This window comes from Mucilaginibacter sp., assembly GCF_041660805.1.
Lineage (GTDB): Bacteria > Bacteroidota > Bacteroidia > Sphingobacteriales > Sphingobacteriaceae > Mucilaginibacter.
Window position 1 is genome coordinate 1 of record NZ_JBAZVP010000021.1, and the last position, 57,671, is coordinate 57,671.

Consider the following 57,671-nt stretch of genomic DNA (forward strand, 5'->3'; position numbering starts at 1 on the left):
CTATCTGAAAAGAATATTGGATGTTAACCTATTAAATTGTTTGCTCTATGCCTTTAAGTTTTACCCCGAGCTGTATGATAAATATGTTAAAGGGTTTAGTTGGCGTGGCCGCCCAACCAGGTAGTAGTATAACCGGCAATAACATACTTACGCCTTCGCCTTAAACACTTTATGATCTTACTGATTATATTACTCTGCTATTAATCATATTTGCTAATTTCTGCCCATAGTAAAGTTGGCCGAACCAAAAATGTTTCCCTATTGATTTAAACGCAGATTAAAATTTTGGTAAAATTAAAAAGCGGCCTTAACGTTATGTTAAAGCCGCTTTGCTCCAGGCATTTTACTCCTGAAGTTAAGAATGGATGACAGCACTTAACTACTGCGTAATCGTAATTGTTCCGAGGTCTTTAACGGACCCATTGACTACTGTAACATTATCTATGGTTTTAACAGCATAAGGGCTTACAGGTGTAAAGTTGACCTGGTAAATGCCTGCAGCTAATCCGGGGAAATAAAATTTTCCGGTAGCGTCAGCAACGGTCCCTATGGTATCTGTTCCCATAATAGCATAAACTTTTGGATAAGCGGCAGCAGGTGTAACTATCCCGGTTAACGCGCCGGATACGGCTTGAGGAATAGCCCTTATCACCGGTTTCAGATTGTATTTACCACTCCCTGTTGTAACAATTGATTTCGCTGCATCAAAGTCCAGTAACAGCGTGTAAGCTACACCGGCAGTCAGGTCATCCTGTACCTTAAGCTTTACGCCAGACGACTGCCCGCTTGGGGTATCCATATCATAAGAAATACCGTTAATAACCACCCGGTTACCGGTATTATTCAACACCAAACGTACCTCTTGAAGGCGCCCGGCCGGGACATCAACTCCCGCCAGTACGGTATCCTTACCATTTCTGAAACGCAGAATGTCTATTGGGGTTGTATTAACGTCCACTGTCTTTTCACCACCGGATGAAAGAATAACAACTTGTTTAATGTTCAGGATTACCGCGTCATAAGCACCCGGAGCGTCGGTCAGCTTAACGGTTACATGAGAAGTACCGCTTGAATTTGAATTATCCTTTTTACAGGATGCAAATCCTAAACTTAAAAGGGCAACGGAAAATAAAATTAGCTTTTTCATAATTATCTGTTAGTTGGTATGTGCCATCTTAAACATTAAAAAAGGGAAAAGGTTTAACATAGCACATTTGAGCCTTATGTGCTCATTGATATATGAGAAAGATATTTTTATTGTAAGCCAGCGTAACCATGTTACAAAATCATTCCAAAATCTAAGTGACCGCCTTAACACCTGCGGAACATACGGGCTTTATAGAAAGACATCATAAGTCAATTAAGCGGTTGGCGGTCTTGGCTTCTCCTAATTGATTTTGCTTATCGCACACTGGAGGCAAGATTAAGCCATAAGATGATTATAGCGCTTTAATTAATATGCCGAGAATAGCCGCAACACCTATGATATAAGGTTCCTGTAACTTTTTAATGTAAATGAGCGCCAAAACCGCGGCTATGCCAATCAATGCGGTTGGAACGTCGATGATAGAACGCAAACCGATGATAATTACCGAACCGACCAATGCACCAATCACTGACGCGGTAATGCCATCAACAAATGCTTTGATACTGGCGTTTTTTGCGATCTTTTTAAAGGATGGGGCTAAAGCCACGGTGAATAAATAACACGGGAGGAAAGTAGCCAAAGCAGCTACACAAGCGCCGGGAAAACCAGCGACCAGGTAGCCGATAAACCCAACCGTGATAACCACCGGCCCCGGCGTGATCATGGCCACGGCAACCGCATCCACAAACTGATGCTCATTGAGCCAGCCAAACTCGGTAACCACACCACCATGCAGGAACGGTACGATGGCTAAACCGCTGCCAAACACAAAGGCACCCGCTTTGGCAAAGAACCAGGCAATCTCTTCCAGCGTCTTGCCCTCATACTTCCAGAACCCGGTACTGATCAAAATTCCCGCAGGCAATATTACAGGCTTTTTGATCCAGGCTGGTGGTGCTTTAATGAGCATATATAAAATACCGCAGGCCAGGAACAATAATATTTCTTCCCGTTCGCTGATTACGGTTACCACAATACCGGCAATATAAAAAAGCCATAGCAACCATTTGGCTTTCATCGCCGCAGGTTCCAGTTTGCTGATAGATTTGATGGTGAGCTTATAAGCGCTCATCGCGATAATACCAATCACGGCGGCGCCTACCCCATAAAATACCGCCTGCATCCAGGGCAGCCCGCCATATAGCTGATAGGCCATACCCAGCAATGCCACCATGATAAAAGATGGCAGTACAAAGGCCAATCCGGTAAGGGTCGCACCGATCAGTCCATAATGCACAAAGCCGATATAAATACCCAGTTGCGCGGCCAAAGGCCCCGGTGCTAATTGTGCTAAAGCCAGGCCTTCTTTATATTCTTCTTCGGTGAGCCAACCTTTGTTTTCTACCAGGTCACGCTGCATATAGCCAACTAAGGCCACCGGCCCGCCAAAACCCCAGGTGCCGAGTTTTAAATAGTATAAAGTGATCTCGGCTAATGAATAGGCCGGTTTGCTTTTTGTCAGTTGCTTTTCCATGTGTGTTTTTCCTCTTGTACATATTTAGCCCAGCTATACAGGGCATCATAAATAATTAAACCTGCAGCCAGTTGCTCGTGGTCGTCTTTAAAATTATAGGACAGCCCGGCAGAGATTGCCCAAAGGCCCGCCGCCTGCTGTGCCAGATCAAAACGGGCGGTGTCTGCGCCGCGAACAATTTCAGCGATCTGTAAAACAGCAGGATCGGTCAGGCCGTGTTTTTTGATGATATAGTCAAACGTGCAGCGTTCACCCTCGTGGGTGTATTCCACGCCCGCAATATCGTAAGGTATTGCATCAAATATCTCTGCCTGTTCAATGACCTGTTCCTTTGGCACAAACAGGAACGCTGCCTGCGGGTCAACAAAGTTTTTAATAAGCCAGGGACAGGCAATACGGTCAATTTTTGGCCGTTCGCGAGTGATCCATTTCATGAGAATTGGGTTTAAGAATTATTTCATTACTACATCTTCATACCGCCCATGGGTTTTTCAGGTTTCTTACCTAAAACATCCAGCGCCGCGCGGAAACCTTGTGCCAAATCGGTCGCCTTACCTCTGCCATAATAATGCAGGAAGATCATGTGCGGATCATCGCCTAGCATGTGATTATGGACAGCTACCACTTCGAGGTTGTGTGCCCGCAGGGTTTTGATCACGGTATTTACTTCGCTTTGCAGCATAGCCACATCACCGGCGATATGGGCATCATCCTGTTTTCCTGCAAAAGAGGCCCAGGTATTCAAACCAATGTTTGTGGTCATTTCCACGCCCATCGCGATCACCTTTAGATCGGCCCGCCCGATGGTATATTTATAGGTAGGCCCGTTCACCGTACCGGTATATTTCACGATGGCATCCAATGCCGGAATATCAAAGTTTTCTTTCCCGGTAACAGCTGGTGGTGCAGACGGTGCCGGTTGATTAGCAGGGAACAGTTTACTATCCCTGATGGTATCAGCATATTTTTTTGCCAGCTCCGCTACAGTTCCCATGCCATGAATGTGCATGTAGAAGATGCGCGGTTCCTCGTAAAAGAAATGATTATGAATAGCAGCAATCTCCAGGCCGTTGGCGTGTGCAGCAGATATTAATGGGTTAACCTCTTCCATCTGCAATACGGTATCGCTCATCACCATAGCTGATTTACCGTCAACCGTTTTCTTAAAAGATACCCAGCCGCCAAAACCAAACGGGATCGGTATGGGCACGCCCTTGATCTTCATTTTCAGGTCGTTTCGCGGTAGTGGCGTGGTATAAACAGATTCCGCTTCTTTATAGCTGCCTTTCTTGCCCAGGGCAGCGTCAATAGCTGCTATTTCATCGGCTGTTATCGGCGGGGTTTTGCTTGGAGGCAATGTTATTGCCTTTACTTTATCAATAGGTAACAGTAAGGCTGTACCGATCACGGCTGTGGCCTGTAAAGCTTGTCTGCGGGTGAATTTATTGGTTTCCATGGTGGTGATGTTGTTATTTTCTAATCGGTAAATAAATTTACGATGTTTCAATGCCGGATAATAGAACAGAAATGACCATTCGGTAGAATAGATTTTACCTTTTCTGAGCTACTGTTTTACCTGCACAGTTACGCCTTCTTTCAGTTCTTCGTTAGCCTGTGCCACCAGTTGATCTCCTGCTTTCAGATCGCCTGCTATCTCGGTCTTCTCTTTGCCGGTAAATCCCGTCTTTACGTCCACCCATTGGGTTTTGCCGTTTTCTACCTTAATTACAAATTTACGTTCCTGGGTAGAGACAACCGTTTTAAACGGAACGAGAAATCCCTCTTTCGGACGACTAACCGGTAATACTACCTGGGCAAACATTCCGGGTTTAAGCAAGCCGCCTGCATTCGGAAAGGTCAATTCCCAGGTTTCGCTCCTTGTTTGCGGATCAATAGCATCCGATTTCCTCGCCAGCTTAGCTTTAAACACCTGACCCGGGTTGGCTGATACAGTAAAGGTTGCTTCGTTTCCCTTTAAAGTGGTTGAATTATAAGCTTCAGGCACAGCTATGTCTACCCTTAAAGACGAATTATCCTCCACACGAAATAAGAGCGTTTTACCGGTGTTATCCACAAAATCTCCCTTAAATATGTTCCTTGCCGTAACCACACCATTAAAAGGCGAACGAATTACCAGGTAATCTTCCATAGCTTTATTAGCCTGAGTTGCCGAGCGGGAAGCCTGGTATGCAGCGCTGTCTGTCCGCATTTGGTTGCGGGCAATATCAAGTTCATTATCTGCAACGGCACCCGGCGTTTGAGCGGCTTTTAATAACCGTAAATAAGTTGATCTGCTTGATTCATATTTGGACCTCGCTCCCATGCTGTTGCTTTGGCTTTGGGCTTGTGTGGCTTTTAATTCCGGTGCATCCAGTATACACAATACCTGCCCTTTGGTAACCTTTGAACCAATATCTACTTTAACTTCTTTTACATAGCCGGGTGTACGCGCATAGATATTAGCGCGGTCAAAGGGGGTGATTTCTCCGGTGAGGTTTAGTTTATTAGAAATGGGTTCCAGCTTCAATGTGATCAGTTTTACTACCGGTTTTTCCGGCAGTCCCTGTGGCACGGCTTTTTCCGTTTGATTCCCTCCGCAAGCTATTAGCAGACAAACAGGGATTAGAAACATAAAATATATAGCTTTCATGATTGATTTTCGGTTAAGAGGTGATATTTGCTTTGCGGATCATCGGGATCTAACGAGATCACCGGTACAGGACGGTTTCCAATGGATGACTGATAAATTAGTGGTAATATGATAAGACTGGAAAACATGGAGAAGATAAGGCCGCCAATCACGGCTGTTCCTAAAGGTGAAGTTTGATCGCCGCCTTCACCTAAACCTAATGCCATCGGAATCATCCCTGCAATCATAGCCAAACTGGTCATTAGGATAGGCCTGATCCTATCTTTTATCCCTTGTAAATAAGGTTCACTTAATTTTTCGCGCCGATGCTTTTCTGCCTGCGTAACAAAGAGGATGGCATTAGCAACCGCCACACCAACCGCCATGATACAGCCCATATAAGATTGTATATTCAGCGTTTGGCCGCAGATCCAGAGCAACAGCAAGCTACCCGCTAAAATACCGGGTATAACCGCGATAATGACCAGCGATAACCTAAATGATTGAAAATTTACCGCCAATAACAGGAAGATCACCACAATAGCCAGTAAAATACCGTTTTGCAGTTCCATAAAAGTTTGCAGAAATACCTCTGCTTGCCCGGGCTGCTGAATCTTCATGCCCTCCGGCAGTTTACCTGTTCCTGCAATGATCTTATCAATATTTTTAATTGCCGCGCCCAGCGACTTACCTTGCAGATTGGCGGTAATGGTGATAAACCGTTTTTGGTTCAGGCGATCAAATTCACCTTCGGTATTTCCCATCTTCCAGGTCGCCACATCACGCATATAAACCTGTTTACCATTATCGGAACTTAATAAAATATTATCCACCTGCGCCGGGTCGTTCATGATCAGTTCCGGTATCTGCACCTGTACCTGGTAAGCCGTTCCGGCTGCTTTATCTACCCAATAGTTAGGCTGTGTAAAGCGGCTGGACGAGGTAGCCGCAGCCAGTGATTTACCGGCATCCTCCACGGTTAAACCCAACTGCCCCAGCTTCACCCGGTCAAATTCGATCTTCATAGCAGGATAGCCCTGCGGCGCACTATAAGTAACATCGCGTAGGTATGGTAGCGTTTTCAGCTTTTCCACAATCTTCTTACCAAATTCACGATCCTGCGTTAAGCTTTTGCCTAATACCTGTACCTGTATCGGTGTGCCTGTTCCCTGGCTCATTACCTGTTCTACCAGGTCTGCCGGTTCAAAAGAAATATGTGCCGCGGGCATTTGCTGAGTTACAGCCTGCCGTACACTCTCTTTAAAAGCATCCAGATGGATACCAGCGCCCGAAATAAATTTGACCTTCAACAAAGCTTCTTCGGGTCCGCTCGTCCACAAGTGAATAACACTTACCGGATAACTTGACCCCACCAGGCCGACATAGGCGGAGGATATAGCAATTTTGTTACCACCGGATAAACTGTCTATCAGGTGTAGCAACTGCTTTGTTTTAGCTTCTGTCCGCTCAATACGTGTTCCTTCCGGTAACCTGAGCCTGACCTGGAATTGCCCCGCATCTACTTTGGGGAATAGTTCCTTGCCAACAGTGAAAAAAAGAAGTGCTGCCAAAGCGATAGAAAGTATCAGGTAAACGGGTATCAACACTTTTCTGCCTGGCGATAGGCGATGGATCAACCTTTCATGCCTTTCTTTAAAACGGGTCATTCGTTTGCCTTCCTTTACAGCTTCGGCCGGTTTATCCTTAAACAGCCAGTTGGCTATTACAGGTACAAAAGATTGGGATAACAGGAAAGATGCGATCATGGCAAAACCAACCGATAAAGCAAGCGGCAGAAACATTGCTTTGGGGATGCCCGACATAAAGAATGCCGGGAAAAATACAGCCAGGATACACAACAGGATCAATAATTTAGGTAAGGCAATTTCTTTACAAGCTTCCAGTATAGCCCGCCCTTTCAGTTCTCCTTTTTCCTGATGATGGTGGATATTTTCGATGGTTACCGTCGCCTCATCCACCAATATGCCGATAGCTAAAGCCAGACCGCCCAAAGTCATAATATTGATAGTTTGCCCAAAAAGCTTCAGGCAGATCACCGCCGAAAGCAGAGCCAAAGGTATCGTTAAAACAACAATCAACGAGCCGCGCCAATCCCTTAAAAACAGTAACACCATTAAGCCGGTCAGCAAAGCCCCCAGGATCCCCTCTATCAGCAGGCTTTTGAGTGAATTGATCACATAACCCGACTGATCAAATTCATAGCTTACTTTAATATCTGGCGGGATAGCCGCCTGCATATCCGGCAAAGCAGCTTTTACTTTTTGCACAACGTCCCACGTGGAGGCATCGGCCCGCTTAGTTACCGGGATATAAACCGACCGTTTGCCATTGATCAATGCATAACCTGCCGTAATATCCGCACCATTATCTACCTGCGCCAGATCATGCACATAAACAGCCGGGCCGCTGCCTGTTCTTACAGGAATATTGCCCAGATCCTGAATATTATCTACAACCGTATTTTGCGGCGCAATGAGCATTTGATCGCCCACGCGCAAGTTGCCCGCCGGAAGGATAGTGTTCCCTTTAGCTATTGCTGTTACCAATTCCTCGGGACTGATACCATAACTGCGCAACTTATTCGGATCGGCTTTGATCAGAACGGAGCGCTGATTCCCGCCAAACGGTGGTGGCGCAGAAACACCGGGCAGCGTAGAAAACATTGGCCTAACCTTAAACAAGGCCAGGTCAGAAACTTCGCCTAACGACCGGGTAGGGCTGCTGAATACCAATTGTCCAACAGCTACACTTCCGCCGTCAAACCGGGTTACAAAGGGCGATACGGTACCCGGCGGCATAAACGCCCGCGCCCTGTTCACCATTGAAACCACCTCACCGGTGGCCTGGCCCATATCAGTGCCCTCATAAAAATTGAGTTTGAGTAATGTAACCCCCTGTATGGTTTTGCTTTCTACTGATTTAATGCCGGTCACATAAAGGAAATGGTATTCATAGTAAGAAGTAACAAAGCCTTCTATCTGTTCAGCTGACAGCCCGCCATAGGTTTGGGCCACATAGATTGTGGGGGTCCCCAGTTTCGGAAATATATCAACCGGCATCGTTTTAATGGAAACCACGGCAAAAAAGATAATAGCAATAACGGCTACTACAATCGTGACCGGTTTTCTTAATGAGGCGTATAAAAATTGGAGGATGTTCATTTACCGTATTGATTTAAAAACAGGTTGAGGTTGCCATTGTAGGCGGCCTCGTTTAATAAAGCCCGCCAGGCAGCGTAATAAGCGATCTTTACGGTGGCCGCAGACTGAAATAATAATTGCTGCGCCTGTATCACATCGTAATAATTGATCAGGCCGGATTTATATCTGGACTGGATGGCCTTGTAGGTATATTGGGCAGAATAAAATTGTTGCGGTGCAAGCTGTGCCGATTGCACCGCCTTTTGAAAGTTAGATGCCGCAATTTCCTTTTGGGTGTTCAGGCGCAGTTCAGTTTGAGCAAGTTGTTCCCGGCTGGATGCGGCAATAAGCTCCTGTTGTTTCCATAAGGGTTTTTGCCTGAAGATTTCTAGTAAGGGAAAAGCTATTTGCGCCCCCACCCCATAATTATACCGCTGAAAGCGCCAGCCGTCGCTTGAATTAATTGAGCCATCCGCACCAATCCCTGATCCCCGCCCATAACCGGTGCTCCAAAGGGTCAATCGTGGCAGTATACTTCTCCGGAGCGATTTTAAAGCTAGTTCATTAGCTGCAACGTTAGCTTTGCCTAATTGAATTTCCGGGTGATCGGTCAATGCTGTATCTCCTAAAGCTACCTCCGGAATATGTTTAAATAAGGCTGAATCAATAACCAAACCGACCGGTAGCTTACCACCCACCAATTCTTTAAGGGCAATCAGCGTGGAATCACGCTGTCTTTCAATGGTAATTAGCTGCATTTCTGCCCTGGTATATTCTGAGTGAAAAGAAGAAGAATCTGTACCCGGCCTTAAACCGCTAGCGACTAAAGTTTGCGCTTGCTTCAAGTTAAAAGCCGACTTATCAATATTGGATTGGTAAACTTTGATGAGGTCGCTCACCAGCAGATAATTCAGCCAGGCACCAATCACATATACCTGGTGCTGAAATAACGTTAAGTTCTCATCCGCCTGGCCGTATTGCAATTTGCCTTTAGCCAGTTCAATTTCCGCACCGCGCTGGCCAAAAGTAATGGGTTCCCATTGCAGGTTAAGCGCGGCTGCACTGCCCGGCACACCGCTGTAATCATTACCCTTGCTGGGTGGGCCGCTAATTGGCGTAATATATTGCGGATAAATCATACCGGTAATGTTATTCGCCGTGGCATAATCCACCTGGTAAGATGCGTTAAGTGAGGGGATCAAGCCGTTCTGCTTGTATTTAACTGCGTATTGCAAAGCTTGAGTTTGCAGTTTCTTAACTCTGATCAGCGGATAATTGACCGTTGCCGTATGGAGCAGAGAATCAAGGTAAGATTTAATTTGCTGTGCAGTTACCCGTTGGGGTAGTAAAAAACAAAAGAGCATTCCTGCAGTCAGGCTGATCTTTGGAAAGACAGGTAAAATAAGACGTTTCATAGCTGGAGGTCCAGTACTGTATATAAGCACAATGCTATGAGAATTTCTGCCTGCAAAATAGAACAGATTTTACTTAAGTAGAACCAGTTTTACTTTTTCGGCAGGTTTTTTTTATATTCTGAAGCTTTCATGCCCATTTGTTTCTTAAAGATCCGGTTAAAATGACTTTGGTCTGAAAAACCGGTCAGATAAGCGATCTCAGTCAAAGAGTAATTCGTAGTTTCCATCATACTCATAGCTTTTTCGATTCGCATTTTGCGGATATAATCGCCAAATGATAAGTTCTCAAAATATTTGGAAAACTCCCGTGAGAGATATGCGGGATTGATCTCCAGCTCTTCAGATACTTGCCTAAGGCTCAGGCTCATATTAGTATCGACCTGGTCCTGGATCATTTCTTTGAGCTCTTTTGCCCATTCCGGTGATTTTTTGGCACCCTGCTGTTTTAGATATTTATTAAAAACCTCCAATAACACATACTCCACCGGCTCTTGAATATGTTTTTGCTCGTACAGATATTTGGCCCAGGTATACAGTCCGTCATAAACTTTCATCCCCAGATCCAGCAGTTCATGATCATCAGGAATATTTTTTGATAAGCCCAGAAAAATGGCTGACAATCCCGATGCCTGCGGGGCGAAATCATGCCGATCAGTATCTGCGCCCCGAACGATGGCAGCTATGCGGTCAAGCGCAACATCTTTTAACTGATGCTTTTTAAGGAAGTAATCAAAGCTGCACTGGTCGTCATAATGGGTGTATTCCACACCGGGCAGGTCAAATGGGGTGGCATTTAACACCGCGGCCTGCGCAATCACCTGGTCAACTGGCACGTAAATTATCTCCGCCTCGGGGTCAATAAAGCGTTTGATCACCCAGGGACAGGCGATGCGATCAATCTTAGGGCGTTCACGGGTGATCCATTTCATATTATCACCAAAGTTAAAAATCTAATTCTTTTTTATGCAAGCCGGTTGCATGATACCCCAACTTGCATCCCACATCGGATACTTCTTTATTAAGGTGTATTTTGCAAAATGAACAAAGAGCGCCAATTATGATAATGTTTACCATAACTTAATATATCTTCGCATTTAAAATTTACAATTGTATTTACATGGCAAAAGCATCTGAAATTAAAGTAGGAAATATATTACGTTACAACGGCGAACTGGTAACCGTTACAGAAGTTCTGCATCGCACACCGGGTAAAGGTGGGGCTTTCTATTTAGATAAATTTCGTAACATTAAAACCGGAAAAATTGTGGAGGCTCGTTTAGCCACCGACGAACAGGTTGAAATTTGCCGTGTAGAAACTAATGATTTCCAATATCTGTACGAAGAAGGCGATTACATGGTGATAATGGATAACACCACTTTTGATCAGTTTAATATCCCAAAATCACTATTTGGCCCAGCTGTAAAATTTTTAAAAGAAGGAATGAACGTGATCGTGTCTTTTGAAAGTGAAGAACCTATTATGGCGCAGGCACCTAACAGTGTAGAATTGGAAATTACTTATGCCGAACCGGCTGTTAAAGGCGATACGTCTTCTGGTGCACTAAAATACGCGACAACAGAGAATGGCGTGGAAATAAAAGTACCATTATTTGTAAACCAGGGCGATAAAGTAAAAGTAGATACACGCACGGGTGAATATCTTGAGCGTGTAAAATAGGTGACGTTCCGGGCGATTGGCCATAAAAGTAACCTTACCGATTAATAAAATCTTGTAATCTTCCTGCTGATATGATTTAAACTCTGAAACAAAAGAGATGGATCATATCAGAAAGGCGAGGAAAAACCATTATACCTTATACACGGTATCGGGCAACTGGCATTTATGAGATATACACAGTCTATGGAATGTTCAGTTGGTTTGTGCATTTAATACAATAGACGGAGATACCCCCGCCTATTGTATATGTATGATTATATTCTATTTATTTCACCGGTATAATATCAATGATAACAGTTCTGTTGTAAAAACGTTCTTCAGGAATACTATTTTCAAATGGTGCATTACCTACGTCCTCGCCGAAACCTGTTACTTCAAATTTTACATTGTTTTTACCAGCTTTAACTAAAGCACTTTGCAATATGCGCTGAACGTCATTAGCACGCTCTTTTGATAATTTCAGATTATGACCTTCTTCGCCAATAATATCGGTATGGCCATGTATCATCACCATTGATCCGTCTGTAATTGAAGCCGATACCACATCAGTTAAAAACTTATCATATGACGCTATTGAGTTAGATTTATCAAACTCATACAAGATACTATAACGGGAATTTTTTCCGGTGGTTTCTTCCTGTCGCATCAAATGCAACACACTTTCTTTCCTTACAGGTAAGCCTTTTCTGCTTTCTCCTGTCATAACAACTTTATAATCGCCTCCGGCATTGCTACCTAAAACAGATGCTCCTGAAATGCTTTCCTGATTACGGGTAAAAGGGCCGTAATGTTGCGCAGTTCCTTCTTCGTCTGTAACATCTATTGACCATGATTTAAGTAATTGTTGGGCACTGTCAACATTTAAAACAATACGGCTATCAAGCGGATCTGCTTGCGTAGCAATTATTTGAACCGGCTTCATCAAATCACCGCCTACTTCCATTAACAACTGCGGTGATGCACTTGTTATATCAACACGGCGATCCCCAGCCCTTAAAAGTAAAAGCTCTTTAGTGCCACCAGCCTGTTCAGACGGAATAACCGGCTTTGTACGCCCGAGTATACCTATTCTTGAACCCTCAATTCCGAATACTGTAACTAAATAACCTTTAACAGCCTCTGCAAGCATCCTCCCCTCCTGCGGGCCATTTCCGGAAGCGCCCGTAAGCGAAATAACAGTACCCGGGTTAGACCTTAAGCGATCACCGAGGATGTTTAAGATATTGTGATAAATATTCAACTGCCTCGCCGAACGACCAATCATGTTTACGGACTGCTCATTTTTTAGCTGATCTTCCTTAAAATCGGCTGCCTGACTCTGTGAAAGATTGATATACCTGGCTGCAACCTGCGTTGATCCCTCCTCAAAGAAAATAGAATTACGTAGTGGCAAAGTTTCGCTTACCTGGCGGTTTAACGGCATTGTTTTAGGCGCACGAACAACAAAAGTAAAATCATGAACCGCTACCGGCACTATAGTAACCTCTTTAATTGCCGATTTTGATGCTTTACCGAATTTAAGTGCTATACCGGCACGTACTGTTGTTATTGACCAGCTTTCAATACTACGCGGCTCCTGACCGAAATAAGGGTGGAACGAAACAAAAGGTGATATGCTAACCTTTGTTGTACTAGCTGCCGATGAAGTTATAATATCATAACCAACACCAACCTGACCGGAAAAAACAGTTTTTTTCATAGCACTTAGCTGCCCGTTTGAATTTGGTTGTTTAAGCTGGGTATAAGCAAAATCTTTATCTACATTAAAAGCAACACGCGGACCTGCAAAAAAGTACAAACCTGTCGAGGGCACACTTAAACGTATACTTGGTTCAATAGCAATATAGCTTGTACTGGTTTTTAAGGTAGCCGGGCAATTACAAGGTGCTACAACATCTTTAAATTTCCCTCCACGGCCATCATATGCTATATTAAGCATTGCACCTATAACACCGGTAGGCCGGTACTCCACCAGTAGCGATCCATATGGGCGTACTCCATTACCTTTATGAAAAGCGGTTGGAGCTATCAACGAGTTGGTTAACCTTTGGGTTGTACCATCATAAAAATTAATATTTGCAGCACCTGATAAACCAAACCACCATGTTGGCTGGATAGTTTGTGCTTTAACTGTTGTACCTGCCATGATTATCATGAACATACAGGTAATGATTTTTTGTATTATCTTATTTATGGGTAACATATGATATCTTTTTAATTTTTTATTGCCTTGTAAATCCCCTTGTTAAGGAGGATTACTATAGCTAGGATAATATTTTATACACTATGGTGTAACAGTGCTGGCATTTAAGGTAACTGCTGTTTGGGCCAGTAATTTACCGGTAACTTTAGCACCTGTGTTTAGCGAGATCAACGTTTTACTTAATATAATACCGCTAAGGTCTGCGCCGGTACCAAGTGTTGCCTGGCCTGCCACTACCCAAAAGATATTTTTAGCTTGCGCTCCGCCCAATAGTGTAATTTTGGCGTTATTATTTACAGTAAGATTTTGTGATATCTGGAAAACCCATGTATCGTTTGGTCCTCCTGTTAGGGTAACACCCTGGTTAGATATCAATACTCCTGTATTCCATTTATATAAACCGGCCGGTAATATTTTGCCGCTGATATCTCCTGCAAACAAATCAACAATTGGAGCTGGTACAACTAAATTATTTGCCGTTGTGTATGCGGTTTGCATATCATTTATAGCAGTTGTCATATTAGATGGTGTTGGAGACGCATAATCTGCCGCATAAACCTTACCTGTTACAATAGGTGTGTGGGAAGATTGCCCGTTGGCATCCATAATTAAACCAAAGCCGGTAATTGCGGTGGCAGCCGTTGGGCTTACGCCTATATTACCCGTAACAGATGTAATACCTGTTGTTGATATACCAGATTTGGTAAGGATAGTAAAGTCTGCTGCTAATCCGAGGTTTATTGCTCCAGGGCCTACGCCTATGCCACCGGCAGGGGGTATTACGGGACCTAAAATAAAGTTAGCAACCAATGCCCTGTTTGCACTTAAGGTGAACTGGTAACTTGGAGATAATGACACTATTGTGCCATTATCTGTCCAACTAACAAAGTTGTAGCCGGTATGTGCTGTAGCTGTTACAGTTACAGCAGCCCCTGCATTATAGGCACCAGACCCGTTGGTTGCCCCGCCTGCTGCAGGACTTGACGATAAGATAACCGCAAATTGAGATGGCGGTATCAGCCTAAAGTTAGCAACAAGTGTTTTGTTACCTGTTATGTTAAATTGGTAACTTGAACTTGTAGAAACTATTGTACCATTATCTGTCCAATTAACAAAGATATAGCCCGTACTTGGAAACGCTGTTACTGTTACAGGCGTGCCTGCGTTATAAGCGCCCGACCCGCTGGTTGTGCCACCCGCAACTGGTAAAGATGATAATACTACAGCAAACTGCGATGGTGGTATAAGTTTAAAATTGGCAATTAAAGTTTTGTTGCCGGCCATAATAAACTGATAGCTTGAACTTGTTGATACAACAGCACCGTTATCTGTCCAGTTGGTGAATGTGTAACCAGCATTTGGCGTTGCAGTTACAGTAACTGATGCTCCTTGTGCAAAAGTACCTGCTCCCGCTGACAGGCCACCTGCAGCCGGAACTGAAGACAGTGTTATTTGCGGAACGGTTGTAAAGCTCCATACATAATTACTTACCATTGCTGTGCGTAAAGTATCTGTAGCACCTGTTGTAATTGTACCGGTATAAGTTACAAATGGCAGAAGCGGTTGATCTGGAGTGAATGTGAATATTTTACTATCCGCGGTTGGAGCAACCTTACCTGTAATAACTGTAGTTCCCTGTTTTATGGTGAATGTCTTATCATTAATTGTTGAAGGGGCCATGCTTGTGTTAAACGTTGCCGATATTACTTTGTTAAGAGCAACATCTACAGCTTTATCTGCAGGATCAGTTGCAACCACCACCGGGCAATCTCCCTTTATCTCGCCTTTGTATTCATCTTTTTTGCATCCAGTTGTTAATACTGTAATAAGCACTAAAAAAGAAAGAAAAGCTTTAAAAACACTGGGATAGCTCGTGCTTTGACGCATAGGAATGCCATCCATAATCATAGTAAAATTTTTTTTCATAAATATATTTGGAAAGTAAGTTGTAGGGGCCTTAAGTCTGTTTGATCAAATTTAAGGTCTTACAAACCTATGCCAGAATGGTGATTGATCTGTTATACAACTATTATATTAAGTTATATAATTCACACGTTTTCAAGCTCAATTTTATTTTGGCTAGTAAGCTGTTTAAATTGCGAAGGCGTTATTCCCGTAACTTTCTTAAACTGAGTAGACAGATGTGCTACACTGCTATAATGCAGCTTCCATGAAATTTCGGTTAAGTTAAGTTCATCATAATTAATCAATTGCTTTACCAATTGAATTTTATGTAAAATTATAAACTGTTCAATAGTAGTTCCTTCTACTTCTGAAAAAACGTTGGCGAGATAAGTATAATCACGACATAACTTTTCACCTAAATAATCTGAGAAATTTATTTTTAAGCGGGTATCTGAATGATGGATGATATTGATGATAACGTTTTTAATTCTTTCAACTAAGATGTTTTTCTTTTTATCTAATAATTCTAATCCATAACTTAATAAGTTAATACCAACTTTTTGAATTTGTTTAGGTGTAACAGTTCCTGCTATTTCAACTCTCCCCCAATCTATGCTTATACATTTAATTCCAGCTTTCTGGAATTCCATTTCAACAATTATTTTGCAACGGGTGCTGACCATATTTTTTATGAAGAGATTCATCAAGCCTGTTATACAAAGTAAGTGCCTGTATAAAGCAGTTAGTTGTAATCCATTTTTTTAATTATAAGGTTGCTTTAATGTTTAAATAAAAATGCCTTTATACAACCACAACACATCTTCGGAAAAAGCATTATTGTTATAAGAACAAATATTAACCGAACCATATTGCATTAAGATAGTTGGCAAACGTTAAATATTTTACTCTTTAAGTAATTATGAATAGTATAAAGGATACTATTAGTCTAATAACTAATATGAGTACCTTCATTAACTGGTATTTTACTTTCGCAAATCCGCCTGCTCAGGCATCCATGTCATAGCTAACCTGCTATGCCAACAAACAAATGGTGGCGATCAGTTTTCATTTCGGTTAACCGGAAGACCCAAAATGAGATGATGGGCATATTTGGCAGCCCGCACGGAAACGCCCTTGTTGAATAAACCCAATTGAAAAATAATATATTTTTAATACCTTCGCCGCCCTTAAAATTTTTATTGTCTTATCCCTGTATTATGAAAAGGTTTTTATACGGAATCGATTTTGGAACAACCAACTCGGCTTTGGCAATTTACGACGAAGAATCAAAAGAAATCCGTAGTACCATTATTATTCCTTCGCTTATTTATTTCTATCATCAACCCAATACAGAAAATGCCCAAAATTATGTTGTAGGCGAAGAAGCGATCACGGCTTACCTTAACGATGATATGAAAGGGCGTTTTATCAAGTCTGTTAAACAAATATTATCAAGGAGCAGTTTCACGGAAACCCGTATCCACAATAAGAAGTACAATGCTTCTGATCTTGTGGCTATTATTTTAAAGGAATTAAAAACCCGTGCAGATCTGTTTATTGGACAAGATTGCCGAAAAGCGGTAATTGGCAGGCCTGTTTTTTTTGATGACGACAATGTACAAAAAGACACGCTGGCACAGACCAGACTAAGTAAAGCAGCGGAAATTGCTGGTTTTGTAGACGTTCGGTATCAATTTGAGCCCATAGGGGCCGCTTTTGCCTATGAAAAGACCCTCGCAAAAAAAGAAAATGTACTAGTTGCCGATCTTGGCGGGGGCACCACAGATTTTACTTATTTGGTTCTCGATCCTGAAAAAGTTGGGAGCAGAGAAAGAAAGAACGACATGATGGCCAATGGTGGGATTTATGTGGGTGGAGATAGCTTCGATTCCGCCTTTATGTGGGATAAAGGTACGCCTTATTTTGGCAAGCACACCCAATATGAAGCAACCCCGGGTAAGGTATTAACTGTTCCAAAATCACTTTTTGCAAACATTTGCTCCTGGGAACAAATGAATTTTTTTAATGGTTTACGCATTAAAAAAGATATAGAAGATTACTATTTTTTTTCGGGCAAAAACCCGCAGTTTAAAAACCTGATCACGCTTATTGAACACAATTTGGGCTATTCGGTATTTCAATCTATCGAAAAAACAAAAATTACGCTTACAAATGCGGATAGTTCCATGTTTAGCTATCACAAAATGGATATCAAAATTGAGGAGGAAATCTCCTTGGGAGTTTATGAAGAGGTTATTGCAAAAGATGTGGCCCGGATTGCAAACTACCTCGATGAGTTTATGTTGCAAAATAGTATCGACCCCGAAAATATCGATAGTCTTTTTTTAACTGGCGGAACTTCCATGATGGGTAGTATTCAGAAACTTTTTAAAAACAGGTTTCCTCATGTCAATTTAAATTCGGGAGATAATTTCAAAAGTGTGGCCAAAGGTTTAGCTTATAGTGGTTATTTATTCGAAGATTGATGTCATTCAAAGGATAAAATCAATAATATGCTGTAATTGCTTAAGAAGGTGAAAGCCGGTTATATATTAGTTATTATTCTGTCCGCCCGAGCCATTATTTCCATCACCTTGTTTCAGATCATCATTGGTTACACCGCGTTTTTTCTTAGGCATTTGAGGGCCAAAAGTTGTTTTCCCGAAGTTATACGTAAAGCTTACCCCGAATGACCTGAAAGGAACTGAAAAACGATTGTTTTGTGTAAGCGCCCCACTACTGATGCGTGAAGTAAAATCTTTATAATTTTGGAAAGGCTGGGTAATATTAAGCCCGACAGACCCTTTCTTTTTCCAGATTTCCTGTTTGACGCCAATAACAAAAAGATTGAATGCAGGATTAGTACCCTGAAATGTACGCCTTGCGGAATTTTGTATCAGAAAAGTTTCAGCAGAGAGCTTGGGATTTAATTTTACTGTGCCGCTGATAAACGCATTATATTGTATATAGGTTGACTGTGCACCTTGTTGCAGGCTGCTGATAATTTGCGGCTTGTAGGTAAATGCATTTACATTACCTCTTAATGTAAGTAACTTAAAAAGTTCTACCGAACCGAATAAGCTGGAGCCAATTGAATTGTTATTGCCCACATTAAGGTAGCTGGTAAGCGATACGTCCCTGGTAACGGCGTTGCCATTGTTATCAATAGTAGTAAATGGAACGGTGCGTACATAGCTTTCTATAATATCGTCCGTTTTCCTATAATAAACAGACACATTGATAACCGAGCTTTTTATGAAAGTAGAATAATTCAATTCTATTGTTTGCGAGATCTCAGGAGACAATTCCGGATTACCCTGTGTTTGGTTCAAAGGATTACTGGTGTTTAGAAAAGGATTTAAGAACTGCAAACTCGGGCGCTGTATACGCTTGCTATAGCTCAGTTTCATCGTTTGAGTTGGCGTGATCGCCTTTGAAATAACAAAACTCGGAATAAAATTGGTATAACTGTTATTGAACGGTGAAAGGCCTACGCTTGCGTTGCCGGAGTTGCCGTCGATCTTAGTGTTTTCAAGACGCGCTCCCACTTGGATGGTATAACCGCTTTTAAGTGTAGTTGTAAGCAAGCCGTAGCCTGAATATACATCCTGGTCATAATCGTAAGTGTTTGAGGTTGCAGCGTTAAATACATAAGCGCCTGTGGCATCCGGGTTAAAAAAGTCGTACTCACTTTTAATTCTTCTTAAAATAGATTTAGCTCCTGTCTCTATTTTAAAGACCTTATTGATAGGGAGTACATAATCTGTTTGTATTGTATATTCGTTATTGGTGCCGTTATTGGCAGCACGCTGGTTTTGTGTAAAAGCGGAGTATTCTGACAGGTAATTTACGTCAGATAACCCATGTGTCCATTGCGCGGCGATACTGATCTCTTCGCCTTCTTTTTTGAATTTATGCGTAAAATCGTTGTTCCAGTCAAAATTGGAAACCTTGAACTCATTACTGGTTATGGCAGTATAATCTACATTTCCTTCCTGTGCAGAAAAATTGCTGTTGGTACTGCTGCCGCTGTTTTTAAATGCACCTCCCCTGGTGCTAAAGGAAGAAGAGAAACTGTTTTTTTCATCAAAATCATAGCCCAAAGACGCTGACCCATTGGTAAAATGCCGGTTGGATGTATTCTGACCGTTTGAAGACGATGAAGTACCTAATTCGGTATTTTGACTACTGAATGAAGTATAGGTTGTTTGAGGCCAGCCTGTATTGTACCCAAAGTTTCCTGTTAAACTTAGTTTGTTTTTATTGAAGTTAAAATTTGCGCTTTGATTACTCTGCCTCGTACCAACGCTTCCGGTAACAGACCCGCTAAAGCCCGATATGTCTTTCTTTTTGGTAACGATATTGATTATACCTGCAGAACCTTCTGCATCATATTTGGCAGATGGAGCTGTTATTACCTCAATGTTCTTGATCTGATCAGAAGGCATTGACCTTAAAACGTCGGCAGCATTAGTGACCAGCGCGCCGGATGGTTTTCCATTAATGAGAATACGTACGTTCTGGCTGCCGCGTAAGGCTACATTACCATCCATATCAACAGATACCATGGGCACTTTGCGTAAGATGTCTGTTGCATTACCTCCGGCACTGGTTACATCTTTTTCTGCATTAAAAACCAGTTTGTCAATCCGGTTTTCAATAAGTGCCTTTTGGCCGGTTACCTGTACTGCATTAAGCATTTTCGCGCTCGGCGCAACTATGATCTGGCCAACGCTCAGATCCATTTTTGACTCCGCCAATATTACCTTGTTTATAGTTTTGGTAGTATAACCAAGAAATGCTACCTGGATCATGTACTCTCCAGCCTGTAACCCGGCAATTTTAAAAGTGCCCTTTACATCTGTAAGGCCGCCGTTTACCGGAGCCGCGATACCTGCTTTGAACAGGCTTACAGTTGCATAATCCAATGGTTTTCTGGTGAGCGAATCGATTATCATTCCCGAGATGCTTCCGTTACCCCCTGCCGCACCCGGTTGGGGGCCCCTTGCCGGATTGTTTTGTGCATCAACACGAACATCAAACAGCAACAAACAAATAATTGCAATACTGATAGATGGGAAAATTAATTTAAATAGATTGATTTTATGTTGGGGCTGTTTCATTTGCTATTGGTTTAAAACAAAACAATGCAAATTCAGCAAAGCAAATTCTCCGAATAGACGGTTTGCCATTTATAATAGACCAAACCGTCTTTAAAATCGATGGCAAAAATAAAACGGTCTAAAGACTTTTCAGAATTGCTTTTTTCTTCGGTATTATGACCGGATACATGTCATAGATAAATTATGCCATTCTATCTATTTTATTGCGTAAACCGTCTATTAGCTCATTTTTTATGCAAATAAGTTAGTGCTTTGTATCATCCCGGTGAGATGGGATTTAGTTGATTACTGTTTTAAAACGGTATGGTGCGTTTTGCCTGAGAAACAAAACGCACTTTTTTATACTACTTTTACAATAAAAACCCCTACATGGTTCTTGCAGTTTTAAAGAAAGGTTTCTTTTCGGTGCACTTTTATATTGTAACCGGCTTAATAGCGCTTATGCTATTCCCGTTAGCCTGGCCAATTAAGCTCCCGAGCGAATTTTGGGTTAAACAGATACTCATTCACATGGTGTGGGCAGGCCTGTTTTACCTGAATTTTCTCTTTTTGGCGCCGAAGCTATTATACAAAAATAAAATAGCGGTATTTCTATTGATACTTATCGTCATTCTTGTTTCGGTTGTTTATTTAAACAATTGGCTGGATGATGTTACCGGGTCTAAAGAAGCTATACTCAAAATCTTTAATAAGAAAGCATCAAAGGACAATAGTCATGACAACTATTGGACTATTATATCGGTGTTGGTATTGCTCGGTATCAGCTCTATAATCGCAATTTCTAAAAAGATCAAGTTAGATCAGGCTGCCTTCCAGGCAACTGAAAAAGACAAGGTCACTACCGAGCTATCCTTATTAAAAGCACAGATCAATCCACACTTTTTTTTCAATACATTACATACCATTTACGCACTGGCAGATAGCAACACCGCTGCTTCAAAGGATGCTATTTATACCTTATCCCATATGATGCGGTATGTGATCTATGAAACCAAAAACGACCTCACCGAGCTCGAAAAAGAAATAAAGTTTGTAGAAGATTATATCAAATTAATGAAGTTGCGGTTGACTGACAATGTTCAGGTCATTTTTGAAAAGCAGGCGAATCTGAAAAACTATGACCTTGCTCCCATGTTATTCCTGCCTTTTATTGAAAACGCATTTAAGCATGGTATTAGTTCTGTCAATCCCAGTTATGTTTATATAGACATAAGTCAATCGGCAAATACGGTAAGATTGGAGGTAAAAAACTCCCTTTTTAAAGAAAAAGCAAAGTACCTGGAAGAAAGCAACGGAATTGGCATTGCAAATACGAAACGCAGGCTGGACCTGCTATACCCCGGTCGGTATACTTTGGATATTTCCAATGATATTCATACCAAAGATTATGCGGTAGTTTTAACGTTAAAATTGAAATGAAAATTAACTGTATAGCGGTAGATGATGAACCGATGGCCCTCAAATTGGTCAGCTCCTATATTGAGCAAACACCGTTTCTTAAATTAGCAGGTACGTTTGCTAATGCAATTGATGCATTAAGGGCTATCCATGAGCAAAGCGAACTGCAACTCATATTTTTGGATATCCGTATGGCCGACCTGAGTGGTGTAGAATTGGCCAGGATCATTGAGCAAACAGGCAGAAAAAAAACGTTGCGAATTATTTTCACAACAGCGTATGACCAATATGCCCTGGAGGGTTTTAAAGTTGATGCGCTGGACTATTTGTTAAAGCCCTTCAGTTTTGTTGATTTTACCAAAGCCGCCACTAAAGCTTATGACTATTTTGTTCTTTTGGAAAATAACAACACGGGCAGTGATTTGTCGCCGGTTGAGAATAAGAAAAACTACATCTATTTAAAAGTCGATTATCAGCTGGTCAAAATTCACATCAACGAGATACTTTATATTGAGGGTTTGAAAGATTATGTAAAAATCTTCCTGAAAAACCAGGATAAACCCCTGCTTACGTTAATGAGCTTAAAAAGCCTGGAAGAAAAGCTTTCTTCCGCAGGCTTCCTTCGTATTCACAGATCATTTATTGTTGCCGGGAGTGCTATCAAATCCGTTACAAAGAATACCCTTCAGGTTGGGGACACAACCATACAAGTAACCGAACAATATAAAGATGCGTTTACTGCCTTTATCAAAGAGTGGCGATAGAGAATTTGTAATAAGGTTAAGCGACATGCTTAATTTGGCAATTTAAAGCATCAGTTAAAGAACTTTTTGTAAACAATTTTGCCTGTGATGGGTAGTCTTTTTAAAGACGTTGTTATGCCCAAGAAACATCAAACCATGCCGGAGGAACCCGAAGAAATGCCCGTGCAGCCCGAACGGCCCGATATTCAGCAGCCCAGGGATCCGGGCGAACCACAAACGCCAGAGGAGGCGCCGGATAATTTACCGCAGGAAGTGCCGCCAGATGAAACCGGGCAACCCGAGATAAAACCCGATGAATTTGAAAAATGAATGATCATGAACGCGAAAAACAAATCATTAGACCAATCCTATCTCAGGCCTGATTTATCTTTATGTCCTCTGCAAACAACGCTTTACCGAAAAACTCGGGTAAATGAAAATTAGGAATAGTTGAGTATATTTTTGACCATGATAAATAATGTGGTTGTGGCAGATCATCGCCACACTTGTAAAAGTTTATCCGGCACCAAATATTTTCAAATGATGTAAATTGATGAAACTGAAAAACGCTGATCGGTATTATCAGGCTCAATTCCCATTTTATTAAATCTGACCCTGAATTATGCCCGGTATGAAAAGACGCCTGATATTTTATTTGCTTTACAAGATCAACAGGTACTTCAATTCGGTTTTCTCTTTCACCCCCAAATCCGATATGACATGATCCTGCACAATTGAATTCAAGGTTGTAATATTCTTCTTCATTGTTAAAAGCAATGAAAAACTCAACACAACTGTCTTTATACACCGGCCCATTGGTGGCCCTGTGGATAGCAGTTATTGCACTTTCTTCGACGAAATATTTCAGAAGGATATTTGTCCCGTTATATGCAATGGCAAAAGCAACATCAGGCTGGTAACCGAATTCCGGCCAGCAAACAAATTGTATTTGATGTCGTTCTATTTTGCTTAATGCCTTAGATACCTGATCAATATCACCAATGCCTGGCCCCAATGGCAAAGAAAATATATTAAGCTGTTGCACTGCTGTTAGTATTTATATCGCTTTTTAAGGCGAGACTAGCAGTAGCTGAAATAAATTCTTCTATCTCTGCAAACTGCTCTTCAAGTTTTTTAAGCAATTGCAGCTGTGCCCTCGTCCGCTGTAGATTATGTTCTGAAAACTGTACTTTATAATAAACATCGCCGTTCAAATAATCCGTCAGGAAACGCACAGCTTGCATGTACGGGAATAATAATACCGCTAATGAAAGTGATTTTATTTCATCCTGTGTTAAAAACCTGGCCGTTGCAGTTAAGTATCCTTCAGTAAAAGCTTTAAACAGAGGCATATTCAGGTTGATTTGATCAAGATCTTTCTCATCTTCCGGCGCTGTATTTATAATTGTACGGATAGCATCCCCAAAATCAAAAGCTACATAACCTGGCATAACCGTATCCAAATCGATGACACATTTTACTTTATTATCATTGTTAAAAAGCAGGTTATTAAATTTGGTATCGTTATGTGTTATCCTTAAAGGTATTTTTCCCTGTTCTGCCAACTTCTGAAGGGTCAACATACGCTCAGTTCGCTCCATAATAAATTCTATTTCGCTAACCACATATTTTTTTCGATTCTGCGGATTAGTTTGTATAGCCTCATTTAGCTGGGACAAACGTTTGCCGATATGATGAAAATCCGGAATGGTATAATGCAGCAGATCAATATCCATATCAAACAGTAAAGTTTGAAATACGCCAAAGGCCTTTCCCCCCTGATATGCCTGTTGGCTGGATTCTACCTGGTCAATACTTTTAGTATTTTCAATATACCCATACATCCGCCAGTAATTGCCCGCGTCATCATGATAATAATACCGGCCATCCTCAGTATTTATTAATGACAACACATCTGTATCATCAGTCGCCAAAGCTTCGCTAAGCTTACTTTTTAAATGCATGGTCACCAGGTGTATATTGCTCATCAACGAGGGGACATCTTTAAACACATTATGATTAACCCGTTGCAACAAATACCCAGGTAAGTGTTTACTTCGATGTTGAATGAAAAATGTGTCATTTATATGCCCTGAACCATAGGGCATAATTGTAGACAGATCCGCATCTATGCAGAACTTTGATATAATATTTGTAAAGTTCAATTCTTCTTTATTTTAACTAAAATAGTTGGGTTATATGACAGCTATCAGCGTATCAATCATCTGGTTAGAAAATGCCTGTCATTCATATTCGCGATAGGCACCAAATCTTGCCAGTTGATCTTCACCTAACTGTTCAGGAATAGGCAAAAAGGGAACATTCAATTTTTTACATATCTGCACCCATAAATTTGTCCGGTTATAGGTTTGATGCACCTTTTGAAAAGGAACAGATAAAAGCAATTCCTTAGCTGCCTGGGGAGAATTTTTGTCAATTAATAATTGCACCTTTCTTTCAATGATCCATTCATCTTTTAGCGCACCCACCTGGCCCAACCATTTTTCGCGTTCGTTAATGGTTTGGCTGCCAATACTTCTTAAAACCTTATCTCTTTCAACAATTACCTGCGGATGCAGTTGCACCCATGGTTCCGTTATTGCGTCAAAAGCTTTACGTGCAGCGGCTAAATCGCCCTTTTGTTTATATAGCCTTGCCAAAAGCACCTTTGCTAATCCTTGGTTTGAGGCAGAAAGCACGGAAATAGATTCATCTATTTTGCCTCTTCCCGCTAACCATGTGCCATAGTAAAACCGCCACTTATCAGCATTTAAACTATTAGATTTTAAAATAGCCCATTTAAAACATTCATCCAGTTTTTCCATACCTGATAGCGGCCAATTATTCCGTTCTGCATCAGGCGGGGCAGGCAAAGGGGTTTTATGGTAAAAAGCGTTGCTTAATGCCAGCCAAACATCAACATCATTAGCCCTGGCCCATTCAAATAGTGGTATGTTTTTAACGGGCCTTAAAGAAATTTGCGGAACTTTCAATTTGTAAATATCCAGGGCCTGATCAGACGGTATCCAAAATTCGGTATGCCATCTGGTTTGCTTTGGACCCAGCTCCAGTTTTATTGATTGGTTCCCTATCGGGCCGCCCTGAATTTCAATATACTGTTGTTGTTTCGCTGTGCTGAGTAACGACCATGAGGTATCTTTCTCGGCGCCATAACTCCATAATTTCATCCCGGGCGAAATTTTCTGGTCGGCTACATGATACAAGCCTGTTCCGGATGATGGTGTATAGGCACCAAAAACATTTGCATCTCTGCTTTCCCAAAAATATCCTGTCATCTCTTTTATATCCGCCTGTTTGCGCGGGCCCTGCTTCTCCCAATCTATTGTATCCACTTTTGAAGCATGGGAAAGCACTTTTCCTTTGGGAAAATAAAAGCGGGTATCAGGTGCCGAAGGCATTGCTGCGTTTGACCATGACATCCACGGATAAGCATCGGTTCCCGGGTTATAAAAGACAACCCTTTCTGTTAAAAAGTCGTCTTCGGGGCCTAATGAATATTCAACCGACCACTGCATGCCAAAGCGTAACTCCCTCTCCCCGCATGTAACATAGGTACGATCAGCAATTTTATCGATTTTATACTTCAGCTTTTCATTCTGGCTTGGTGAATGTGATATCGGAAAACTCACTTCTATCCCCCCTGCCACAAAATAAAATCTTGGTAAGATGCGGGTTTGGCGTATAACATCAGGGACATATAATACCTCTTTACCAGATTTTTTTAAAATCATGGATGTAACTTTACCTCCCAGATCCGGACAAATAGTAGCTTTAATTTGTTCATTCTCCAGAACAATAAAATTATAGCTTACGGGTACCGGCCTGTTAGATGTTTCACAATAACTAACATATGGGTATACCCCACTTGGATCAAAAGCTGTTGGAACAGGCCCAAACGGTGTTAATTGATGGGTTAATATTATACCCTTATGTTCCCTGTTAATTACCTGCAACCGTTTTTTTTGTGCGATGCTATGATTTGTAAAACCAACTGTAATTAAAATCGCTAAAATTGTTAATCTCATTAGTAAATTTAATTTTTACGTGCCAACCGGTCGCTTAATTCTTTGATGATCTTTTGCCCCTCGTAAATATCCGTCTTTAGCTTATCTTCTTTAAAATCGCGCTCACCGGTAAGGGTTTTTAAGTGATCCTCCAGTTTCTGTACTAAATCTTTACTTTTTTTATCAGCAGACTTTGAGGCCATCAATTTCAGTATCCTTATTTTTTCGTAATCAACAATTCCTTCTCTTAATTTCTCAAACCTGATGCCGCTGTTAGCGCCCGGATACACCAGGTAACAATCGCCGGCAGCCCACGTTCCATGACGTGCGTCCCGTATCGGATCCTGTGTCCACGCATCGTATGCCCAGCGTAAAAAGCCATCGTAACCATACGCCGAGGCATACCAGCTTATCCACCGGCCTTCAACAGGTGGCGAAAAAAGAAAGTTGTTTGGCTTTGGAGGGTTACAGCAAACATAGTAGGTTGTTGAAAACCCTTTTGCAGAACGTGCCTTCACCACATCCATAGATGATTCCTGACCCGCAAGAAAACTATAATCATCTAAAAGACCATCCAGTTCGGGATGCCAGTTGCCTGCGTAGGTGATACGCCATTTTGATGAATTGTCTTTAACCGCTTTAATTGCCGCCAAAGTTTCTTCTAAAGCATTCTCATTGATGCCAATGTAAGTTTTTTCAAGCCAGCCTTTCTTTTTCAGATGCGCCTGCAGATCATTCAGGAATGAATCCCAGTAAGCTTTAAATTTTTCAGATGTAGGCGGCCAAATCTCGGTAATGTAATTGCCCGTCTTTTCATCCATGTAACGAAACCTGTTTCCCCATGGAAGCGGTGTATACACTGTAATTGCTTTATCAATCCCTACACTCATGGCCAGTTCTACGTATTCATCAAATATCTTGTAGTCAAATTTCCATGAGCCATCCGCCTTTTTAACCGGTTCAATCATCCCACCCTCTATAGTATAGGAATTATCGCCCCAGGGAGAATGTACCGCGTAGGTTGTAATATATTTTCCGCCTGCATCAGCATATAGTTTTAAATGCTTTTTCAGCAATAGTTTATGCTCTTCAGACCATGGTTCCAGATGGTTATCCCAGGCAAGCACCCATGGATTTTGCCATAGGTCAAGCCTGTATTTCCAATCATGCGGAGGTGGAAGGATTTGATTCTGTACAGTAACATTTATTTCCAGCTTGGTATTAAAGCCTTTAGCAGTCACCTCAACAATGCCTTTATATTTGCCTGGTGCGGCACCTTGAGGCAAGTTTACAGATAGCCATACCGGCCTGGCCGTGTTTCCCGGCACATCAAAACGATCAAATGTTTCAAACCGGTCCGGCATTAAGAACCCGCCTTTGTAAGGCGAGTCGCCGCAAACCACGTCATATGCTCCGTAGGGATAGTTGGCCAGCACATATCTAACCATATTAAGGCTTATATTACTTTTGTCTATTACATTACCTTTATCATTCACCAGGTTGTTCACTTTAAACCGGACCTGCTGTAAGGTATCTGCCGACCAAACTAATACTTGGGTGTTCAGCCGTTCGCCTTTCCACCCGGTAGCAGACCAGGATTCTGATTCTTTTGGCAACATCGGTACCTCTGCTCTAAAATACAGTTCTTCGGCTGAGCCAAAGCCGGTATGAAAGCCTTTTTGCGAAACCCATTTCGCCGGATCAAGTGGTTTGTCAAAGGTAAATTCAGGTTGATAATGCACACCTAAAACAGGCATCAATGAAGCATCAACCTGCCCCTTAAATTGCTGGGCAATTGCAAGTACTGCAAACAATTGCGATAATAAAGTAATTAATATTTTTTTTCTCATTATATTTTAATAGCTAAGTTTATTGAGCTTACCAGCCCGGGTTTTGTACAAGTGTTCCGTTTGATAATTGGACTTGCTGCAAAGGAATTGGATCAAGATAGTGTTTTGGCATAAAATTACGTGCACCAGCGGGCTCAGCTACTATAAATCCATTTGCATCTACTTGAATGTCAGTACCTACCTTTAGATCTGGATATCTTTGCTGAAACTCTGTCCCCACAAATTTAACACCTTTTAATGCCTGGGGCAATTCGGTTTCCGCTGTTTTCCATCTCCGTAGGTCATCCCTGCGAAAACCTTCAAAAGCCAGTTCTACAGTACGCTCGCGTCTTATCTCAGCTAACATATTAAGGCCATACGCGCTAACGGTAGCGTTGGTAAGGGCAGGCATATTAACCCGGCTCCTTACTACATTTATTGTCCGGTTTAAGTCCTGGTCAGAAATTGCCCCTTGTTGCTCATACAGCGCTTCTGCCAAAATTAACAGTACTTCGGCATACCTGAATTCCTTAAAATCGTATGCTCCCTGAAAGGTTGCGGCTTCTATGGTTTCATCTAAAAATTTCCTTAGCATATACCCGGTATGGGTAGCATTTGAACCTGTAAAGCCGGGATAGGTAGGCTGCATTAAACCACCCTCAAAAAATATAGTGCTTCCCGGAACGATAAATGTCATTGCCATCCTTGGATCCCTGTTTTGAAACTCACTGACAAGCGTATTGTACCCCTGGAACAAAGGCGACTGCGTGATTGGGCGCCCGTCTTTTGACAGATATAAATCGGCAAGGTTTTTTGTAGGTACCATTGCATTAAACCACAACTCCCTAGTCCAGTTATGTACAATTCGGTTAGCATAATACCTTCTTGCCAGAATAACTTCTTTGCTATCATCCCCCTGCAAAATAAAAAGGTATTTATAGCTGTCGGCCCCTTTTCCGGCATATAAAGCGTACTCGTTTGAAGCAACTACCTGTTCAGCAGCATCAGAAGCAGCCTTAAGATACTTTATGGGTTCACCTTCATTATGATATTTTGACCAGGTGCCCATGTAAAGCGCAACCCTGGCTTTTAGCGCCAATGCTGCCCCTTGAGTAACACGGCCCATTTCATTTTCTGTTAACTCGCTTTGTTTAGGTAGCTTGCTTATTGCATTATCCAGGTCACTCAATATAAAGTCGACAATTTCTGTTTGAGTTGAACGCGGTGTATACAGTTCTTTAGAAGTCACATCCAAAACCTTATCTATTTTAGGAACACCACCAAAGGCTTTTACTAACCGCCAGTAATTATAAGCCCTAAAAAACGATGCCTCGCCTACCCACCTGTCTATAGCTGAGCCAAGTTTAGATTCTGGTGCTTTTTGTAGTAAATAATTCACACCTCTAATTTGTTCATAACAAGAATTCCATAAATCTGAAGATGCTGAAGGAAGGTATGAACCATTACTTACCGGATTGGCCCCTGATCCAAAAGCGATATCGGAATTATTATCTATATACTCCGGCGCTTGTTGCAGCCCGTAATAAAAGTTGTTTGCTGACAACTGAAAATCTCCGGAGGTTTTCCAGAAAGATGCATCTGAAAGCTGATCCTTAGGTGTGAGGTTCAAGTCCTTTTTGCAGCCGGCAATCACTACAATAGCCAGCAAGAAAAAATATTTTTTATTTATAAATCGTTTCATGATCTGTTATTTTAATGTGATGTCTAGCCCAAATGAAAAGAATCTTTGAAAAGGATAATTAAAGCCACTTTGTGCTGCTTCAGGATCCCATCCGCCCGGCACGCTGTCTAATTCCCACAAATCCTGCCCGCTAACATATACCCTGGCTTTAGAGAGGAATGTTTTTCTCAGCACGCTTTCGGGAAGCGTATACCCTATTACTAAATTCTTAAGCCTGGCATACGCGCCATTTACTTTTTGTAAAGTAGAAGGCTGGTAGTTCCAGTAGCGTATGTTTCCATTGCTTAATCTTGGATATTTAGCATCAGGCCTGTCTTCGTTCCAGGTTTGTCCAAAATAAAATGCAGGTGGTTGTCTCCACCAGTCGCTCCATGGAATAGAGTACTCGCCGGTTCTGAATATGGTTCGTTTACCAACCCCTTGCAGGAAAATACTGATATCAAAATTACTATACCGTGCTGACAGGTTAAGTCCGAAATTATATCTCGGCGAAATAGTCCCTACATTAGTAACATCACCATTATCACCAGGGCTATTACCATAGGCGCTAATTGTCCCGTCGCCATTAACATCTTTAAACCTGGCATCGCCTATACCTATGTCTGACGGTACTCCTCCCAGCTTTTTATAGTCGGTTAATTCCTGCTGATTTCTGATCAATCCGTCAAAAACATAAGCGAAATAAGTATTGATCGGATATCCCTGGCGAATAGTATTTAAGCCTGGGAAATAGGTATCGGCTCCGCCATAATTAATAACTTTATTTTGTGCGTCACTTACTAAAACACGGGCCGAATAGCTCACCTTTCCAATTTTATCCCTATACTCCAACGAGCTTTCAAAACCCCATGTTTTCAATTCTCCTGAATTTGAAAAGGGCGCTTGTGCCCCTAATATGCTGGGATAAGTAACCGGTATTAAAAGGTTTTTATTGTTCTTTATAAAGTAATCGAAAGAAACATTCAGTTTTGATGAAAAAAAGCTCGCATCAAGCCCTATATTCTTATTAATGAGGGTTTCCCATGTTCTATTAGTAGAAACCATTCCAGCTAATGAAGCGGCCTGGGTTTGCCCGCCTGCGCCAAAAGGATAGGAACCACTCACATTAATCAATTGCAAATAATCATATAATCCAATACCCTCCTGGTTTCCGGTTTGGCCATATGAAGCCCGCAGCTTTAAGTCTGACAAAAATCTCACATCCTTTAAAAACTGTTCCTGTGAAATCCTCCATCCTACTGAAACGCCCGGAAACAATCCCCACCTGTTATTTGGTTCAAAACGAGAGCTTCCATCATACCTCAGGTTAGCTTCAAGCATGTATTTATTATCAAAAGCATAACTGAACCTCGAGAACAAAGAATTTATACCCCAGTGTGTCCCTCCGCCACCATTTGACATATTATTGGTTCCGCCTAAATTTAGCGCCCAAACATCCTGCGTTATAAAATTATCTCTTCGGGCATTAAACCAGTCAAAATTACTTTCTTCGTGCGAGGCGCCCGCCATGAAATCGATATCGTGCTTACCGCCAAGCTTTTTATTGTATTGCAGGTACCCGGTAAAATTACGGTAAGTGGTCTCTGAATTATATCGCGCAAGACTGCTCTGCTCCGGATTTGCAATGGCATAATAAGCCAGGTCGCCATCCCAATTATAAAGGGGTACTGATTTTGCAATATCATTATCATTCTGAGATGAGTAGTTTACACCAGCCTGCAGATTAACTTTAAACCCTTCAAAAACATCAGCACTTAGCTTAAAATTTGTATTTAGGTTACGTGTACGAAAAGTAGAGGTAGCAGCCTGTTTAGCTTCCGCAACCGCATTTCCCCATCCGCCCTGTGCAAAAAAATCGCCCTTTGAATTATAAACAGGAACATTAGGCATCCCAAATATAGCTTCAGTAATTAACCCGGCAGACCCCACCCCGCCAATATCGGTCCGGGTTTGATTTTCTACCGAAACTTTTGTTTCAAGACGTATCCTTTTTGAAAAATCATAATCATAGTTCATCCGCAGGTTATATCGCTTGTTACCATTATCTGCATATTTGATAACTCCCCGCTGATCTGAATAACCACCTGATAAAAAATAGGTAGAATTCTCTCCGCCGCCGGAAACATTAACATTATGCTTTTGTTGAAAACCATTCCCTAATACCTCTTTTATCCAGTCGGTATTTTTAAAAAAAAGCTTCCATCCTCCATAAAGCGGATGATCTATCGGGTTTGGGTCATTATTTATTATTCGTTGAAGCATATCAGGCGTATACATAGGTGCAGAACCATTATGAATGTTTGCCTCATTATCCATAAGCGCCATTTGATAATTTGTAGGGCTTTGCATCATTCCCGACTCTTTGGCTATTGCTGCGTTTGCGCTATAACTAACGATGGGTTTACCTTTTGTTCCTCGTTTTGTAGTTACAATAAATACACCATTGGCAGCCCTTGCACCGTATATTGCTGCTGCTGCATCCTTTAATACGTCAATAGACTGAATGTCTGAAGGGTTTAATAAAGTAAGATCACCAGGCACCCCATCAATCAAAACCAGCGGAGAATTACCACCATTGGTTGATGAATACCCCCTAACGTTCAAATTGAACCCTTCCGCTCCGGGCTGACCGGACGACCGCTCAATAACCATTCCGGGAATCTGGCCCTGCAATGCAGACAATGCATTTACTGTTGGGCGCGATTCAAACACTTCAGAACCCACCGAGGATACCGACCCAGTAAGATATTTTCTTTTCTTTGTACCATAACCAATAACCACAACTTCATTCAGGCTGGTATTTGCTTCCTCAAGTGTTAAGTTGATCACAGACCTTTCGTTTACCGGAATTTCAACCGTCTGATAGCCTACAAATTTAAAAACCAGCGTACCGGTCCCGGGAACGGTAATGGCAAATTCGCCCTTGGCATTAGTTGCGGTAACGACCCGTTCATTTGACTTTAGAAAAACAGTAACACCGGGCAATGGCCCGTTCTTGTCACTAACCTTTCCTCTAACTGTGATATCCGCAGCATAAAGAGCGGACTTCTTTGCGAGCGGCACATTGCCGGCATTGGAATTACCCCAGCTAAAGAGCAGACCAATACATAGTAGGAATAGCCCACAGGCTTTAACCCACTTCTGATAAGTTTTAGTAAATCTTCTTCTCATGAAATTTGGTTTTAAGTAACGTTTGCGTAAACACTAATTGTATGCGTGTGCGAATACTTAGGTTTAATTGGCTGCGTTTGCGCACACACTAAATCAAAATAACCGTATATAATTGAATAATGCAAATTATTTCAATTAAATTTTATTTTATTTCCTAAATGACAAAGCAACAGATTGTAATGTGCCGGAATCCTGGCAGCGGAGAGCTAATCTTCCAAATAATAGTTGAGGTTTTCTTTAGTAACAATATCTAACGGGAGATATTTTAATATGGGCACTTCTTTTCTGAATACCAGGAAGTCGGTTAGTATATTAATACCCCAAAAACCCTGTCCCTTTGGATTTTGATTGATTAAAAAGCTTATAGCGCCTTTATTAAGATAGTGAAGGTTTTTTTGCAAAAGGTCATAGCCTATGATTTTAATATGCGTAACATGCCTTTGCTCTAAATGATTTGCAATTTGATGGGCCTTTGATGTTGTTACAAATATGCTTTTTAAATCCGGATGACTATCAATTATCTCATCAAGCTGCTTTATAAAAGATGATGCGCTCAGCTTATTCAATATGGTTGTTACAATCTTATACTGGTGATCGATATCATTCCCTTTAAAATAATTACAGAAGCCCTGTTCTTTTTTCAACAAGTGGGCAGCGTTGCCCGGTTCTTCATCGATGTGTGCAATTAGAATAGAACAGGGATTGGGTTGCCCGTAATGGATAAGTTTGGCAGCAAGCATACCGCTTTGGTAGGAGTCCTGGCCAATATAAGTAAGTGGGTCATAATCTCCTATTTGTGTATTAAACAAAACAAAGGGTATGCCCTGCTTTTTCCACTTTTCAAAGAATGGCAATGTTTCCCTGTAAAATATTGGCGATAAAAAGATGCCGTCAGGTTTACTCTGGGTTATTTCATTAGCTTTTTCAATAAATGATTCGACCAAATTAGGATTGAAAACAAATTGATGAACTACTATTCCAAACTGCCTTAATTCATGCTCTGCTTTTTCAACTCCCATTTTTGGCGCTTCCCAGTACGAATCGATCTTATGGTCGGGAATAAGTACAGCAAGATTATAGGTTTTCTTGGAAGCCAGCGAGCGTGCCATCAGATTAGGTTCATAATTCATTTCGTCAATGATTTTAAGAACTTTTACACGAACGTCTTCCGCTACTCTCCCCCTTTTATGAATGACCCTATCAACAGTGCCTGTAGATACACCTGCTTTCAACGCAATATCTTTTATTCGAACGGGACTGTTTTTTGGAGACATAGTATTTATTGTCAAGTTGGCAAATATAGCCTAATATTTTTCCGGGGAAAACTTGCTTGAAAAAAATAGGCTTTTAATAATGCAGGGATCGCTGTCAGCATGTTTCTTATTGCTGAATCATCCGGTGATACATTTTTGAAAAATCAAATAAGTTGCTGAAAATCAAAAATAAATAGAGGTACATTTTGAAACAGTCAGAACAGGCAAAGCGATAGAGATCGCTATTCAAAAATTATTGGAAGCATTTTGTTGCCTTTAAGATAATACAACATGGTTTGCAGTTTCGTTCATTTTATTATTGGTTACGACCCGGAGGGAGCAATCAATTATTTCTTGAGTGATAGCAATCCACTCATTAGCTCCTCGTTAAAATTGCCGATGGTTGTATCACTTAACATGCGCTGAATATTATTGCGAATATCCTTAAACTCATTATGCAGCGGGCAGGGATTAACTTCTGAGCATTGTTTTAAACCCAGCGCGCATCCTTTAAAAAGACTGTCGCCATCAACGGCTTCTACAATTTCACTTAAAGGACGTTCCAAGGCAAGCGCATCCATATAAAATCCGCCATTCGGGCCTTTGTTGGAACTGATCAGCCCCTTCCGACTCAGATCTTGCAGTATTTTAGCCAAAAAATGTTCGGGTGAATCAATACCGGTTGCTATATCTTTAATGCCTACTCTATTGCCCAATGCCGTTTTATGTGCTATAAACAAAACGGCCCTGATAGCATACTCACATGTTTTTGAAAAAATTGCCATAATTTAATAGTACAAAAATAACAAAAAAATTAATAAAAGATATTTTTGTCTTTTATTTTTTTAATGTATAGTTTTGCCCGTCAATCATCAAAACGCGCGGATCATTATCAAACAATAAAAGATAAAAAGGTATTAATATATTATTATGACAACTGAACAAAAAACACTCATCACAGCAACCGTTCCTATATTAAAAGAAAACGGTGTGTTACTGACCAAATATTTCTATAACCGGATGTTTACCCATCATCCTGAACTTAAGAACATGTTTAACATGGGCAATCAGCAAAGCGGCAGGCAGCAGACCGCTTTAGCTATGGCTGTATTGGCTTATGCTGAACACATAGCCGATCCAAGTGTGCTGCTTCCGGTAGTTGACCGTATTGGCCAAAAGCATGTTAGTCTGGATGTTCGCCCTGAACATTATATTATTGTGGGTAAGCAACTCATAGCCTCTATACAAGAGGTCCTCGGCGACGCAGCCACTTCAGATATTGTAGATGCCTGGACGGCCGCATATAACCAGCTCGCCGGCCTGATGGCTGAGCATGAAACTAATTTATACGCACAACAGACCAATAAAACCAATGGATGGACTGGCTGGCGGCCATTTAAGGTGGGTAAAAAAACTGTTGAATCTGCCGAAATCACCTCTTTTTATCTCTACCCGGCAGACGGTGGAAAAGTAACACCGCATCAGCCAGGACAATTTATCAGCATTCGCTTGTTTTTACCGCAGCTAAATTTGAAACAGGCCAGGCAATACAGCGTATCAAGTACGCCGGGACATGAGTATTACCGCATATCTGTAAAGCGCGAAAAAGGCATCAACATGGATACTGACGGCATGATCAGCAACCATCTTCATGATTTTATTAATGAAAATGATGTTATTGACCTTACTGCACCGGCAGGCAACTTCGTCCTTGCTCCTGATATGGACGCTCCGGTTACCCTAATAAGTGGCGGGGTCGGTCTCACGCCATTAATGAGTATGCTACATAGCCTTACAGAAAATGAATATGCTCACCCCATAACCTGGCTCCACGGTTGCCGTGATGAATCTGTACATGCATTCAAAAACCAACTGAACGAAATTGTACAAACAAAAAGCAATGTAAAACAACATATTTTCTACAATCAGGTAACAGAGGAAAATAAAGAAGCCGGCGTTTTTGAAGGTTATCTGGACATCAATAAAATACCCTCATTAAATCTTCAGCCAAATGCGCATTATTTTATCTGCGGCCCTTCAGTATTTATTCAGAAACAATACCATGACCTGGTTGGCGCAGGGGTAAATAAGGAGCGTATCTACTTTGAGGAATTTGGCCCGCAGCTATTGTCACTTAATTAAGGCAACCTGCAGTTTTTAGTATTGTACTTTTATAATTAGCTTATCTTCCAGTTACAAAAAGAGGCAACAATGAACCTGTTGCCTCTTTTTGCTATGCCGGCACTTTAATGTCTTTGAGAAAAAGAACCGTTAGAACAACAGTATTACAGCGACACCGCCGGTCTTCCAACATCATTTTAATGGGAGAAACTGACTGATCATTATCCCCTATCGTTTGATACATTTTGCGAACAATTTTGGATTGAAATTGAATATTTAGTGTTAAAAACACAATTATTAAAAAATTATTTGTTTTTTAACAAGAATCTTTTAATCTTGTAATATTATAAGCTATAAACCAGCCAAGAATAAATATCCAGCAGTAATAATGTAACTTGTGATAAGTTGTAATTGTAACACTTATTGCCGTGCGCCTAACTAATGAAACTGAAGAATGAATAAGTTGCACAAACTTTCTGACGATGAATTAACCAGTTTGTTCGAACAGGGAGACATTGCGGCATTTGAAGAGATTTATAATCGGTATTGGTTAAAGCTTTACGCTGCTGCTTATAAACGTCTGAAACAAAGGGAGCAGGCAAAAGAAACTGTTCAGGACCTTTTTACCAGCTTTTGGCTCAACCGCAATAAGGTTAAAATAAATATTTCATTACAGGGTTATCTCTTTACATCGGTAAAATATGCTGTTTTAAATTATAAAAGGGCCGAAACCGTACGCCATAACTACAGCGAACTACTGCAACTGGTAAATAACGATTTAGATAACTCCACTGAAGAAAACTTTAAGTATAAAGAATTAAAAGAACGCATTGATCAGGAGGTTACGCAACTGCCCAATAAATGCCGTTTTGTTTTTGAATTAAGTCGTAATCAATATAAAACCAACAAAGAGATAGCCATACTCTTAGGAATATCCGAAAAAACGGTTGAAAACCACCTTACCAAAGCACTAAGGTATTTACGGGTAAACATCAACATATTAATACTTTTCCTTCTGTTCGCGTAGGTATTCATTGTCCGTTTTACTTCATTTCAAAGCGTCTTTAAAATTTTTTTCAAAAAAAGTAGGGGATAACACTTAGCAGAGTTACATCTTATTATAAACCAATATTAAAATCTTGTATCAGCAAGCACTTAATGAAAAGTAAACTATCACCGGAAATTCTGGAAAAGTATTTTAAGGGCGATTGTAACGAGGCGGAAATCGCCGAAATACGCGCCTGGTATGCATCATTTGAACCCGATTTGGATGATATTTCTGCCTTACCCCGGGAAGAAGTACAATTATTAAAGCAGTTAATGTGGAGTAATATAAGCGATAATATCGAAAGCAATAACGTTGTTGATATTGATCGCAGACGTTCGTTGTGGCGGTCGGTTATATATTGGGTAAGCAGCAGTGCAGCCATATTGCTGGTGCTTTTTTTGGTAAAACAGCAGGGTACAAGGCCAAATACGGTAGCCAGCCATGCCCGGGAGCCCCTAAAAGAAGCGGTTAGCAACACTGCCGGTGTCATAAAAAAAATTACACTTTCTGATGGCAGCACAGTTTGGCTGAGTCCAAAGTCGGCATTAACCTATCTGCAGAAATTTACCGGGCAAAAACGGGAAGTAACGTTAACCGGCGAAGCTTTTTTTGAGGTTACAAAAGATAGTAACAGGCCATTTTCTATTTATTCGGGAAACGTAATTACAAAGGTATGGGGTACCAGTTTCCGTGTCCGTTCGTTCACAGCTGATAAAACAACGAAGGTTAATGTACTAACCGGAAAAGTATCTGTAGCCATTGCAGTACCAAAAGAAACAAGAACCGATTTAAACAACGAAGTAATGCTGTTGCCCAACCAGGAAGCCGTTTATGATAAAAACCTGGGCCAGTTGCAAAAAAATGATAAAATTAAAGATGTGTCCATTGGTATGTGGAAAAAGGCCAACTTGTCTTTTAACAATACACAGTTAAGGGATGTATTTAAGGTTTTAAGCAAGAGCTTTAACGTAAAAATAAGTTCTGATGATGAACGCATCAATTCAGACTATTTAAAGGCTGATTTTACCAACGAGAACTTGCCGGCCATTATGGAGATCTTACAAACTACGCTTAATGTAACCTATAGCGTTCGTAACGAAAACGAATTTATTTTGGAAGGCAGTAAATAAACCAATTATTATATAAACATATAACCTAAATAACCAGTATGAATAAAAACCCCATTACCTAAAGCATTAAACTTCTTGAAAAAAGAATAGGAGTGCTGAAGACACTCCTAAATCTTTAAACCCGTGCGTAACGCCTTTAACAGGTGAACGGGTATGTTATGTCTCAATTTTTTCACAAAAGGAAACACTTAAATGTATGAAGATTTATTTACAAAACCATTTTGACTGGTTTAAAATTATGAAAGTAACTTTTACTCAATTAGTATTAGCCTTCGTTTTTACAGGTTTATCTTTTGCTACCCCAAGCAAAGGACAAGCTGTTTTAGAAAAGCGTATTGATTTTACTATTCAAAATTCGAGTTTAAACTCAGCTTTAAAGCAGCTCGAGAAAGAAAGCAATGTGAAGTTTGTATACCGCAAAAGCTTGGTAGAAAACGAGCGGGGAATCTCTGTTAACGTAACACAAATGAAATTAGAAGAAATACTTACCCAACTTCTAAAATCAAGAGGTATAAGTTTCGAGATAATTAGTAACCAAATTGTTTTAACCAAGGTTGAAACTAAGGAAGCAATAAATAATACACCCGTAAAAGAGACGCAGGTAATTACGGCTGAAATGCCGGTAAGATCAATAACCGGCAGGGTAACTGATGAAAGCGACATGCCTATGCCCGGAGTAAGTGTTGTAATAAAAGGCACCCCCACAGGCGCACAAACAGATGCAAGTGGTAAATATAGCTTAAATGTGCCCGATGATAACGCCACACTGGTATTTTCGTTTGTCGGTTATATTCAGCAGGAAGTAACCGTTAACGGGCGCAGTATAATTAATGTGTTGCTTAAGGCCGCGCCTAATTCATTGAACGAAGTTGTGGTTATCGGTTATGGCAGCCAAAAGAAAGGCGATGTTACCAGTTCTGTTGCTACCGTAAAAGCCGAAAACTTTGTAAAGGGCCCGGTGCTGGATGCCGGTCAGTTATTGCAGGGTAAAGTTGCCGGCCTCACCGTTGGCGCGCCCAGCGGCAACCCAACCGACGGAACGCAGATCTTACTCCGCGGAAATACTACCTTATTAGGCGCCAACTCAAATCCACTGGTAATTATTGATGGTATCCCCGGCGATCTGAAAACCGTAGCGCCAGAAGACATAGAATCAATTGATGTGCTAAAAGATGGCTCATCGGCTGCAATATATGGTGTAAGAGGATCTAACGGGGTAATAATTATTACTACCAAACGTGCAAAAGGCACCAACACCAACCGTGTTGATTATAGCGGCTATGCTACTACACAAGTCATATCAAAAAAGTTGGATATGCTGACGGCTCAGGATTACCGTGACCAGATCAGCGCAGGGACGAGAGAGGCCAGCTGGGATGCGGGCGCCAATACCGATTGGCTTAAAGAAGCAACCCGTACGCCGGTAACACAGGTACACAACTTAACAATAAGAGGCGGTAACAGTACAACAAATTATTTAGCCTCGGCCAATTACCGCTCATTACAGGGCATTTTTAAAAAGAGCGATAACGAAACGTTTACTGGCAGGATAGATGTTAACCACAGTATGTGGGATAATAAATTAAAGATAAATATTGGTATACTGAACCAAACCAATAACTATACCCGTAATAATAATGGATCAAACAGCTTTAACGGCTGGATATACAGGCAAACCGTTATTCGTAACCCTACCGAACCGGTACGCAACGCGGCAGGAGACTTTTATGAGCAGCCCGGCAACTTTGATTATGAAAACCCGTTGGCGCTTTTATATGAAAGCAATGGTAAATCAGAGAACGTAAACTCACGTATGAATGCTACCATTACTTACCGCCCTATAGACGATTTAAAGTTATCGGCCCTGGCATCTTACTCAAGATTTAACGGAACCGATGGCTATGCCGAATCGAAAAAGCATATCTCTAATATAAAGAACGGCCTAAATGGCTTTGCCTCGGTAAGTTCAAACCTATCTATTGACAGGCTGACCGAGTGGACGGCCGAATATTCTAAATCAATAAAGAACCACAGCTTTACCCTGTTAGGCGGATATGGTTACCAGGAAAATGTAAGGTCAAATTCCTATGCTGATAACCAGGATTTTCCTACGGATATTTTCGACTGGAATAACCTGGGCCTGGGCGAAGGTATTAAAAACAAAAAGGCTACTATAAGCAGCGGCAAATCAGAAAGCAACCTGATAAGCTTTTTTGGAAGGTTAAATTATAGTTTTAAAGACAAATACCTGTTAATGGCCAGTTTACGCCATGAAGGTGCCAGCCAGTTATATGGTGCTAACAACCCCTGGGGTAATTTTTGGGCAGTATCCGGTGGATGGCGGATCAATAAAGAAAGCTTCCTGAAAGACAGCGAACTGTTTGACGACCTGAAACTGCGGGCCGGTTATGGTATTACGGGTAATCCGCCTTCAGCAGGGTTTTTAAGTCAGCCACTGATCAATTATACCGATTATGTGTATTCAAACGGTAAATGGACACGCATATTGGTTCCGGCTACAAACGCTAACCCTTTCATCAGGTGGGAAGAAAAGCACGAAACAAATATCGGGGTGGATTTTAGTATGCTAAAAAACCGTATAAGCGGTAGCATAGATGTTTATAACCGCCGTATATCGGGGTTGCTTTATGAGTATTCGGTACCCAGCCCTCCAAACCTGTATGATCGTACCCAGGCTAATGTAGGTAAAATGGAGAACAGAGGCATAGAGGTAATGTTGAATTTTATGCCTTTAAAATCAAGAACGTTTATATGGAATACCAGTGTAAACTTCTCAACCAACACAAACAAATTAATAAGCCTGTCTAACGAGTTATATCAAACCACTACTCCTTACTTTACTACAGGTTTTGCCGGTATACCAATACAAACATTTACAAATATTGTAACCATTGGCAAAGGCATTGGCGATTTTTATGGTTATAAGGTTATTGACATTGGCGACGATGGTAAATGGATATATGAAGGCCGGGACGGCCAGCCTGTTAAATATGATGATCTGGCACATAGCTTTGAAGATAAAAAGGTAATAGGCAACGGTTTACCAAAATATTACGCCGGCTGGAATAACAGCTTTTCTTACAAAAACTTCGATTTAAATGTAACCATGCGTGGTGCTTTTGGTTACCAGATCATCAATTCGCAAAGGATGTATATGGAAAATCCGGCCATCCAGAATTATAATATCTTAAAATCTGCTTACAATCCTGTTTTTGGCAAAACGCCATTAAAGGTTAACGCGCTTGAGTTTAACAGCTATTACGTAGAGGACGGCGATTTTTGGAAGGTGGATAACATTACGCTTGGCTATACCTTTAATAACATAAAAACCGGTTATATAAAAGGCGCCCGTATTTATGTATCAACATTAAACACCTTCACCTTTACCAAATATAAGGGCCTGGATCCGGAAGTGAACAGGATGGGTCTTGCGCCGGGTTTGGATGATCGTGACAAATACCCTACAACCCGCTCAATTACCCTGGGTGTAAACATGAATTTTTAATATTTAAAATTTTTAGAAATGAAAAAGTTAAAAAATATATACTTAACTGTTGGTGTATTTGCTTCGCTGATGATGGTTACCGCCTGCACCAAGCTAAAAGATACGCCTTATACAGCCATTATATCAACAAAGTTTAACCCTACCAAAGATGATATTGCTGCCCTGGTTGGCGCGGGCTATTCACAATGGCGTTTTATTTTGCTTGACTGGAACGGCCTATGGCGTGCACAGGAAGTTACAGGTGACCAGCTGGTTATACCTAAACGCCCCTGGGGTTGGTTTGATGATGGAGTTTACCAGCGTTTGCACAAACACACCTGGACAACTGATGACGATGTAGTTAACCAAACCTGGGGCAGAACCTATGCCGGTATTACCAACTGTAATCGCATTATTTTTCAGATAGAATCGGGCCTGATACCCATTACCGTAGGGAAAGAGGCAACACTGGCCGAGCTAAAAGTTCTGCGTGCATCATATTACGCCATCCTGTGCGATTTTTATGGGAATGTGCCAATAGTAACACAGTTTGACCTGCCCATAGGCTTTCTGCCTAAACAAAACACGCGCACCGAAGTGTTTGAGTTTATTGTTAAAGAGCTTAATGATAACATCCCGCTGCTAAGCGCCGAAAATAGCGTGGCTACTTATGGCAAGTTTAATAAATGGGCCGCCTATACCCTACTTGCCAAAATGTACCTTAATGCCGGCGTTTATACAGGCACTCCCAGGTGGAACGAGAGCATAGCCGCATGCGATGCCGTTATTAACTCCGGTGCAGGATATATGCTGGAGCCGGCACAAAAAAACGTGTTTGTAACCGAGAATCAAAGTTCAAAGGAAATCATCTTCGCATTGCCTATGGATGAAGATTATACCAACAATTGGAATGCGTTTGACCTGCACATGCAAACCCTGCAACAAGAAAATCAGGCTACTTATAATCTTAAAAATACTCCGTGGGGCGGTATATGCGCTATTCCGCAGTTTATAAATACTTTCGATCAAAGCGATGCACGGTATATCAATAACTGGATAAAAGGCCAGCAATATACTTCCGCAGGGCAAATGCTTTATGTTGCCCAGGGCGATTTTATTGGTAAGCCACTGGCTTTTATAAATGAATTGCCGGGCCTTGAGAAAGGTGAGTCTGTCCATGGTCTCCGGTTGGGTAAATTCGAGATCAAGTTGGGCTCTACTAACAGGTTGAGTAATGATTTTCCTATTTTTCGCTATGCGGATGTTTTAATGATGAAAGCCGAGTGTTTGTTGCGCACCGGGCAGGCCGCTGCCGCCGCCGCTATTGTTACACAGGTTAGGCAACGTAATTTTGCTTCCAATCCGGCCAAAGCAATTGTTACAGGCATACAATTAGAGCAAGGCAGTTCCTATGCGTACGGACTGAAAGACCAGGTGAATAATCAAAATACTAACGAAGGAGGCGCCGATATTCAATATGGCCGTTTCCTTGATGAGTTGGGTTGGGAGTTTGATCAGGAAGGGCACAGGCGTACTGATATGATTAGATTTGGGGCATTTACCAAAAAATCATGGTTATCGCATTCTGCAACTAATAATCTTAACCGCATAATATTTCCAATACCGCGTACACAACTCGAAAAAAATAGTAACCTGAAACAAAACCCGGGTTATTAAATAAATTAAGGGTGGCTGCGGCCATCCTTAATTTAACTGAACAGGCCAATGATAAACTTGTAAATCGGGGCTGTTTAAAACGACAAGGGAACAGGTGTATATGGTATGCCTACCTGTAATTAATTGGCGGCAACCGTTCCTGAGCCTTTAAAGCGATATGTTGGTAAAAACTGCAGGCAGATCATCGCAGACCCAATCTTATCACTTCAAAACAATCAGATAACAGCGTAAATTCATAATATGAAAGTTAAAAAGATCTGGCTGGTACCGCTGGTGTTGTTGGCTGCCAATGCCACGGCACAGCATGCCGGTTTGCAAAGTTTCCCGGTATCATCAGTGCGACTGCTTGACGGGCCTTTTAAAAAGGCTCAGCAAACGGATATGAAATATATACTGGCCCTTGATATGGACAGATTATTGGCACCCTACCTTACCGAAGCCGGGCTCACCTCTAAAGTGAAAAGTTACGGTAACTGGGAAAATAGCGGTCTTAACGGGCATATTGGCGGGCATTATCTTTCGGCATTATCGTATATGTATGCCGCAACCGGTAACCCCGAATTGTTGCGCAGGCTTAATTATATGATTGATGAACTGGCGTTATGCCAGGAAAAAAATGGCGATGGCTATATTGGCGGGGTGCCAAAAGGCCGAATTTTTTGGAAGAACATTAGCGAAGGTAAAATTGACGCCGGTACCTTTTCACTAAACGGACAGTGGGTGCCCTTTTACAATATTCATAAAGTATATGCCGGGTTAATTGATGCCTATACGGTTACGGGTATTCCAAAGGCTAAAGGAATGCTTGTTAAATTTGCCGATTGGGTTTATAACCTTACTTTGGGTTTGTCTGACACGCAATTGCAGGTGATATTGCGCAATGAGCATGGCGGCATGAACGATGCATTGGCCAAAATTTGCCAGATCACCGGCAACCAAAAATATCTCACGCTTGCCAAACGGTTTTCACACAAGGCAATCCTCAACCCCTTATTGCATCAGCAGGATTCGCTTACCGGGCTTCACGCTAATACGCAAATACCAAAAGTTATAGGCTTTGAGCAAATAGCCGAACTTACACACGATACTGCTTGGGCAGATGCGGCAAATTTCTTTTGGAAAACGGTAGTAGAACACCGGTCAGTAGCATTTGGCGGCAACAGTGTACGGGAGCATTTTAACCCGGTTGACGATTTTTCATCAATGGTAGAAGACAGGGAGGGCCCCGAAACATGTAATTCATATAACATGCTTAAACTTACAAAGCAGCTCTTCCTGGCAAAACCATCGGCCGCTTATATCGATTATTACGAACGCACTTTGTATAATCATATATTATCATCGCAGGGGCCAAACGGCGGCTTTGTATATTTTACACCTATTCGCCCAAGGCATTACCGCGTTTACTCACAGCCGCAGCAAGGTTTTTGGTGCTGTGTAGGCACCGGCATGGAAAACCACGGCAAGTACGGCGAGCTGATATACGCCCACGATGCCAAAGATGTTTATGTTAACCTGTTTATGGCATCAACGCTCAACTGGAAGCAAAACGGGCTCAGACTGGTACAAAGCACAACATTTCCTTATAAAGAAACGTCGCAAATTAAGATAACGTTAAATAAGCCAAAGTACTTTTCAATCCATTTGCGCCATCCGGCATGGGTGCAAACCGGCAAAATGAAGGTACTGGTGAACAATATAGCCCAAGCTATTAAAAGCGATGCGGCATCATACGTTAGCGTAGCACGCAAATGGAAAACCGGTGATGTTATCACCATTGTAGTGCCAATGGAAACCAAAGCCGAGCAATTGCCTGATAAATCGCAATGGGTGACGTTTGTACACGGACCTATGGTTTTGGCTGCAGCTACCGATACAACCGATCTGACAGGTTTATATGCCGATGACAGCCGCATGGGTCATATAGCCGCAGGTAAACTGTACCCAATGGATGAAGCTCCGCTTATTGTATCTGATAAAAAGGATCTGGCTACACTGGTGAAAACTGTGCGTAACGTCGATCTTTCTTTCAGCGTGAGCGATGCCACCTATCAAACGAAATACAAGGGGCTTAAGTTAGTACCCTTTTATACTATACAGAACGCCCGGTATGTAATGTACTGGCCATACACTACCTCCCAGGGCCTGGCTAGTATGCAAAAGGCTGTAAAAGATAAAGAGGAAGCCGCTTTAAAGCTGGATGAGATTACGGTTGATAAAGTTACGGCGGGTGAGCAGCAGCCAGAAGCGGACCATGCCTACAAAGGCGAAAACTCCGCAAACGGTTTATTTAAAGATCGCCACTTTCGTAACGCCCGGGGTTGGTTCAGCTACAATCTAAAAAACAATGCCGGTGAGGCTAAAAAAATACGCGTTACCTACAGTGTGGGCGGGCCAGGCAACAAGTTTGATATCTACATTAATGGCATTTTATTGTCTGCTGCCGATATGCAAAACGCAAAACGCGGGCAGTTCTTTGATATAGATTATGATCTGCCAGTCGATTTGATGAAACAAAATGCTAAAGTATTGCAGATTAAATTTTCGGCACAACAAAATTCATCTACTGCAAATATTTACGAGGTCAGGCTGTTAAAGTAACGACACGAGCAAATATTAAACCTACCTGCGCTGTGCCTGATTGAAATCCAGTCGATTTCTGTTTCTCATTATATGAGAATATACTTAGTTTAGGTAATATTAATAGTTTGTTATAGTGAATCCGGAAAACCGGGCATCCTCGTTTTCATCACCTTTAAAATGAAGCCCTGCCCTTGGGCTCCGGTCCCACTGCGGCAAGAAGTCTGCCTTTACCGGATTATCGGATGTTAATGCTTTCCAGCCGGTTTTGCCCTGCCGGTAATAAAACCTGCACGTTTTATCAGTAGCTAGCTCCAGTTTGAGTTGTACGGGTAATTTTTTGTTTGCTGACGACTGTGCTAAAGTGGAAAATTTATTGTCTTTAACCTGCCACACTATTACCTGATCGTTTTGGGTACCGATACCTAAAGCCATATTAGCATCACCGTAAAAAGTGAGGCCTTTAAGCGCCTCATTATGATTAAGCACGGTTGCAGCCATTACAAAACTCCCTGAAACAGGCCTGGCAGTTAATACAATGCCACTTTGGTTACCCTGCTTAATACTTCCTGATAAATATAACACACCCTTTTGCTGCTTTATTTTTGGGGTTGAATTACGGAAATCCCATTGCCAATACCTGGCTATTGCCTGCGCCGTAAAGCTTTCGTTAATATCTGGGGCGGCGGCACCCATTATTTTTTGCGTTTTAAATACCGGCCATCCATTTTTTTGCGGCCATACTAATTCGGATATCAGGGCTTGCCTCCCAGTAAATACGGTACTTTGCCTGTTATAAGCATGATGCAGATAAAAATCGGCGCCATTTGGCCCCTTAACAAAGGTACCATGGCCCATGCATTTCCATTTGGCATTTTCAGATAAGATGGGGTTGCCCGAATAGACTTCGTAAGGGCCGGTGATTTTTTTTGCACGGGCTACCCGTACATTATAACCACATTCTGCCCCACAACAATTGCCTGCCGAATAAAAGAGATAATAATAGCCATCTTTTTTAAGGATGCTTTGCCCTTCCATACCTATACGCTGCTCATCTTTTAATAAGGAGAATGGTTCCCCCTCCAGTTTAAGGCCATCTGCCGAAAGCTTGCTGCCCAATAGCTCTATTGGCCGCTTATCAAGGCCATAGGCCTTAAAGGTGATGTATAATTGCCCGTTATCATTAAAAACAAAAGCATCAATAGCTTCTTTACCAAATGCGATGATCACGCCGTGGTCGGTAAAACCTTTATCCGGATACCTGGATGTAGCCACACCAATGTATGATGTATTGTCGGCCTTTCGGCGTGCTGTGTAATAGATGTAATAGGTATCCTTTATCTTATAATATTCGGGTGCCCAAAAAGAACCTGAAGCCCATGCGGGCGCTTTATCAAAAACGTAACCGGTTTGCCGCCAGTTTTTAAGGTCGGTAGATTGGTAAACAGGGAAATGTGGCGCCCACTCGGAGGACGTGCCCACCGCAAAATACTTATTGTTAACCCTGATGACAGATGGATCCGCAAAATCTCCGGGGATAACAGCACCGTCGTTACGTTGAGCCAGTAGTATAAACGGAAATGTAAATATCAGCACAGTGTGCAAAATTATAGCCTTGATTGCTTGCATATTAGCGTGGTTACTTTGTAATTTATAAGTAAATGTAAAACCGCCTAAATTAAGCAATAATGACATAAAAAGCAGTTTATGTAGTGAGCCGGTGGATTTTAGCTGATCGCAAATAATTCAATTTTCTCTCCCCTGCCCCTGAGTTGAGTTTCGCCCAGTGATGTTATTTGAAACGAAGGATCAAGGTCCATTTTTTTTATAAGTGCGTCAGAAATAAGGATATCCACATTCAATTGATTGCACAATCCCTGGATACGGGCCGTTGTATTCAATACATCACCGGTAAAAATGATCTCTTTTTTGAGTACGCCGATCTCACCGGTGGTTACCTTTCCATAATGAAACCCGGCTTTGAACTGCGGTAATACGCCAAATTTCTCTTTGTACTTATCAGCCTTCTTATTTATCGATTCTTTCATGGCAAAAAAACAGCGGATGCAATTATTATTTTTCAAGCCATTTTTTAGTTTCCACGACACGATCATTTCATCCCCTGCATACTGATAAATTTCACCCCCGTAATCAATCACCGGTTCAGACAGATCGGAGAAATATTCTTTCAGCATTTCAAAGTACTTAACATGGCCCAATTTTTCAGCAATCTCGGTAGATGACCGCATATCAAGGAACATAAAGATCCTTTCTTCTTCCACCGGTCTGTGATACTTTCCCAAAAAGAAATTAGCCAGTACTGCCGTGCCAATACTTTCACTTACCTCTGTATAAAATTGGGTAACCACAATAATACAAGCAATGTAAATCAAAACACTCAGCAGGGAATAGTCTGTAAAGAAAGCCCAAATGCCCGACCAGATATCTTTACGGGTGATCGCAAAATTCGCAGTAGTAATAAATGTGAGGACAAGAAACAATAAAACAATCACTAAGTAGATGAGGGATTTGTACAGGATCTTCTTTGTGAAGCTTTTTTTAATGAACCATTTGCTGAAATAAAAAATTTCCAGTACGCCGATCGAGGTGCCGGTTATCAAAGCCAGGAGCGGGATCATGAAAATATTCCTGGCAAAAACATATGTGTTACCTGTGGAAGGGTAATAATGGAGATTGCCCAATAAACCTCTTTCCAGCAGTGTATAAACCATGCTAAATACCAGCCACAGCATACCGAAAGGAATGATGCGTAAAATAGCCCTCCTTGCTTTTGGTGACGGCATTTAAATAAAGTTGGTTAACTACAGCAAGGTATTACTCTTTCAGAAGATTTACAACTTCTTTTCCGTGGGAATAGAGAGTGACAAACTATCTGAAATACCAATCATATCGTTTAAATTTCTATCTCGCTAACAAATACTGTTACGGCGCTTCCGGTTATGTCAACCCTTACGGGACTACCGTTTGATATAGTGACCTTTACGTCCATTGTTCCGGGCCGGCCAATTGCTTCTCCCTGTTTGCCGGTAAAAGAAAATTCCTTGCCGTTAGTTGCAACGATATTGTTGGCTACCAAATATGCCCCAAGCGGGCCATTGGCGTTTCCTGTAACAGGATCCTCCGCGATGCCTATTGCTGGTGCAAACATCCTACCATGTGTCAGTATCCCTGGGTCGTCAGAATCAAGGGTGAACACAAAAAAGCCATTGCATCCGACTTTTGCGCTTAATTGCTTAAGTGCCTCCAAATTTGGGGAAAGCTTATTTAATGTGACTTTTGATTTTATTCCAATAATTACTTTGGAGTGCCCTGTAGATACGATTTGAATGGGGCATTGATCGCTCCGGTCGTCTTGATTTAGTCCAAGTGCATGAACGATCATTTTCTGATATGCAACTGCTATGGGTTTGATACTGATCTGTCCCTGCGTCATCGTTATCCTTATATTTCCATCAGTACCGGTAATCTTAACGGGCAGGATGCCGGCTTTCGTCTTTTGATAAGACAGGTTACCAGACGGCACCGGGTGTTCTAATGCCCTCACAAAGTGGGCGGCGATAGTTGCATGTCCGCAAATCGGCACTTCTGTAGTTGGTGTAAAGAAACGTACTTCGACATCATAGTTTGGATCATCATATTCGTTTTGAAAGATAAAGGCCGTTTCTGAGTTATTAAGTTCCCGGGCGATCAATTGCATCTGTTTTTCTGTAAGCCCATCGGCGTTAGAAACAACGCCGGCCGGATTGCCGGCAAATGGCACCTGTGTAAACGAATTGACCTGGTAAATGCGATATTTTTTCATGTTTATACGAGTTGTAAACTGGGGATTTAACACATACAATTCAATATCACTTATTGCCCTCATGCCTTATTACTGTCTAAAAATGAAAGAAACGATTGCAAAAAGCTTTCGGGATTTTCTTCAACAACCCAATGGGCGGTTCTTGGTATACTAACGGCGGTAACCCTTTCTGCTACCTCCAGCATCATATCTTTCATCAACCCGCCGCTGGTACTTATTTCACCACCAACAGCGAGTACGGGGATCGTAAGTTTTCCGTTTTGTGCAAGAAACGCCTTGTTGTCAAGCACATCCTGATCGAAGGCGCGGTAAACCTCCAGGCCAGCGCGGATAGCACCCGGTGCCGAATAGGCGCTCGTAAACACGTCAATATCTTGTTCACTGATGGCCGCAGTGTTAAAAATCCGATAACCAAAAAACGACTGCAGGTACTGCCGCTCTCGCCCCGAAATAAGCAGCTCGGGCAAGTCAGGCACTGTATGAAATGCAAAATGCCAAACCCGCGGGTGAGAACGGATGCTGTCAAAAGCCTGTGTACCGGGTAAGGGTGCGTCTATTACAACCAGATGAGAAATATGGTTTCGGAATTGCTGGGCATAAGCGTAAGCAACCATCAGTCCGATGTCATGACCAGCCATGATAATCGGCTGTTTTATATCAAGGTGTTGCGTTAAGAGCTGGTGAATGTCTGCGGCCATTGTACTTTTATCATAACCCGAAGCAGGCCGCCACGAATGACCGGCACCCCTGTAGTCCGGAACGATAACTTTATAGCCTGCCTTAGTCAGCCCGGGTATAATAAACCTCCACTCCCACCATGTTTGCGGAAAGCCGTGAAGCAATACAATCACCTGATCGCCTGTACCGACCTCCACATAATGGATGCGTGTACCAGCGTCGATAATTGCCATTCCATGCGTCATCATACCACCTTCCATTTTAATAATTTGTTCTGTCATAACATTGTTATCATTTATTAACGGTTGCAAATTTCGGTTGACCAGTATTTAATTTAGCTTTCGTTTCTAAGGAAGAAATGCCCCCGGCTTTCGAATCAAATGTTTTTAGAATTTCACTTATGCAGTTAGACGAGTTACATTATGCCATTCTGAACGAGCTCCAGGCCGATTCGCGTCTTAGTAATGCAGAAATTGGCAGAAGGATTGGCCTTACTGCACCGGCTGTCTCCGAAAGAATCAAACGAATGCAGAACGAAGGGATAATCAAGGGGTTTTCACTTGAGATCGACTTGGAACTATTGGGTTTTCAACAGCAGGCATTGATAGCTGTGAAACTGCCGCACGGGTATATTGATGCTTTTTTAAAAGAGGCAAAGAAGTTAAACGGCATTACTAATATCACGCATACAACCGGTGAATACTGTTTCTTTGTTACAGTCGCGGTCCAATCCACACGAGAACTGGAGCGAATCATTGATACTTTTGGCAAATTAGGCCAGACTACAACAGTTAATATATTATCTGTTCCGGTGCGCCACAAACCGGTTACCTTTACTCATACGGCATCTCGTGCGCGCCCGTAAACAACATTAATGCCAAAGGGGCACCATTGAGGCCATCTCCCTAAATTTTCAGGGTATAGTTTAGGTAATCAAATCACCTCCTAAAATCTCCATTTTTCTCTTAAAAACTCAAGTTTTCTTTAGCCCTTGCGGCTATACTCATTATTTTGAATCGTAGCACTTTTCGATTAACTTCGAAACGCACAGGATTTACTATTTGTAATATCCACGCAATCTAACCATCAAACCATATGATCTCTTTCCATAATAGTACCAATTTTATCTCCATAAAGAACATCACTTTGTTGCTTTTATTTACTGCTTGTGTAATTAGTTCAAAAGCCCAGCCTATGATAAACCTTTCAAAGTTTAATAAACGTACCGGGGTTAATGTACAGGTTGCGGGTAAGCAAATAGATATAAAATGGCCTGCCGGTAAAGATGACCATGGAAAACTAATTCTTGATCTGGAAAACGGGATGCCTTTATTTAAGAGCATTGGAATAAACACAGGCGCCGGGTTCAAGGAAATTGCATCCGGGCTCGATCCTGCTTACCTGCTTACAGTTGGCAAAAGAACCCTGGACCCTAAAAGCGGAGGTTGGGACGTTTTTTTTGACAGAGTTCCCCTAAAACCATACAAGTCGTATCCTGTTGAATTTACCAAGCATTCTGCAAACGTTATTAGTTCAGGCTCGCAAACAATCATCCGGATTTCTGATATGCAGGCATCATCATTTAAGGGAGTACTTGAAATAACGCTGTATAATGGCAGCCCTTTATTTAATGTAGCAGCTGTAATGGCTACAGAAGCCGATTCTACAGCTATTCTTTATGATGCCGGCTTGGTAAGTAAAACACAAATTTGGCAAAATTTATCCTGGTCTGATGTTAAAAATAAACTGCAGACTACCAAAGTAGTACATGAAGCAACCGCAACAAACCAAGAAGTAAAGTATCGTACAATTATTGGCCAAAGTAAGCAAGGAAGCCTCGCATTGTTTCCACCCCCTCATCAATACTTTTATCCACTTGATGAAGCTTTTAATTTAAAATTCACCTGGTACGGACAAAACTACCATAGTCAGTTGCCTGGCTACGGGATTGGTATTCGTCAGGATCCTCTTGGTGATAAGCGTTATGTGCCCTGGTTTAATGCGCCCCCTAAAACCCTTCAGCGTTTAAACTTTTTTTGCCTTATTGGTACTGACGCTCCTGCAAAGGTGTTGGAAGAGGTGAAGAGGTTTACACACGGGGATTCTTATGCTCCAATCCCGGGATATAAAACGATGGCCAGCCATTTCCATAATGAATTTATTATGGATGTGGTATTAAAGGGAGGGCCTGTTCCTGAAAAGCCTGAATTTAAAGATGTATTTAAGAAAATGGGGGTAAATATTGTGCATTTAGCTGAATTTCATGGGCCGGGCCATCCAAAAGGCCCGGATGAAGAACGTTTAAAAGAGCTGCAGTCCCTTCATGAACAATGTGCCCGGCTTTCTGACAAAAACTTCCTTTTGCTGCCCGGCGAAGAACCAAACAACTTTTATGGTGGTCATTGGCTAAGCTTTTTCCCCAGGCCGGTTAACTGGATTATGTCGAGGCGGGCAGACATGCCATTTGTTTCAACCGACCCTAAATTCGGTAAGGTATATCGTATAGGAAATAAAGATGAAATGTTGAAGCTGCTCGAACTGGAGAACGGCCTGGCCTGGACAGCACATGCCCGTACAAAGGCTTCAACCGGATATCCTGATGCTTATAAAGAGGAGCCTTTCTTTAAGTCTGCAACCTTTATGGGGGCAGCCTGGAAAGCTATCCCTGCAGACCTTTCCCTGCCAACATTAAGCAAACGCGTACTTAATCTTCTTGACGATATGTCAAACTGGGGATTAAAAAAACATATTATCGGAGAGTCCGATATTTTTACAATTACCGAACAAAATGAGATGTACGCACATTTAAATGTGAATTACCTGCAGCTTGATAAGATCCCGGATTTTAAAGACGGGTGGAAACCCGTGCTTGATGCAATGCGAAAAGGAAAGTTTTTTGTTTCTACGGGAGAAGTTTTGCTTCCGATTTTTACCGTCAATGGCAAAAAATCCGGCGAGACTGCTAAAATCACTCCTTCCGGCAAAACGAAGATCGTATTGTCAGCAGATTGGACCTTCCCTTTGAATTTCGCGGAGATAGTTTCAGGAGATGGTAAAAAAGTTTACCGTGAACGAATTAGTTTAAATAATACTGAAGCTTTCCGAAAAAATAAATTTGAATTTACTGTTAATTTAAAGGAAAGGAAATGGGTAAGGGTTGAGTTGTGGGATATTGCAGCAAACGGTGCTTTTACACAACAAGTTTGGTTAGAGTAAATTCAGCCGTTGATTGCTACCTGATCAGTAAAAAACAATAAAGAGACTATTAAACATCAGTTCATATTATGGAATGACCCTAATTGTCTGCCGGATAGAGAAATGGATTTCCGATCCGCTTGGTGTGCCTTATTTCTAATTTTAAAAAACTACTGATAATAATCCAATTTTTTCAAACATCATTTTTTAGCAGTTGTTGCTATTAAAAAATCATTGTTATGGCAAAGAATGAGAATGTATCAACAATTCACCGGAAAGGCAAACCAACCGGTAATGGCAGAGAAAACGAAGGGCTGAATGAAGCATTCGCCGGAACCGATCCGGAAACAGAAAACGAGATACGGGCCGAATATATTGATGAACAGACGGATCAACCGGGCGATAATGTAGAGGTAAGGCATCATAATCGCCATTTGCATAAAGGCGAGGAACTGGAGAGCTTTAAAGATACCGAAGAATAAGGCTGAATGCCTATTAAAGCAGCAGCACTTTAAGAGACAATATGCGATTTCCCGGCAAGTGCCAATTACTACTATGACACCTGTTTAATGTTTATAAAGTAATAAGCCATAAGGGATTTTCGGGTCTATCCAGGTTGCTTTTGGGGGCAATATTTCTCCTGCATCAGCAACCTCCTTCAGCTGTTCCACCGTAAGGGGGCAGAGTGTAAAAGCGACAGCGCAGGGATGTTCCGCTGTAAACGACAACAGTTCCTCCATCGCCTGCGGGCCGCCGATATAGCATATTCGCTTGTCTGTTCCCGGATCCGTCACTCCAAAAATCGGGCGTAGCAGCCTCTCCTGTAGTATTTCGGCATCAATCAAAGCCCCGGCTTCGTACCGGGGAGTTAAATGGAACCACTGCCCGCCGGCGAGCATACCCAAATGGTGCTTTGTTTCCGGCTCCACAGGCAAATTACCTGTTGATTTCCGGACAGTAAAGTCTTCTAGCAGGTTCAATAAAAGTTTTTCTTTTTCTATACATTCGCCTGGCAGGAGCACCCGGTGATAAGCGCGTATACACAATTGATCAGTGGCCATGTACAGGGAGGCGATGGAATTATACATCTGTATGCCCCGGGTTCTTTGCTCTTGTAGCAGGCGGCTGGCAGCGGCCAGGCGGTGATGACCGTCGGCCAGGTAAATAGCAGGAATACCCGCAAACGCTTCGGTCAGTTCCTGTATCACTGCCGGGTCCCCCACCTTCCATAAGTAATGAACACTGGACCCATTGCTCATCGTTGCTTTATTATTACCCGATTTGGTTTCCGTGATGATCCGGTTGATCGTCTCATCAGGCGTATAAGTTAATAATATAGGGCTGCCTTCCAGGCCCGTACATTCCCGGTAATTTTTCAAACGTCGTACGCTGTCGCTAAAAGTCTGCTCATGAATCCTGAGTGTGTCATCCAGTGAGCTTAATGCCCAAATGCCGGTTTGTCTTAAGTTGCCATGAACTATTTCGTAAATATAGAACCCCGGTGTTTGCTCCTGCCATAATTTGCCGTTATCCAGCATTTCCCGCAGCGTTTTGTCTATGGTCATGTAGCCGGCTGCTTGGCCTAGCGGCGTTTCCGGCCGCAAACGGGCTACATGCTCCAGGGAATCCTTCAGGGGTGCAAGTTTCTTTTCGGTTGTGCCGTTTCCCATCACCATCACCTGGGCGCCAAAGACCAGTTGGTCGGCATAGAAAGTGTTGGGGCGCAATGCGCAAAAGGGTTGTATGGTCGCCATATTAATAAACCGAATAATTAACTTCCTGTTCTGAATAAGCCTCCATGAATGCAACAAGCGCTTTTACGCTGCAGCCATTCGGACTATCAGCCATTACTGCAAAGGTTGCAGGTTTTAGTGATGCAAACTATAAGGTACCTATTATTTAGAATCCAATTCTAAAAAGGTCAATATATATACTGTTAGTTTCTATTTGAGCTGCAAAAAACCGCGTATTTTAGATTTCAACCCGGGTTCAGGCACAGTTAAATTAGCAACTCCGTACACTTTGAACTTTTCGCAAACTTAATTAAAAATGAAAATAAACCAGTAATTTCTTGCATACCAGCCCAAATTATTTTACTTTTCCCATACAATAGGAACAAAAATAAACGTATTTAATACACTAAGCCTATGTCCGAAGTCAAAACTTTGAGGCAATTTATCACTGAGAAGCAAGCGGATTTTCATCAAGCAGTTTAAAATGATCAATAACGTACTGGATAAAACGGACCTGGGAATTCTGAACATACTGCAACGGGATTCCAGGACATTCTACAAGGATATTGCCCGGGAGCTGCATAAGTCAGTAACCGCAATACATACGCGGGTAAGGCGCCTGGAGGACGAGGGCTATATTAAACGTTATACCGTTATTCTTGACCATAAAAAAGCCGGACGCGGCCTGATCGCCTACACCCAAGTTTGGATCGAAAAGCACAGCCAGGAAAGCATGATTGCCTTTCAGTCCGAAGTGATCAAGCTGAAAGAAGTCATGGAATGCTCACAAATGACGGGGACGTTCGATTTCTTATTGCGTATTGCCATTCGCGATATAGATGAATACAACGTTTTATATAATGAAAAGCTGCTCAAGCTGCCTAACGTAGACAATATGCAAAGTTTCTTTGTCATGTCAGCAGCGAAGAGTGAGACGGCCTATATACTGGGTTAGAATCGCGATGTATGTTACTATCTTCAAATCTTACTATCTCTAAAAAATCTGGAGAAAAAAAGCATTCCGATTCAACAGGCCATGTTTTATTGGGTCATACCATAACGAGCACATAGCAGTAACTAACTGATTTGTTAGTACGCAGATATCGGGATAAAGTAATACTTTTAGCTGATTTAGTGGCCCGGATACGCTAATCTGTTATTTCCAATAGTAACCTGAATTATAAATAAATTTACTCCATCTACCTATGAAAAATCCTTCGCATACATTCCGTAAGTACCGGATTGCACAAAAACTCATTGTCACTTGTTTGTGCTGTCTGCTATTACACATCAACGCATCGGCACAGCAACTCCGGGTTATAGTT

General features: G+C 41.8%; 41 protein-coding genes (1 of these 41 running past the window's edge). 16 read left to right on the top strand and 25 right to left on the bottom strand.

The genetic code is table 11. The annotated features are described in order from the left end of the window. Positions 1-379: 379 nt before the first annotated feature. The 8 genes from WC743_RS20225 to WC743_RS20260 form a co-directional block, all read right to left on the bottom strand. A complete protein-coding gene (locus WC743_RS20225) occupies positions 380-1,147 on the bottom strand; it encodes a DUF4382 domain-containing protein (protein WP_373014961.1) in 768 nt (255 codons plus the stop codon). A 292-nt stretch (positions 1,148-1,439) separates the two neighbouring features. Continuing rightward, complete coding sequence (locus WC743_RS20230) at positions 1,440-2,621, bottom strand: chromate transporter (protein WP_373014963.1); 1,182 nt, start codon at positions 2,619-2,621, stop codon at positions 1,440-1,442. Next, entirely contained in the window at positions 2,606-3,055 is a 450-nt protein-coding gene (locus tag WC743_RS20235; protein WP_373014965.1) for a chromate resistance protein ChrB domain-containing protein, read from the bottom strand. The genes WC743_RS20230 and WC743_RS20235 overlap by 16 nt, the downstream gene beginning before the upstream one ends. A gap of 29 nt (positions 3,056-3,084) precedes the next feature. After that, positions 3,085-4,077, bottom strand: a complete 993-nt coding sequence (locus tag WC743_RS20240) for a DUF1259 domain-containing protein (RefSeq protein ID WP_373014967.1) — start codon at positions 4,075-4,077, stop codon at positions 3,085-3,087. A 108-nt stretch (positions 4,078-4,185) separates the two neighbouring features. Next, complete coding sequence (locus tag WC743_RS20245) at positions 4,186-5,271, bottom strand: efflux RND transporter periplasmic adaptor subunit (RefSeq protein ID WP_373014969.1); 1,086 nt, start codon at positions 5,269-5,271, stop codon at positions 4,186-4,188. Beyond that, a complete protein-coding gene (locus WC743_RS20250; protein WP_373014971.1) occupies positions 5,268-8,432 on the bottom strand; it encodes an efflux RND transporter permease subunit in 3,165 nt (1,054 codons plus the stop codon). Before WC743_RS20250 ends, WC743_RS20245 begins: the two co-directional genes overlap by 4 nt. Continuing rightward, entirely contained in the window at positions 8,429-9,826 is a 1,398-nt protein-coding gene (locus WC743_RS20255; RefSeq protein WP_373014973.1) for a TolC family protein, read from the bottom strand. The genes WC743_RS20250 and WC743_RS20255 overlap by 4 nt, the downstream gene beginning before the upstream one ends. Positions 9,827-9,915: 89 nt before the next feature. Next, complete coding sequence (locus WC743_RS20260) at positions 9,916-10,755, bottom strand: chromate resistance protein ChrB domain-containing protein (RefSeq protein WP_373014975.1); 840 nt, start codon at positions 10,753-10,755, stop codon at positions 9,916-9,918. A 188-nt stretch (positions 10,756-10,943) separates the two neighbouring features. Between WC743_RS20260 and efp the strand changes: the two genes are divergently transcribed. Next, positions 10,944-11,504 (top strand): elongation factor P, encoded by a 561-nt coding sequence (gene efp / locus WC743_RS20265; RefSeq protein ID WP_373014977.1) that lies wholly within the window; start codon positions 10,944-10,946, stop codon positions 11,502-11,504. 265 nt (positions 11,505-11,769) lie between these two features. Here efp and WC743_RS20270 read toward each other — a convergent pair whose 3' ends face one another. From WC743_RS20270 to WC743_RS20280, 3 genes are all read right to left on the bottom strand, one after another. Then, positions 11,770-13,665, bottom strand: a complete 1,896-nt coding sequence (locus tag WC743_RS20270; RefSeq protein WP_373014979.1) for an OmpA family protein — start codon at positions 13,663-13,665, stop codon at positions 11,770-11,772. 123 nt (positions 13,666-13,788) lie between these two features. Further along, complete coding sequence (locus tag WC743_RS20275) at positions 13,789-15,633, bottom strand: ice-binding family protein (RefSeq protein ID WP_373014981.1); 1,845 nt, start codon at positions 15,631-15,633, stop codon at positions 13,789-13,791. A 122-nt stretch (positions 15,634-15,755) separates the two neighbouring features. Further along, on the bottom strand, positions 15,756-16,262 hold the full coding sequence (locus tag WC743_RS20280; RefSeq protein ID WP_373014983.1) for a helix-turn-helix domain-containing protein: 507 nt from the start codon (positions 16,260-16,262) through the stop codon (positions 15,756-15,758). 567 nt (positions 16,263-16,829) lie between these two features. Between WC743_RS20280 and WC743_RS20285 the strand changes: the two genes are divergently transcribed. After that, positions 16,830-18,098: an Hsp70 family protein gene (locus tag WC743_RS20285; protein WP_373014985.1), complete on the top strand. Its 1,269-nt coding sequence runs from the start codon at positions 16,830-16,832 to the stop codon at positions 18,096-18,098. A 66-nt stretch (positions 18,099-18,164) separates the two neighbouring features. On the opposite strand, the gene WC743_RS20290 is transcribed toward WC743_RS20285, so the two are convergent. Then, the gene (locus WC743_RS20290) at positions 18,165-20,735 is read right to left on the bottom strand and encodes a TonB-dependent receptor domain-containing protein (protein ID WP_373014987.1); all 2,571 of its coding nucleotides are present in this window, start codon (positions 20,733-20,735) and stop codon (positions 18,165-18,167) included. Between the two features lie 369 nt (positions 20,736-21,104). Here WC743_RS20290 and WC743_RS20295 point away from each other — a divergent pair, with 369 nt between their 5' ends. The 3 genes from WC743_RS20295 (at position 21,105) to WC743_RS20305 (ending at position 23,206) form a co-directional block, all read left to right on the top strand. Further along, entirely contained in the window at positions 21,105-22,154 is a 1,050-nt protein-coding gene (locus tag WC743_RS20295) for a sensor histidine kinase (protein WP_373014989.1), read from the top strand. Next, the gene (locus tag WC743_RS20300) at positions 22,151-22,897 is read left to right on the top strand and encodes a LytR/AlgR family response regulator transcription factor (RefSeq protein WP_373014991.1); all 747 of its coding nucleotides are present in this window, start codon (positions 22,151-22,153) and stop codon (positions 22,895-22,897) included. The genes WC743_RS20295 and WC743_RS20300 overlap by 4 nt, the downstream gene beginning before the upstream one ends. Positions 22,898-23,011: 114 nt before the next feature. After that, entirely contained in the window at positions 23,012-23,206 is a 195-nt protein-coding gene (locus WC743_RS20305) for a hypothetical protein (protein WP_373014993.1), read from the top strand. Between the two features lie 43 nt (positions 23,207-23,249). On the opposite strand, the gene WC743_RS20310 is transcribed toward WC743_RS20305, so the two are convergent. The 8 genes from WC743_RS20310 to WC743_RS20345 form a co-directional block, all read right to left on the bottom strand. Beyond that, positions 23,250-23,921 (bottom strand): carbohydrate-binding family 9-like protein, encoded by a 672-nt coding sequence (locus tag WC743_RS20310; RefSeq protein ID WP_373014995.1) that lies wholly within the window; start codon positions 23,919-23,921, stop codon positions 23,250-23,252. After that, positions 23,908-25,041, bottom strand: coding sequence for a phosphotransferase enzyme family protein (locus tag WC743_RS20315; RefSeq protein ID WP_373014996.1), 1,134 nt, complete (start codon positions 25,039-25,041; stop codon positions 23,908-23,910). The genes WC743_RS20310 and WC743_RS20315 overlap by 14 nt, the downstream gene beginning before the upstream one ends. Positions 25,042-25,119: 78 nt before the next feature. Further along, on the bottom strand, positions 25,120-26,922 hold the full coding sequence (locus WC743_RS20320; RefSeq protein ID WP_373014998.1) for a DUF5107 domain-containing protein: 1,803 nt from the start codon (positions 26,920-26,922) through the stop codon (positions 25,120-25,122). Positions 26,923-26,930: 8 nt separating this feature from the next. Beyond that, positions 26,931-28,751, bottom strand: coding sequence for a glycoside hydrolase domain-containing protein (locus WC743_RS20325; RefSeq protein WP_373015000.1), 1,821 nt, complete (start codon positions 28,749-28,751; stop codon positions 26,931-26,933). Positions 28,752-28,779: 28 nt separating this feature from the next. Next, complete coding sequence (locus WC743_RS20330) at positions 28,780-30,432, bottom strand: RagB/SusD family nutrient uptake outer membrane protein (RefSeq protein WP_373015002.1); 1,653 nt, start codon at positions 30,430-30,432, stop codon at positions 28,780-28,782. A 6-nt stretch (positions 30,433-30,438) separates the two neighbouring features. Continuing rightward, positions 30,439-33,603 carry a SusC/RagA family TonB-linked outer membrane protein gene (locus WC743_RS20335; protein WP_373015004.1) on the bottom strand — a complete coding sequence of 1,055 codons (3,165 nt, stop codon included), beginning with the start codon at positions 33,601-33,603 and terminating at the stop codon, positions 30,439-30,441. A gap of 206 nt (positions 33,604-33,809) precedes the next feature. Then, entirely contained in the window at positions 33,810-34,877 is a 1,068-nt protein-coding gene (locus WC743_RS20340; RefSeq protein WP_373015006.1) for a LacI family DNA-binding transcriptional regulator, read from the bottom strand. 326 nt (positions 34,878-35,203) lie between these two features. Then, on the bottom strand, positions 35,204-35,641 hold the full coding sequence (locus WC743_RS20345; protein WP_373015008.1) for an Rrf2 family transcriptional regulator: 438 nt from the start codon (positions 35,639-35,641) through the stop codon (positions 35,204-35,206). A 145-nt stretch (positions 35,642-35,786) separates the two neighbouring features. Between WC743_RS20345 and hmpA the strand changes: the two genes are divergently transcribed. The 6 genes from hmpA to WC743_RS20375 all read left to right on the top strand — a co-directional run bounded on the left by hmpA (position 35,787) and on the right by WC743_RS20375 (position 46,938). After that, positions 35,787-36,998, top strand: coding sequence for an NO-inducible flavohemoprotein (gene hmpA / locus WC743_RS20350; protein ID WP_373015010.1), 1,212 nt, complete (start codon positions 35,787-35,789; stop codon positions 36,996-36,998). A 433-nt stretch (positions 36,999-37,431) separates the two neighbouring features. Continuing rightward, positions 37,432-38,004, top strand: a complete 573-nt coding sequence (locus WC743_RS20355; protein WP_373015012.1) for an RNA polymerase sigma-70 factor — start codon at positions 37,432-37,434, stop codon at positions 38,002-38,004. 131 nt (positions 38,005-38,135) lie between these two features. Then, a complete protein-coding gene (locus WC743_RS20360) occupies positions 38,136-39,155 on the top strand; it encodes a FecR family protein (protein WP_373015014.1) in 1,020 nt (339 codons plus the stop codon). Between the two features lie 238 nt (positions 39,156-39,393). Further along, positions 39,394-42,681 carry a SusC/RagA family TonB-linked outer membrane protein gene (locus tag WC743_RS20365; RefSeq protein WP_373015016.1) on the top strand — a complete coding sequence of 1,096 codons (3,288 nt, stop codon included), beginning with the start codon at positions 39,394-39,396 and terminating at the stop codon, positions 42,679-42,681. Positions 42,682-42,699: 18 nt separating this feature from the next. Then, complete coding sequence (locus WC743_RS20370; protein WP_373015018.1) at positions 42,700-44,337, top strand: RagB/SusD family nutrient uptake outer membrane protein; 1,638 nt, start codon at positions 42,700-42,702, stop codon at positions 44,335-44,337. A gap of 240 nt (positions 44,338-44,577) precedes the next feature. Then, entirely contained in the window at positions 44,578-46,938 is a 2,361-nt protein-coding gene (locus WC743_RS20375; protein WP_373015020.1) for a beta-L-arabinofuranosidase domain-containing protein, read from the top strand. Positions 46,939-47,037: 99 nt separating this feature from the next. On the opposite strand, the gene WC743_RS20380 is transcribed toward WC743_RS20375, so the two are convergent. The 4 genes from WC743_RS20380 to WC743_RS20395 form a co-directional block, all read right to left on the bottom strand. Then, the gene (locus WC743_RS20380; RefSeq protein ID WP_373015022.1) at positions 47,038-48,612 is read right to left on the bottom strand and encodes a glycoside hydrolase family 43 protein; all 1,575 of its coding nucleotides are present in this window, start codon (positions 48,610-48,612) and stop codon (positions 47,038-47,040) included. A gap of 32 nt (positions 48,613-48,644) precedes the next feature. Then, on the bottom strand, positions 48,645-49,721 hold the full coding sequence (locus WC743_RS20385; protein WP_373015023.1) for an adenylate/guanylate cyclase domain-containing protein: 1,077 nt from the start codon (positions 49,719-49,721) through the stop codon (positions 48,645-48,647). A 110-nt stretch (positions 49,722-49,831) separates the two neighbouring features. Further along, a complete protein-coding gene (locus WC743_RS20390; protein WP_373015025.1) occupies positions 49,832-50,740 on the bottom strand; it encodes a PhzF family isomerase in 909 nt (302 codons plus the stop codon). Positions 50,741-50,799: 59 nt separating this feature from the next. Further along, positions 50,800-51,699: an alpha/beta fold hydrolase gene (locus WC743_RS20395; protein ID WP_373015027.1), complete on the bottom strand. Its 900-nt coding sequence runs from the start codon at positions 51,697-51,699 to the stop codon at positions 50,800-50,802. A 119-nt stretch (positions 51,700-51,818) separates the two neighbouring features. On the opposite strand from WC743_RS20395, the gene WC743_RS20400 reads away from it, so the two are divergent. The 3 genes from WC743_RS20400 to WC743_RS20410 all read left to right on the top strand — a co-directional run bounded on the left by WC743_RS20400 (position 51,819) and on the right by WC743_RS20410 (position 55,095). Continuing rightward, the gene (locus WC743_RS20400; protein ID WP_373015029.1) at positions 51,819-52,283 is read left to right on the top strand and encodes an Lrp/AsnC family transcriptional regulator; all 465 of its coding nucleotides are present in this window, start codon (positions 51,819-51,821) and stop codon (positions 52,281-52,283) included. A 329-nt stretch (positions 52,284-52,612) separates the two neighbouring features. After that, positions 52,613-54,634, top strand: coding sequence for a hypothetical protein (locus tag WC743_RS20405; RefSeq protein WP_373015031.1), 2,022 nt, complete (start codon positions 52,613-52,615; stop codon positions 54,632-54,634). 218 nt (positions 54,635-54,852) lie between these two features. Further along, positions 54,853-55,095, top strand: coding sequence for a hypothetical protein (locus WC743_RS20410; protein WP_373015033.1), 243 nt, complete (start codon positions 54,853-54,855; stop codon positions 55,093-55,095). An 84-nt stretch (positions 55,096-55,179) separates the two neighbouring features. Here WC743_RS20410 and WC743_RS20415 read toward each other — a convergent pair whose 3' ends face one another. After that, the gene (locus tag WC743_RS20415; RefSeq protein ID WP_373015035.1) at positions 55,180-56,367 is read right to left on the bottom strand and encodes a DUF1015 family protein; all 1,188 of its coding nucleotides are present in this window, start codon (positions 56,365-56,367) and stop codon (positions 55,180-55,182) included. A 463-nt stretch (positions 56,368-56,830) separates the two neighbouring features. On the opposite strand from WC743_RS20415, the gene WC743_RS20420 reads away from it, so the two are divergent. Both WC743_RS20420 and WC743_RS20425 read left to right on the top strand, forming a co-directional pair. Further along, entirely contained in the window at positions 56,831-57,301 is a 471-nt protein-coding gene (locus WC743_RS20420) for an Lrp/AsnC family transcriptional regulator (RefSeq protein WP_373015037.1), read from the top strand. Positions 57,302-57,551: 250 nt separating this feature from the next. Beyond that, positions 57,552-57,671, top strand: partial view of a Gfo/Idh/MocA family protein gene (locus WC743_RS20425; RefSeq protein WP_373015039.1) — the 5' end (the start) only. 996 nt of this gene lie beyond the right edge of the window; the window shows 120 of its 1,116 coding nt (coding positions 1-120); its start codon is at positions 57,552-57,554; its stop codon lies off the right edge, out of view.

Coding starts and splice junctions, on each gene's coding strand:
- WC743_RS20225 (WP_373014961.1), bottom strand. CDS start 1,147: ATGAAAAAGCTAATTTTATTTTCCGTTGCCCTTTTAAGTTTAGGATTT.
- WC743_RS20230 (WP_373014963.1), bottom strand. CDS start 2,621: ATGGAAAAGCAACTGACAAAAAGCAAACCGGCCTATTCATTAGCCGAG.
- WC743_RS20235 (WP_373014965.1), bottom strand. CDS start 3,055: ATGAAATGGATCACTCGCGAACGGCCAAAAATTGACCGTATTGCCTGT.
- WC743_RS20240 (WP_373014967.1), bottom strand. CDS start 4,077: ATGGAAACCAATAAATTCACCCGCAGACAAGCTTTACAGGCCACAGCC.
- WC743_RS20245 (WP_373014969.1), bottom strand. CDS start 5,271: ATGAAAGCTATATATTTTATGTTTCTAATCCCTGTTTGTCTGCTAATA.
- WC743_RS20250 (WP_373014971.1), bottom strand. CDS start 8,432: ATGAACATCCTCCAATTTTTATACGCCTCATTAAGAAAACCGGTCACG.
- WC743_RS20255 (WP_373014973.1), bottom strand. CDS start 9,826: ATGAAACGTCTTATTTTACCTGTCTTTCCAAAGATCAGCCTGACTGCA.
- WC743_RS20260 (WP_373014975.1), bottom strand. CDS start 10,755: ATGAAATGGATCACCCGTGAACGCCCTAAGATTGATCGCATCGCCTGT.
- efp (WP_373014977.1), top strand. CDS start 10,944: ATGGCAAAAGCATCTGAAATTAAAGTAGGAAATATATTACGTTACAAC.
- WC743_RS20270 (WP_373014979.1), bottom strand. CDS start 13,665: ATGTTCATGATAATCATGGCAGGTACAACAGTTAAAGCACAAACTATC.
- WC743_RS20275 (WP_373014981.1), bottom strand. CDS start 15,633: ATGAAAAAAAATTTTACTATGATTATGGATGGCATTCCTATGCGTCAA.
- WC743_RS20280 (WP_373014983.1), bottom strand. CDS start 16,262: ATGGAATTCCAGAAAGCTGGAATTAAATGTATAAGCATAGATTGGGGG.
- WC743_RS20285 (WP_373014985.1), top strand. CDS start 16,830: ATGAAAAGGTTTTTATACGGAATCGATTTTGGAACAACCAACTCGGCT.
- WC743_RS20290 (WP_373014987.1), bottom strand. CDS start 20,735: ATGAAACAGCCCCAACATAAAATCAATCTATTTAAATTAATTTTCCCA.
- WC743_RS20295 (WP_373014989.1), top strand. CDS start 21,105: ATGGTTCTTGCAGTTTTAAAGAAAGGTTTCTTTTCGGTGCACTTTTAT.
- WC743_RS20300 (WP_373014991.1), top strand. CDS start 22,151: ATGAAAATTAACTGTATAGCGGTAGATGATGAACCGATGGCCCTCAAA.
- WC743_RS20305 (WP_373014993.1), top strand. CDS start 23,012: ATGCCCAAGAAACATCAAACCATGCCGGAGGAACCCGAAGAAATGCCC.
- WC743_RS20320 (WP_373014998.1), bottom strand. CDS start 26,922: ATGAGATTAACAATTTTAGCGATTTTAATTACAGTTGGTTTTACAAAT.
- WC743_RS20325 (WP_373015000.1), bottom strand. CDS start 28,751: ATGAGAAAAAAAATATTAATTACTTTATTATCGCAATTGTTTGCAGTA.
- WC743_RS20330 (WP_373015002.1), bottom strand. CDS start 30,432: ATGAAACGATTTATAAATAAAAAATATTTTTTCTTGCTGGCTATTGTA.
- WC743_RS20335 (WP_373015004.1), bottom strand. CDS start 33,603: ATGAGAAGAAGATTTACTAAAACTTATCAGAAGTGGGTTAAAGCCTGT.
- WC743_RS20340 (WP_373015006.1), bottom strand. CDS start 34,877: ATGTCTCCAAAAAACAGTCCCGTTCGAATAAAAGATATTGCGTTGAAA.
- WC743_RS20345 (WP_373015008.1), bottom strand. CDS start 35,641: ATGGCAATTTTTTCAAAAACATGTGAGTATGCTATCAGGGCCGTTTTG.
- hmpA (WP_373015010.1), top strand. CDS start 35,787: ATGACAACTGAACAAAAAACACTCATCACAGCAACCGTTCCTATATTA.
- WC743_RS20355 (WP_373015012.1), top strand. CDS start 37,432: ATGAATAAGTTGCACAAACTTTCTGACGATGAATTAACCAGTTTGTTC.
- WC743_RS20360 (WP_373015014.1), top strand. CDS start 38,136: ATGAAAAGTAAACTATCACCGGAAATTCTGGAAAAGTATTTTAAGGGC.
- WC743_RS20365 (WP_373015016.1), top strand. CDS start 39,394: ATGAAAGTAACTTTTACTCAATTAGTATTAGCCTTCGTTTTTACAGGT.
- WC743_RS20370 (WP_373015018.1), top strand. CDS start 42,700: ATGAAAAAGTTAAAAAATATATACTTAACTGTTGGTGTATTTGCTTCG.
- WC743_RS20375 (WP_373015020.1), top strand. CDS start 44,578: ATGAAAGTTAAAAAGATCTGGCTGGTACCGCTGGTGTTGTTGGCTGCC.
- WC743_RS20380 (WP_373015022.1), bottom strand. CDS start 48,612: ATGTCATTATTGCTTAATTTAGGCGGTTTTACATTTACTTATAAATTA.
- WC743_RS20385 (WP_373015023.1), bottom strand. CDS start 49,721: ATGCCGTCACCAAAAGCAAGGAGGGCTATTTTACGCATCATTCCTTTC.
- WC743_RS20390 (WP_373015025.1), bottom strand. CDS start 50,740: ATGAAAAAATATCGCATTTACCAGGTCAATTCGTTTACACAGGTGCCA.
- WC743_RS20395 (WP_373015027.1), bottom strand. CDS start 51,699: ATGACAGAACAAATTATTAAAATGGAAGGTGGTATGATGACGCATGGA.
- WC743_RS20400 (WP_373015029.1), top strand. CDS start 51,819: ATGCAGTTAGACGAGTTACATTATGCCATTCTGAACGAGCTCCAGGCC.
- WC743_RS20405 (WP_373015031.1), top strand. CDS start 52,613: ATGATAAACCTTTCAAAGTTTAATAAACGTACCGGGGTTAATGTACAG.
- WC743_RS20410 (WP_373015033.1), top strand. CDS start 54,853: ATGGCAAAGAATGAGAATGTATCAACAATTCACCGGAAAGGCAAACCA.
- WC743_RS20415 (WP_373015035.1), bottom strand. CDS start 56,367: ATGGCGACCATACAACCCTTTTGCGCATTGCGCCCCAACACTTTCTAT.
- WC743_RS20420 (WP_373015037.1), top strand. CDS start 56,831: ATGATCAATAACGTACTGGATAAAACGGACCTGGGAATTCTGAACATA.